Origin of the sequence: Thalassospira sp. CH_XMU1458, from assembly GCF_037027205.1 — a bacterium.
Taxonomy (GTDB): Bacteria; Pseudomonadota; Alphaproteobacteria; order Rhodospirillales; family Thalassospiraceae; genus Thalassospira; species Thalassospira tepidiphila.
The window spans coordinates 227,109-284,779 of sequence record NZ_JAYMDW010000002.1 but is presented as its reverse complement, the minus strand read 5'-3'; the positions used below and the strand labels follow the sequence as shown (position 1 = coordinate 284,779).

General features: G+C 54.1%; 42 protein-coding genes and 2 tRNA genes (2 of these 44 cut by a window edge). 19 read left to right on the top strand and 25 right to left on the bottom strand.

Annotation, left to right across the window (positions count from 1 at the left end; genetic code table 11):
- A protein-coding gene (locus WBY09_RS08640; RefSeq protein ID WP_336232518.1) for an ABC transporter ATP-binding protein crosses the window boundary here: on the top strand, positions 1-68 show its end. Its footprint begins 733 nt before the window's first position; 68 of the gene's 801 nt are visible here — the last part of the coding sequence; the start codon falls outside the window, past its left edge; it ends in the stop codon at positions 66-68.
- Positions 69-223: 155 nt separating this feature from the next.
- On the opposite strand, the gene WBY09_RS08635 is transcribed toward WBY09_RS08640, so the two are convergent.
- From WBY09_RS08635 to WBY09_RS08620, 4 genes are all read right to left on the bottom strand, one after another.
- Positions 224-358 carry a hypothetical protein gene (locus WBY09_RS08635; RefSeq protein ID WP_336232517.1) on the bottom strand — a complete coding sequence of 45 codons (135 nt, stop codon included), beginning with the start codon at positions 356-358 and terminating at the stop codon, positions 224-226.
- Between the two features lie 73 nt (positions 359-431).
- On the bottom strand, positions 432-758 hold the full coding sequence (locus tag WBY09_RS08630) for a hypothetical protein (RefSeq protein WP_336232516.1): 327 nt from the start codon (positions 756-758) through the stop codon (positions 432-434).
- A 9-nt stretch (positions 759-767) separates the two neighbouring features.
- A complete protein-coding gene (locus tag WBY09_RS08625; RefSeq protein ID WP_336232515.1) occupies positions 768-6,602 on the bottom strand; it encodes a two-partner secretion domain-containing protein in 5,835 nt (1,944 codons plus the stop codon).
- A 14-nt stretch (positions 6,603-6,616) separates the two neighbouring features.
- Complete coding sequence (locus WBY09_RS08620) at positions 6,617-8,284, bottom strand: ShlB/FhaC/HecB family hemolysin secretion/activation protein (protein WP_336232514.1); 1,668 nt, start codon at positions 8,282-8,284, stop codon at positions 6,617-6,619.
- A gap of 779 nt (positions 8,285-9,063) precedes the next feature.
- On the opposite strand from WBY09_RS08620, the gene WBY09_RS08615 reads away from it, so the two are divergent.
- Positions 9,064-12,171 (top strand): FAD-binding and (Fe-S)-binding domain-containing protein, encoded by a 3,108-nt coding sequence (locus tag WBY09_RS08615; protein ID WP_336232513.1) that lies wholly within the window; start codon positions 9,064-9,066, stop codon positions 12,169-12,171.
- 8 nt (positions 12,172-12,179) lie between these two features.
- On the top strand, positions 12,180-12,500 hold the full coding sequence (locus WBY09_RS08610) for a Dabb family protein (protein ID WP_336232512.1): 321 nt from the start codon (positions 12,180-12,182) through the stop codon (positions 12,498-12,500).
- Positions 12,501-12,754: 254 nt separating this feature from the next.
- Here WBY09_RS08610 and WBY09_RS08605 read toward each other — a convergent pair whose 3' ends face one another.
- The 6 genes from WBY09_RS08605 to WBY09_RS08580 all read right to left on the bottom strand — a co-directional run bounded on the left by WBY09_RS08605 (position 12,755) and on the right by WBY09_RS08580 (position 21,678).
- Complete coding sequence (locus tag WBY09_RS08605; protein WP_336232511.1) at positions 12,755-16,435, bottom strand: YobI family P-loop NTPase; 3,681 nt, start codon at positions 16,433-16,435, stop codon at positions 12,755-12,757.
- Between the two features lie 222 nt (positions 16,436-16,657).
- Positions 16,658-18,073 carry a dihydropyrimidinase gene (gene hydA, locus WBY09_RS08600; RefSeq protein WP_336232510.1) on the bottom strand — a complete coding sequence of 472 codons (1,416 nt, stop codon included), beginning with the start codon at positions 18,071-18,073 and terminating at the stop codon, positions 16,658-16,660.
- A gap of 16 nt (positions 18,074-18,089) precedes the next feature.
- Entirely contained in the window at positions 18,090-19,352 is a 1,263-nt protein-coding gene (locus tag WBY09_RS08595; protein ID WP_336232509.1) for a cysteine desulfurase-like protein, read from the bottom strand.
- Between the two features lie 33 nt (positions 19,353-19,385).
- Positions 19,386-20,126, bottom strand: coding sequence for an amino acid ABC transporter ATP-binding protein (locus WBY09_RS08590; protein ID WP_336232508.1), 741 nt, complete (start codon positions 20,124-20,126; stop codon positions 19,386-19,388).
- Complete coding sequence (locus tag WBY09_RS08585; RefSeq protein ID WP_008891419.1) at positions 20,126-20,797, bottom strand: amino acid ABC transporter permease; 672 nt, start codon at positions 20,795-20,797, stop codon at positions 20,126-20,128. The genes WBY09_RS08590 and WBY09_RS08585 overlap by 1 nt, the downstream gene beginning before the upstream one ends.
- A gap of 83 nt (positions 20,798-20,880) precedes the next feature.
- On the bottom strand, positions 20,881-21,678 hold the full coding sequence (locus WBY09_RS08580) for an ABC transporter substrate-binding protein (RefSeq protein ID WP_064780667.1): 798 nt from the start codon (positions 21,676-21,678) through the stop codon (positions 20,881-20,883).
- Between the two features lie 176 nt (positions 21,679-21,854).
- Here WBY09_RS08580 and WBY09_RS08575 point away from each other — a divergent pair, with 176 nt between their 5' ends.
- A complete protein-coding gene (locus tag WBY09_RS08575; protein ID WP_336232507.1) occupies positions 21,855-22,544 on the top strand; it encodes a FadR/GntR family transcriptional regulator in 690 nt (229 codons plus the stop codon).
- A 17-nt stretch (positions 22,545-22,561) separates the two neighbouring features.
- Here the strand turns inward: WBY09_RS08575 and WBY09_RS08570 are convergent, their stop codons facing one another.
- Positions 22,562-23,437 (bottom strand): LysR family transcriptional regulator, encoded by an 876-nt coding sequence (locus WBY09_RS08570; RefSeq protein WP_336232506.1) that lies wholly within the window; start codon positions 23,435-23,437, stop codon positions 22,562-22,564.
- A gap of 129 nt (positions 23,438-23,566) precedes the next feature.
- On the opposite strand from WBY09_RS08570, the gene WBY09_RS08565 reads away from it, so the two are divergent.
- Positions 23,567-24,874, top strand: coding sequence for an aspartate aminotransferase family protein (locus WBY09_RS08565; protein WP_336232505.1), 1,308 nt, complete (start codon positions 23,567-23,569; stop codon positions 24,872-24,874).
- 82 nt (positions 24,875-24,956) lie between these two features.
- On the opposite strand, the gene WBY09_RS08560 is transcribed toward WBY09_RS08565, so the two are convergent.
- Entirely contained in the window at positions 24,957-26,081 is a 1,125-nt protein-coding gene (locus WBY09_RS08560; RefSeq protein ID WP_336232504.1) for a metallophosphoesterase, read from the bottom strand.
- A 279-nt stretch (positions 26,082-26,360) separates the two neighbouring features.
- Here WBY09_RS08560 and WBY09_RS08555 point away from each other — a divergent pair, with 279 nt between their 5' ends.
- Genes WBY09_RS08555 through WBY09_RS08545 form a run of 3 tightly spaced genes read left to right on the top strand, consistent with a single transcriptional unit; the run spans position 26,361 to position 31,352 of the window.
- Complete coding sequence (locus WBY09_RS08555) at positions 26,361-27,371, top strand: HlyD family secretion protein (RefSeq protein WP_336232503.1); 1,011 nt, start codon at positions 26,361-26,363, stop codon at positions 27,369-27,371.
- 11 nt (positions 27,372-27,382) lie between these two features.
- Complete coding sequence (gene rbbA, locus WBY09_RS08550) at positions 27,383-30,205, top strand: ribosome-associated ATPase/putative transporter RbbA (protein WP_336232502.1); 2,823 nt, start codon at positions 27,383-27,385, stop codon at positions 30,203-30,205.
- 4 nt (positions 30,206-30,209) lie between these two features.
- Positions 30,210-31,352 (top strand): ABC transporter permease, encoded by a 1,143-nt coding sequence (locus WBY09_RS08545; RefSeq protein WP_064780659.1) that lies wholly within the window; start codon positions 30,210-30,212, stop codon positions 31,350-31,352.
- Between the two features lie 51 nt (positions 31,353-31,403).
- Here the strand turns inward: WBY09_RS08545 and WBY09_RS08540 are convergent.
- Positions 31,404-31,480, bottom strand: a tRNA-Val gene (locus WBY09_RS08540).
- A gap of 16 nt (positions 31,481-31,496) precedes the next feature.
- A tRNA-Val gene (locus WBY09_RS08535) sits at positions 31,497-31,573 on the bottom strand.
- Positions 31,574-31,826: 253 nt separating this feature from the next.
- Here WBY09_RS08535 and WBY09_RS08530 point away from each other — a divergent pair.
- Both WBY09_RS08530 and WBY09_RS08525 read left to right on the top strand, forming a co-directional pair.
- A complete protein-coding gene (locus WBY09_RS08530) occupies positions 31,827-32,693 on the top strand; it encodes an N-formylglutamate amidohydrolase (protein ID WP_336232501.1) in 867 nt (288 codons plus the stop codon).
- Positions 32,693-33,271 (top strand): GNAT family N-acetyltransferase, encoded by a 579-nt coding sequence (locus WBY09_RS08525; RefSeq protein WP_008891409.1) that lies wholly within the window; start codon positions 32,693-32,695, stop codon positions 33,269-33,271. The genes WBY09_RS08530 and WBY09_RS08525 overlap by 1 nt, the downstream gene beginning before the upstream one ends.
- A gap of 717 nt (positions 33,272-33,988) precedes the next feature.
- Here the strand turns inward: WBY09_RS08525 and WBY09_RS08520 are convergent.
- From WBY09_RS08520 to dgcN, 3 genes are all read right to left on the bottom strand, one after another.
- Positions 33,989-35,188 (bottom strand): GGDEF domain-containing protein, encoded by a 1,200-nt coding sequence (locus WBY09_RS08520; RefSeq protein WP_336232500.1) that lies wholly within the window; start codon positions 35,186-35,188, stop codon positions 33,989-33,991.
- Between the two features lie 366 nt (positions 35,189-35,554).
- On the bottom strand, positions 35,555-36,535 hold the full coding sequence (dgcA, locus tag WBY09_RS08515; RefSeq protein WP_008891407.1) for an N-acetyl-D-Glu racemase DgcA: 981 nt from the start codon (positions 36,533-36,535) through the stop codon (positions 35,555-35,557).
- Position 36,536: 1 nt separating this feature from the next.
- Positions 36,537-37,541 carry an N-acetyltransferase DgcN gene (dgcN, locus tag WBY09_RS08510; RefSeq protein WP_008891406.1) on the bottom strand — a complete coding sequence of 335 codons (1,005 nt, stop codon included), beginning with the start codon at positions 37,539-37,541 and terminating at the stop codon, positions 36,537-36,539.
- Positions 37,542-37,813: 272 nt separating this feature from the next.
- Between dgcN and WBY09_RS08505 the strand changes: the two genes are divergently transcribed.
- The 5 genes from WBY09_RS08505 (at position 37,814) to WBY09_RS08485 (ending at position 43,845) form a co-directional block, all read left to right on the top strand.
- A complete protein-coding gene (locus WBY09_RS08505; protein WP_008891405.1) occupies positions 37,814-39,163 on the top strand; it encodes a glutamine synthetase family protein in 1,350 nt (449 codons plus the stop codon).
- A 222-nt stretch (positions 39,164-39,385) separates the two neighbouring features.
- Positions 39,386-40,492, top strand: coding sequence for a polyamine ABC transporter substrate-binding protein (locus WBY09_RS08500; protein ID WP_064780654.1), 1,107 nt, complete (start codon positions 39,386-39,388; stop codon positions 40,490-40,492).
- Positions 40,493-40,904: 412 nt separating this feature from the next.
- Entirely contained in the window at positions 40,905-42,071 is a 1,167-nt protein-coding gene (locus tag WBY09_RS08495; protein ID WP_008891403.1) for an ABC transporter ATP-binding protein, read from the top strand.
- The gene (locus WBY09_RS08490) at positions 42,068-43,009 is read left to right on the top strand and encodes an ABC transporter permease subunit (protein WP_008891402.1); all 942 of its coding nucleotides are present in this window, start codon (positions 42,068-42,070) and stop codon (positions 43,007-43,009) included. Before WBY09_RS08495 ends, WBY09_RS08490 begins: the two co-directional genes overlap by 4 nt.
- Positions 43,006-43,845 (top strand): ABC transporter permease subunit, encoded by an 840-nt coding sequence (locus WBY09_RS08485; protein ID WP_008891401.1) that lies wholly within the window; start codon positions 43,006-43,008, stop codon positions 43,843-43,845. Before WBY09_RS08490 ends, WBY09_RS08485 begins: the two co-directional genes overlap by 4 nt.
- Positions 43,846-43,949: 104 nt before the next feature.
- On the opposite strand, the gene WBY09_RS08480 is transcribed toward WBY09_RS08485, so the two are convergent.
- Positions 43,950-44,660 carry a TetR family transcriptional regulator gene (locus tag WBY09_RS08480; protein ID WP_063087202.1) on the bottom strand — a complete coding sequence of 237 codons (711 nt, stop codon included), beginning with the start codon at positions 44,658-44,660 and terminating at the stop codon, positions 43,950-43,952.
- Positions 44,661-44,998: 338 nt separating this feature from the next.
- A complete protein-coding gene (locus tag WBY09_RS08475) occupies positions 44,999-45,457 on the bottom strand; it encodes an Lrp/AsnC family transcriptional regulator (RefSeq protein WP_008891399.1) in 459 nt (152 codons plus the stop codon).
- A 213-nt stretch (positions 45,458-45,670) separates the two neighbouring features.
- Between WBY09_RS08475 and ald the strand changes: the two genes are divergently transcribed.
- Positions 45,671-46,786, top strand: a complete 1,116-nt coding sequence (ald, locus tag WBY09_RS08470) for an alanine dehydrogenase (protein ID WP_064780652.1) — start codon at positions 45,671-45,673, stop codon at positions 46,784-46,786.
- Between the two features lie 76 nt (positions 46,787-46,862).
- Here the strand turns inward: ald and ilvD are convergent, their stop codons facing one another.
- Complete coding sequence (ilvD, locus tag WBY09_RS08465; protein ID WP_336232498.1) at positions 46,863-48,716, bottom strand: dihydroxy-acid dehydratase; 1,854 nt, start codon at positions 48,714-48,716, stop codon at positions 46,863-46,865.
- A 589-nt stretch (positions 48,717-49,305) separates the two neighbouring features.
- Here ilvD and WBY09_RS08460 point away from each other — a divergent pair.
- A complete protein-coding gene (locus WBY09_RS08460; RefSeq protein ID WP_336232495.1) occupies positions 49,306-51,378 on the top strand; it encodes a tetratricopeptide repeat protein in 2,073 nt (690 codons plus the stop codon).
- 23 nt (positions 51,379-51,401) lie between these two features.
- Here the strand turns inward: WBY09_RS08460 and WBY09_RS08455 are convergent, their stop codons facing one another.
- On the bottom strand, positions 51,402-52,037 hold the full coding sequence (locus tag WBY09_RS08455) for a D-glycero-alpha-D-manno-heptose-1,7-bisphosphate 7-phosphatase (RefSeq protein WP_197145205.1): 636 nt from the start codon (positions 52,035-52,037) through the stop codon (positions 51,402-51,404).
- A 204-nt stretch (positions 52,038-52,241) separates the two neighbouring features.
- Here WBY09_RS08455 and WBY09_RS08450 point away from each other — a divergent pair, with 204 nt between their 5' ends.
- Positions 52,242-53,117, top strand: coding sequence for an AEC family transporter (locus WBY09_RS08450; RefSeq protein WP_064790184.1), 876 nt, complete (start codon positions 52,242-52,244; stop codon positions 53,115-53,117).
- Positions 53,118-53,141: 24 nt separating this feature from the next.
- Here the strand turns inward: WBY09_RS08450 and WBY09_RS08445 are convergent, their stop codons facing one another.
- The 4 genes from WBY09_RS08445 to glmM are packed head-to-tail and all read right to left on the bottom strand — an operon-like array spanning position 53,142 to position 56,291.
- Positions 53,142-53,480: a hypothetical protein gene (locus tag WBY09_RS08445; RefSeq protein ID WP_336232494.1), complete on the bottom strand. Its 339-nt coding sequence runs from the start codon at positions 53,478-53,480 to the stop codon at positions 53,142-53,144.
- A gap of 21 nt (positions 53,481-53,501) precedes the next feature.
- Entirely contained in the window at positions 53,502-54,044 is a 543-nt protein-coding gene (locus WBY09_RS08440; RefSeq protein WP_197145207.1) for a DinB family protein, read from the bottom strand.
- 50 nt (positions 54,045-54,094) lie between these two features.
- Positions 54,095-54,892 carry a bifunctional hydroxymethylpyrimidine kinase/phosphomethylpyrimidine kinase gene (thiD, locus tag WBY09_RS08435; protein WP_063087196.1) on the bottom strand — a complete coding sequence of 266 codons (798 nt, stop codon included), beginning with the start codon at positions 54,890-54,892 and terminating at the stop codon, positions 54,095-54,097.
- A gap of 49 nt (positions 54,893-54,941) precedes the next feature.
- Entirely contained in the window at positions 54,942-56,291 is a 1,350-nt protein-coding gene (gene glmM / locus WBY09_RS08430; RefSeq protein WP_063087195.1) for a phosphoglucosamine mutase, read from the bottom strand.
- 265 nt (positions 56,292-56,556) lie between these two features.
- Between glmM and WBY09_RS08425 the strand changes: the two genes are divergently transcribed.
- Positions 56,557-57,671, top strand: partial view of a sensor histidine kinase gene (locus WBY09_RS08425; protein ID WP_336233054.1) — the 5' portion only. 907 nt of this gene lie beyond the right edge of the window; the window shows 1,115 of its 2,022 coding nt (coding positions 1-1,115); it begins with the start codon at positions 56,557-56,559; its stop codon lies beyond the right edge, outside the window.

Genomic DNA, 57,671 nt, shown 5'->3' with positions numbered 1-57,671 from the left:
TCCTGTCGCTGATGCATGACGAGGCGATCAAAGCCGAAGACGCCGCCAACCAGCGCAAATCGGCCTAAAGCCGTCAAAAAAGCACGGCAAAACAAACACCTGCCTGACTTGCCACCACCCGACAGGCTCAGGCACAGGGAATGTGCGGCTCACAGCAACCTCCGCACATTCCCGATTCCATTGAAATGCAGAAATCCACCGCTCCCGAGTGCTAGAAGTTGTGTTAGCTGTGGCACTGTTCCTGAGCTGAGCTGAGCTGAGCCGACCCCAGCCCAGCAAAGGTGGCAATGTTTATATTGGCGACGCTTTCGGCCCCTTGGCCGGCAATCGCGATGTTGCCCTTGGCATTGAGCGACATATCATCGCCGCTTGAATTTTCGACAGAGGCTTCATTCTCAAAAAAAATAAACCTACCTCTTCTCCCTTAGAAGTTACTTGGTTGCAGGTTTTGATGACAGAAGATAGAGAAACTCGCGCATAGCATCAGGATCATGATCAATCAATCTCTGGTATAGAAAATTATCATCAGCCAGAACAGGGTTCATTAACACGTCCCGGCCTTCACCTAAGTTTGTTATGACGAGTCCATCCAGGGAGGGATCTACTAAATCACATTCTGATTCAGGCACACTAATAAAGCCCGGATAACCATCTTCGGGAATGACGCAGTGATATCTTTCTCTCTTTCCCTGAAATTCCGCCCAATAGACCACGTAAACTTCCTGAGTAAACTTGGTATATCTCTCTCTTATCTTCATGAGGATATCTTACCCGCCGAGAGGGTAAACAATTTTAATATCATATGGCTGACCTGTATTTGAGTTATATTGATAATGGATCGTGACCCGCTGCCCTGTCTCACTAACCGTTGTCATTTCCATTTTCTGGAAACCGTCAGAAGCTTGGAACCTTGGATCATTATTGAGATTTTGCAGCACTCTGCCAGCAGCTGGGTTTTCAACAACACCAGTCCATAATGATTGTTCTTGCAGGTTTGTCGGTGAGACTCTCTGTCCGTTCGACGCGGTTGAAATCGCACTGTAATCGATACCGTTATCAGGCAGCCCCTTATTTGTACCATTTGGCCCGCCACTCGACCAATTCTTATTGATCTTCGCGCGAACGGACGCCAGTGAGGTCAAACGTGTTGCGGACCCAGCCAGCACAGCCGCGACAGATGCTATATCCTTGATATTCTCAATGTAGTCCGGCTCAACCACACCGGCACGAACCCCCTGAGCCCGGACTGTTTTGACGAGGCCGTCTACAGAATTCTGATACTGCGTAAAATCATCCAAAATCTGCAGGGCATAACGCAAATCATCTCCGCGGAATTCGCCCGAGAAGATAGCCTGTTGCAGTTCGTCAAGCTGAACAGTGGTCTGTTCGGAAATATATGTCAGCCCGTTCAGAACATCTTGCTGGGCTTTCGCGGGTTCGCTACCAAGGTCTGGATCAAAGGCAGCCTCCGTCAAGGCCCGGAAGGCTGCGGGAACAGCATTGTCGGGATACGATGGCGCAAGAACCGCTTCGTAGAAATCTGCATTCGGCAGAATGTGATCAGCGTAGCGCGCCCTGTTGAAGAACGCGTTATCCGGATCAAGGAAGGTTACCTGACGTCCATATTCATCTGTAAAGGTCTGATCTTTGAAATGGTTTGCCAGTATCGCGCTCGCCTCGTCATCCGCGGCGAACATTTCGGCATAGGTCGCGTCAACATTCCGCGCCGCGGCCCGCCCCAAACGGCTTTCCCATTCATCGGCAGTGAACTCGCCTTCTTCTGCCAATTCTTCCGCCAGCTTACGGATAGCAACCCGTTCCTCGGTATGAAGCTGCCGGTTATAGGTTGCGGCCTGCTGGGCCGTGAAGGATGCGGTATTAACCGCATCGGCATCCCCGCCTGTCAGGGCAACGGCAATCGCACCAGCCAAACCGGCCAGCTGAATACGGGTATTGATGTCATCACTGATGTTTTCAAGGCTATCGCCCAGCACCTCCTGCAACCCGGCACCAATCGCACCTGCGGCACAGTTTTGACTGGAAAGCTGCCCAACGCCACACCCGGCAATCGCATGCATGACGACTTTTCTTATGTCGCCTTCATCAAGGTTCCACTGATCAACACCTGCCAGATCGCCGATCTTGGTTGCCAATTGGGCGGAAGCGATGCTGGCAACCGCACTGATCAGATTGGATTTTAAAGTATCGCCAATATCCGTACCGTTGATCGCAGCATTGGCGACGGTATTTGTCAGCGCCCGGATCGACTGATAGGCAATCTGATCACTAATTTCTGCCGTTTTTCCGACGTCAATACCGAGTTCAGCCGCAATTCCAGCCGTCAGGCCAGCAGTGACCATGCTGGTGGCAAGGGAGCGCAAGGTGGCTGAGGAACCAAGTTCTTTCAGAACAGCACCAAGATCGCCTTTGTTGTTAATCAGTGAAATGGCCGCCGTGCTTGCCAGTGCTGTGAAGCCCGCGGAGACGGCGGCAGTAACAACGCCGGAGGCAACAGCCCCGGCACCCATGCCCTGGGCTGCCATTGCGCCCAAGGCGGCTCCTGCACCTGTACCCATGCTAATCGCTGTAACTGCAATCGCAATAACAGCGGCACCAGCACCACTCAGGCCTTCAGCCTTGTAATCCCAGCTTCGATGAACTTCTTGAACCGCGTGCCACGTGGCGTCATCACGCGCCATCATCTCGCCCATCCATTCAAGGCCAGGCGTTGCAGCAAGGGCTGTGACGGATTCCTCAAGATTTCCGGTATCGCGATATTCAATCACAACGCCGTTTCCAGCATTGACGATCAAGCCGCCATCGGCGGTGATTTCCGTCATCACAACGGTTTCATCGATATGACCGGTGTCGCGATTACTGAACCATGCGAAGTTTGATGATTCGCGGATTTTATGTTCGTAAAGGGAATCCGTGTTCGAGAGCAGCGCAACCTGGCCTTCTTCTGCCGAAAGCGTGGTTTGCTCCCCACTGGACAGCTTTGATGCCTTGATCAGAACATCACCGTCTTTTGAAACGACGTTCAGAGCTCCACCAGCCTGCAGGGACGAGATGACAGATGTCAGGGCCTCGCGCGTGCCGGAGTTAAAGGAACTGCTTTTGCGTCGTTCGCTGTGCTGGTATTCGTAATCCTGAAGAGCAACGACCTGTATGTTGCCATCTGCTTCAAGATCAAGGTTCCCGCCTGCTGAAATCTGGCTTCCGGCAACCGTAATGTTATCGCCAGATTTGATTGCAAGGTTTCCACCAATATCAACATTGGAGCCCTGATTGTGCGTGCTACGTTGCTCAAGGCTGAACCCCGGAACCTCATAGTCAACATTGCGCGAAATCTCGGTCGCCGTGAAGGCAACATCCCCACCCGCGTCAAAGGTAGCATCCCCACCAGCGGAAATATCCGCTCCCTCATTCAGAATATCCCGGCCGGCCTCAATGGACAGTGAATTGCCCGCCGCAATCTTGCCACTGGACAGCAACATATCCTGATATCCAAGGCTGCCGGTTAGGCGATCAGTGGCCGACATATTGATGACATCACCTGTCGCCGCGACGAGACGCAGATCGTTCCCTGCGTTGATCGTCCCGCCCGCATTGATGATCGATCCCAATGCAGTAAGCGACATGTCATCGGTCGCCGTTATTTTCCCGGAATTGGCAATTGAATCAGCGAGAATATTGACGTCGGCGGCCGCAATAATTGCGCCTTCCGCTGTTATATCTGCCTTGTCGCCTCCCGCCAGATAAAGCTTGGGCACAAGGACTGTCTGTCCGTTCACCTCTTCTTCAACGTACCAGACGATGCTTTCGGTCAGGGCCGCAATCTGATCGGCAGACAGAGCCGTGCCAACGCTCAGGCCAAGCCCCTGTTTCTGGGCCGCCGCGGCTTCGATAAGCTGACGCATTTGGGCGGCATCATTTTCTGCAGTATTCAGAAAACGTTGGCCGGTTTGAGCAATAACTTGTTCGCGGACCAGGCGCGTGTCGAAGAACGCGTCACCAAGTCGTTTTGGCAGATCCTCAACGACTGATTGGTCAAAGCCAATCTGATCAAAGAAATAATCAGACCCATAGAACGTACCGAAATCGGTATGTTCAAATCGCGTTTCATACACATAGTTTCGGTCTTCGGGCGCTTCTGTAAAAAGACCCGGTGTCGGGGGCACATAAACACCACCGTTCGGTACAGTCGTAACAGGAATATTTGCCGGGTCGGGTATTGAATTGACCAATTCATCGACATAGGAAATGCCGTCCGATGGCAGGCTGACCGCCCCCTGAACGATTGTGGTGTTATTTACCTGTCCGGTAAACGAGCCACTGAACGTTCCGCCCGCAACGATTTGTGCGTCATGACTGTCGATGATGTCTGATTCAACAAGTTTACGCGCATTGGTAAACTCGAACCACTTGCACGGACCGCCATAGCATCTCGTGAAGCCATTCGATGCCGAAGCTGTATGGTAAAGCCTTCTTGTAATTTGCGCGCCAACATTAGCAAGAGACGTGCCTGTAAGCTCAATATCCCGACCTGCTTGGATCTGGCTCTTGTCGTTGCTTATCGTTCCGCCCGTGACGAATAGATCGCGGCCAGATGAAATAACAGACTCAGGAGAATCCTGACTAACAACGTCCTGATAAACCTCTACCAAAATACCGTTTGAACTACTTTCAGTAGAGTAGTAGCTGGTATAATTGCTTTTCCACGGATGAGGGACATGAGCAACACCGCTTCCAGGGAAATAGGCGCATCCTTCGGGGCTTATTCCAGCACCAGGAACTGTATTACAACCCGGATGCGTCGTTTGATTGGCGGCATAACGCTGTTGAAACGTTCGCTGGCTCGATGTTGAAAAAGCAACTTTACGATTAAGCAACTCATCGGTCTTGATCCGAATATCGCCTTCAAGGCTTTCAATCGTGGCAGAGGCATTGTCAAGCAACGCCATGTTTCCATCATCAAGGCCAACCAGCTCGATATCGCCACCGGCAATCAGGGTTCCTTGGTTATTAAACAGCGTGTCACCGACCAAAAATGACAAATCACCTGCTGCAAAAACGATATCTCGGTTTTCGAAGTCTGAGGTGACGCTCAGGGCCAGATTTTCAGAAACCTGAATCTCGCCATTATTGACCAGGGTTTTAATTGTTCCACCAAGATCACCGGCAATAGAAAGCTTGCCATTATTTATTAACTGACCACCAACAGTCAGCTCCGCAGGTCCGGCTGAGTAAACCTCTTCACTATCGACCGTCAGATCATTTGCTGCACTTAACCGCAGCCCGCCACCGCCAACAAGTCTCCCCCCAACGACAAGATTGTTCGTGCTGGCAACATCGAGTTTTCCTTCGGCTTCAAGCCCCCCCTCATTCGTCAAATCAGTTTGAATAATGATGTCGGCATCAGACTTGATAAGACCGGAACCAAGATTATTGAGTGTGTCCGAAACAACAGAGACACCACCATTTCCGATGATTGTCCCGGTATTTTCGGTATGGTTGGTCTCAATATTAGTTTGCTGACCGCCCTTGATCTTGCCCTGATTTTCAAGCCGCGCCGTTTCGATCTGCAAGTGATCTCCACTTACAGAAGCTTGGCTCTGCACTTCAATTGCGTTATCGGCCTTGATCTGGGTAGTTTGCGACGCCTGAACGGTTCCTGTTACCGTAACGCTGTCCGCAGCGGACGCGACCGAGATATTTTGTGCCGAAGTCAAGTTATTGACGCTGATCTTGCCATCAGCGGATATCGTCAATTCGCCGCTTGACGCAGCAAGATCACCCGCAACCTTAACCCCCACGCCCTGTTCCGTACCGACCAGCCGAATACGATTGGCATACATGCCGCCAAGTAAACTTGAATCGATCGAAATATTTGGCTTCTCAGGGATATCTGATTTCGCAACGGCCTCACGAGAAACATAATTTACCGTATTCCGTCCTGTGATTATGGACAGATCTCTCGCATGCAGATCTGCATTGATTTTGGCGGTACGGCTGATGATGTCGAAATAAGGAACGTTTGCGGCATTGAGACCCGCCCCGTCGATCAGAACATCGCCAGTATCAACATCCACCCCCAGAAAGTCACCACTGCTATCGAACTGCGGAAGACCTGTGCTGAATGTTGCCCGCGGTGTATTGATGAACCCGCACCCGTTACAGGTTATGCCACTGGGGTTGGCCAGAACATATTCAGCACTTTGTCCAAAAATCTCCTGATAGCCAAGCAGATTGGACCGGCTTGCACCCGTGACCTCGTTCAGGATCAGTCGCGCAGAACCTGACGTCAGATTTGCATTCCCCGCGATCACGCCACCCAGTTGGGATTGTCCAACAGTCCTGCTGTTATTCAGGATAAGACCTTCAACGCCAACGTTGAAATCCTTGAACTTGTTATGCGAAATGCCAGCGCCATTCGGATTGGCAATGTTTACAATCGGCACACCATTGCGTGCCGCATCAAGGGAGGCCTGATTGTTTGCTGCAGCCTGATTATCCACAACAACCTGCGCCATTACCGGCTGGACAACAATGACAGCACTAAGTGTTACGCTGAGAATTTGTGTAGCAAACGACTTGAGCATGTTCCCAGCCCCCCTTAAAACGCCACAGTGGCGGAAAAATAAACTTCGGAATTGCGATGATTGACGAATGAAGGTGCATCAATCGCTTGGGCATATGTCAGGGAGAGATTGAGGTTGGGTCCACGAATTTTAAAACCTGTCGACCAGCCCGACAGCCGGCCACCTTCGAGGGGTTCCGAAACATCCTGGGAAATCACACCATAATCAAACCCGACAAAAGGCTGGATTTCGCTAGCCACTCGGGAGACTTCGGGCTGGGTAACCGGAATACGAACAGCGATCTCATTGCGAATAAAACCGCCGATATCTCCGCTGATTGAACTTTCCTTAAAACCTCGAACTGTACTGAGACTTCCGACAGAGATGCGTTCCGTGCCATAAAGGGTATCCGGGCTCCACTGACCGCGGGCACCGGTTGTCACGCTCAAGGGCGTATCCAGAACGTCAAAATTCTGAATGACAGTGAGGTCAGCGGTGTATTTCTCGAACTGGGCTTCAGGTTCGTCAATACCCCTGTGATCATCTTCCTTTGCGCCAAGAACCTTGAGCCCCGCCTCATAACCAACCGACGCAGAAACCAAACCTTTCCCAAAACGGCGACTATGGTTGACGTTGAGTCCAAGAATGGTCAGACGACGACTACTAACTTCGAGCAGCACATCCTCAATATAGTTTTTCGTTTTTTTGTAAGTGAAAGAGGAAGAAAGCGTGGTTTTACTTGTTTGGTCTCGATGCAACACGCGATCAACATCCGCGCGCCATGTGGTTGACCTGCCTGAGCTCTTAAAATCCTGAACCGATCCTTCTATCTGGTTTCTGTAGTCAAATTGATTGGCAGACAACGACAACAACCAATATCCATACGGAACGGACAAAGATGCGCTCTTGCTTCTGCTGGCTTTAAGGGTGGATGCGGGTTCGGTATCCTGAGCGTAAGACAGGCTGATCAGATCATTTATTCCAAACCAGTTATAGGTTTCTCCTCCGTAGGATTGCTGTAATTCACCAGTCGCTTCGCTGCCGGAGTTATTAAGCCCTGCGCTGGCTCGCCAGCTTTTACCGACCTGATTACTGATAACAGCGACGGATTTCCCCTGCTCTGAACCAGGCTCAAATTCTACCGTTGCATTAGAATTCGGCAGTCGGTTGATCTGGTCCAGTCCCTGTTCAAAGTCCCGAAGATTAAGACGCTTTCCCTGCAAACCTGGGAAAGCAGAAAGCATTTGTCCGCGTGTTAAGGCCTCGCTTGCGGATGGAGATATATCCTCAACCGTTCCCTCAATCACGATCAGCTTAAGAATACCAGAACCAAGATCCTGCGCCGGAACATAAGCTCTTGTCGTCACAAAACCATGTTCAACAAAATAATCCGTCAGAATTTCAATTATTTTGTCGATGTCGGATTTACGAATACATGTCTTTTCAAATCTAGATACCAATGGTCGAAGGTCTGTGTCCCAACCTTCAATTTCGATATGTTGTAAATCGAAACACGGTGCATTCTCTTCGCTATCAGGGATATCGGGAAGAACCGGCTTTTCATATCCGGGAGGTAACTGACGGGGAATCAACGGATCCTCAGACCGGAACTGTTCCTGTTGCTGCCGCAAAATCTGGTCTTGCTGGCGAATGATTTCATCACGCTGAGATGGTGTTTGGGCCTGCGCCGTAGTAAAAGACATGCAAGCAAAGAGCAGCCCCCCTCCCCATATGCAGCAACGAACAAAATATCGACGCGCGGAAGAGTTAATCCGATTAAACTTGCGGATTGGCTGTTCGGTCTGCCGACCACATTTAACGGCGTTTGACTTCATCGTACTTAGCGATTGCACTCAGATCAAAAAATGAACGGCAACATCAGATTTTTCTGATTTAAATGACTGTGCGTCATTTTTTCTTCGCTAAGACAAAATTCAGAAATCGAAAGTGACGAGCGTCACAGAAAGTTGAATTCGATTGATAAAGAAGACGCCAACAATAACCATAGGTTTCTGTTGGTTATACTCCACGGCTAGGACCTACTCCAACGAGGTAATTCCAAAGAACGTTGTATGACCACCGTTCGTCAACTGGCGCCACTCCAAACGTGAAGATTTGAGAGGCAAAAAGAAACAACCGGAGAAAGGAGACAGCGGTGAAAACACAACAAAACGGCCCCGCTTTCCACTCGCCCAAACCACCGTGCCTGTTGCAAGGAAATTGGGCTTCGAATTACAGTGCGGGACCAATTGTATGAGGATTTGAAATCGGCGATTTCCGCGCTTTTGGGTGGCCGGTTCTGAGCATCTTGCCCGGCGCTTTGATTATTCACTTATTTTGAATAATCTTTCGGAATTTTCGATTTGTCTATTCAATCGCGATCAGGTCAAATGGGTTTGTATGCCAGATCGGGGCGTCGGCCCGCACCGGAAAAACCCGATAAAAGCATATGATAATATCATAAGAGTATTGAGAGAGCCTGATGTCCGTCCCTGCCCCGGCTGCCACCCCGGTTACCAATCCGGCCACCAATCCGGTTACCAACGCTTCGAACAAAAGCGTGATCAAAAAGCTGCCAGCCCTGACCCCGGATCGGTCGCTGGACAGTTTGACGCTGGGGTTTCTTAAAACGCTGGAGGCCGAGGGCAAGTTTGAGGGCGAAATCCATGCCGATTTCCCGACCCGCCTGATCAATGCCACCGATAACAGCGTCTATCAGGTGATGCCGACCGCCGTGCTGCAGCCCAAAACACGTGATGACATCAATGTCGTGATGGAACTGGCGGGGCGGGAGAAGTTTTCCGAGGTCAAAATCACCCCGCGGGGGGGTGGGACCGGCACCAATGGCCAGTCGCTTAACAACACCATCATTCTTGATACCTCCAAACACCTGAATAATATCCTTGGCTTTGATGCGGAGCGCGGGCTTGTGCATGTGGAACCGGGTGTTGTGCTGGATCAGTTGAATGCCTGGCTGAAGCCATATGGCTATTTCTTCCCGCCGGCCGTGTCGACCGCAAGCCGCGCCACGGTGGGCGGCATGATCGGATCAGATAGCTCCGGCAAGGGATCGCGGATTTATGGCAAGACCAGCCATTACATCCATGACATGACCACGGTGCTGATCGATGGCACGGATTTCAATACCCGCGCGATGACAGCAGCCGAGGCCAAAGACACCATGACCCGCGCCGACCGGGTCGGGCAGCTTTATAAAAAGGTCCATGACGAAATCGCTCCGCGCCGCGATCAGATCAAATCAACCTTCCCGGAAATGAACCGCGGGCTGACCGGCTATAACCTTAAGGAAGCGGTTTCGGATACCGGGGACATGAACCTGTCGTTCCTGATTGCCGGGGCCGAGGGCAGCCTTGGCATGGTCAAGGAAATTACCTTCCGCGTCATTCCGTTGCCCAAGCACAAGGCCGTCACGGTGGTGCGCTATGACAGCTTTGATAGTGCCCTTCGTCACGTCAAAACGCTGGTGCAGTTTGACCCGGTCGCGATTGAAAGCATCGATGACAAGGTCATGAAACTGGCCGAGCAGGATGAAAGCTGGCACATGCTGGGAAAGCTTCTTGGCACGGAAAACAGCAATACGCCGACACGCGGCTTTAACGTCGTCGAGTTCGTTGGCGAGACGGAGGCCGAGGTCGCGGCCAAACAGGCGGAATTCAAATCCTACCTTGAGGCCAACCCGACTGAAGACTTTGCACCCATCGGCTTTGTCCAGGCGACCGACCCTGCGCAGATCGCCGCCATCTGGTCGATCCGGGCCAAATCGGTGGGGCTTTTGGGGAACCTTGAGGGCAAACGCCGCGCCACACCGTTTGTTGAAGATACGGCTGTGCCGCCGGAAAACCTTGCCGATTTCATTGCCGAGTTCAGAGCACTCCTTGATGCCGAGGGGCTTGATTACGGCATGTTTGGCCATGTCGATGTCGGCTGCCTGCATGTCCGCCCGCTGCTTGACATGATGGATGAAGAGGATCAAGCCCGCATCCGGCGCGTTTCGGACGCGGTGGCGGAGCTTACCAAACGCTATAACGGCCTGATTTGGGGCGAGCATGGCAAGGGGTTCCGCGGTGAATACTCCCCCGTCTATTTCGGGCCGGAGCTTTATGACGTGCTTCGCCGCATCAAGGAGGCGTTCGATCCCGAAGGGCAGCTTAACCCCGGCAAGATCGCCTCGCCCTATTCCAAAGACACACCCATAACCGCAATCGACGAGGCGCCCATGCGCGGCCAGTTTGACCGCCAGATCGAGGATGCGCTGCGTGATGAGTACCTCAACGCGACGCGGTGTAACGGCAACGGGGCGTGCTTTAACTGGGATCTGATGGATGCCATGTGCCCGTCCTATAAGGTCACGCGATCGCGTGTGCATTCGCCCAAGGGCCGGGCCGGGATGATCCGCGAATGGATCCGCCAGCTTTCTGTCGGCACCGATCCGATGAACAAGGATCTGGCCGTCATCAATGGCCGGGACTTTTCCCATGACGTCTATGAGGCGATGGCCGGTTGCCTGTCGTGCAAGGCGTGCGCGGGGCAATGCCCGGTCAAGGTCGACATCCCGGAAATGAAATCCCGGTTTTTGGAGACCTATCACACGCGCTATAAACGCCCGATCAAGGATCATGTGATTGCGTCACTCGAAAACATGGCACCGCTTCTGGCAAAGGCACCGGGGCTGTTTAACGCGTTGCAATCCATCCCGCCGATGCCCTGGATCTTCAAACGCTTCATCGGCCTGACCGATTTGCCGAAACTCCATCGCCAGAGCCTCAAATCCGGGCTCCGCGCCCGCGGTATTGGCAAGTTCAAGCAGGCGGAGTTGGATAGCCTGAGTTCCGATGAAAAGGCCAAGTCGGTGATCCTTGTGCAAGATTGCTTTACCACGCATTACGACACCCATGTGGTGCTGGCGCATGTCGACCTTTTGCAACGCCTTGGATATCGCGTTTTCGTGCCGCCCTACCGCCCGAATGGCAAGGCGATGCATGTGAAGGGGTTCCTCAAACGCTTTGATTATCAGGCGAAACAAAATGACATTGTGCTGGGCAAAATCGCCAAATCCGGCATTCCCATGATCGGGATCGAGGCCAGTGTGACCCTGACCTACCGGCAGGAATACGCCCAGCGACTAAGCAACCGCCCGGATTATCGCGTGCATCTGTTCCATGAGTGGCTGGCGGGCGAGATCGAACACGGCCGCCTGACCCCGCCCAAACTTGATAACAGCGTTAACATGAGCGCAACTGAGGCCCCGGCAAGCCTGTTCCCCCATTGCACGGAAAAGACGTCGCTGCCTGATGTCGGCGTGAAATGGCAGAAGATCTTTGACGCGTTCGGCCTTCCGCTCACCACAGAAAAAACCGGCTGCTGTGGCATGGCTGGCGTCTATGGCCACGAAACCCGCCATCAGGAAACCTCGCGCGAGCTCTATGACCTTAGCTGGAAAAAGAAGGTCGATGCCACCGGCCCGCAAAACATGCTGGTGACCGGCTATTCATGCCGCTGTCAGGTGGATCGTTATGAAGGCGTTAAGCCGCAGCATCCGGTCGAATACCTCGCCAAACTTATTGCATAGGAAACCCCATGATCCGTCACATCGTACTGACCAAATTCAAGGCCGAGGTCACAAAGGCCGAAATCGACAGCCTGTTTGCCAAGCTGGCAGACCTCAAAAGCCACATCCCCGGCATGCGCGGCTTTGACGGCGGCGTTTCGGTCAGCCCGGAGGGCCTGGAACAAGGCTTCCGCCACGGATTTTCAATTGATTTTGACGATGCGGCGGCACGTGATGCCTATCTGGAACATCCAGAGCACAAGGCCTTGGGCGGGCAGTTGGTTGGCCTGCTGGAAGGTGGTGTCGCCGGGTTGGTGGTGTTTGATCTGATTGTCGGCGCGTCTGCGTAATGGTGCAGTAGTCCCCCCCGGAGGCGGCGTCTTTGAGCTCAAAACCTGCCTTCTGGAAACCTAGCACGCGCTTTAACAGCTTAGTTGGAAAAGAAGACGGATGTTACAGGCCAGCAAAAAAGCTGGTAACCGTCTCCTCCTGCCGCCGTCAAGGTCGCCCGCTATGAAAGGGCTCAGGTGCAATATCCGCTTGGAGTATTTAGTAAACATTTTGAGGCGAAGTCTAAAATTTGCGCAAGGGTCCCCTCTAATTTTCAACTCTTGAAATTGTTAACCCGGATTCTCGAGAACATTGGGCTCGAAGAAGAAATGATTCTACGCTTCGCTAACCACGCTACCAGTTCGAGGTTTGCGTCGGTTTTAGGAATCAACGGCCTCGCTCCCGGCCTGATATCTGAGTATGGCTCTGGCATACTTTGTAATACTTCTCTGACTTGATCTTTAGACAAGCTTTCATGCCACCTATTTAAGAAAGCAATTTTTCCTTCAGTCGGTTTGGTGTGGCTAATCAAAGCTTGGACAACGTAGCCATCCAAAGAACTGATATCTGAATTAGTACGATAATATAGCTGCCCAACAATGGAAGCTCTCTCCGGGAACTTCTCAATTTGCGTCAAATCCATTTGACCAACTATCCGTAGCTTCTGCGCATCTTTAATGTCAGAGGTCAAAAGCTGCTCACGTAAGTCATCGTCAACTGATAGCTCATCTATAATCTCCATGTATTCATCGATGTTGTGTTCGATGAACTGGAGTTGATGCTCCGGATAACCGTCCAACTGGTCGAACGCAGTCTCCGAGAAAATAATTTTCTCTTCCTCAATCAGTATCAACCATTTTTCTGCGTCAACTACTTTTGGGAACTGATCGACTGGTGCAAGCATGGCCCTGACGTAAGTTCTGTATACATCCACCTCCAATTCATCATTGTTTATCAAGAAATCGCAAAGCGACTGGGTGGAAGCGTCCCCAGAAATTGGACTAGCAGACAATTCCGTTTCTATTTCTTTCTCTTGAAGGAATGCATTTAGCACTTCTCTATCAAATGAGCTCTCATCATCCAAAAACGCGAGACAGTTAGCCCAAGTGGCCTCAATCTTTTTCTTCTCAAACAGCACCTTGCGCAGACGTACAGGAACGTCATGAAGTGACGGAACTTTCTCTGACTGCATGCCAATGAAAACTTCGAGATATTCGGTTTCGATTTCGTCATGACCTAGTACTTTGATCATCGCGGAGACATCTTCTTCAGTATTGCTCTCCAGCTCCAGAAGTACATCTTTCACATAAACGTCGAAGTTATCTTCAACTTTGTTGATCAAAGGAGAGCTTCCACTATTCAACAGCGTAGAATAATGCCTGATAATGAGATCATCTGAGTTAGATAACTTCAAAACATTTTTGAAAATAAAATCGATATTCTGGATAGACAATTTGTATTGTCCTGCATTTACTAGCGCTTTAGCGACTGCTGGATATAGTTTAATAGATTCCAAATCGTTAACCTGAAAAGGAATAAGCGTTATGCAATGGGGGTCGACATCTCTTCCTTCTGCGAGGACGCTCGACAAATTTATTGAGAGGAAACCCAGTATCCTTTTATCCTTTTCATGTAAATATTTGAGATCTTCTTCCGTTAGATAGGCTAAAATCGTGGAAACATGAGTAGCGCAATTAGCGCTCCGAAGTACCGCAGACAGAAAACCAGCCCACGCATCCAGCAAACCTGATATCAGCTCTGGAATGCGCTTCCCACTCTCGTAGTAGGAAGCAAAAAATTCATCGCACTCACTGAAGTTATCAGAAATGAAATCGAGCAATCGCTTGATCTCTCCATCGTACTCATCTGGATGACTAAACAAGCAATCCACGATAATTACATTGAGAGCAAAATGCCGAAGAAAATCATCTGCGCGCATGGCAGCGATAACTTCTTTCGGATTGTCGATCTGGAAGCCTGGGTCAGGATTATTAAATGCCCTGATTTGGATCAGAAATTTGTTGTCGCTCGGAGAGAGACGACCGGAATGGAAAAGGGACGTATATTGATAATAGGAATCATCTAAAAAACCTTCAAACACGAGAAACTTTACAAGCTCTTTGTTGTCTCCGAATTTCTCAAATTCGTCATCCTCAGAATTTCTATCCGCCCGAATCAGTTCATTGAACTTTTTCATTCGAACTTTAGATAGCTCAGCTCTTAACTCCATAATTTTATTAGAGATAGTATCTCTATTATTTTCCAGCCTGTCCTCGATTTCTTGTTTTCGTTTCTTATATGGTTTTCTTGGATTGACCTCTCTCTGGATGCCAGATATCGGCGTGGCATTCCAATAACCTTGCGGTGATCGTGAGGAAATTTGACTTAGTTCTAATAGCTCTTCAAAATTTTCGTGCCGCCAAAGATAATTAAGAGGCAGCTCTTTACCCTTGATATTAACTACCACATGACCTTCAGGGAGCTTGTCAATCAAAGCCATTGCGTAGATTTTTCGGAGTTCGTCAATATCCGAAGGCACTTTGTCCTCATAGTCGCCTATACGATTTTCCAGGCTTTGTATTTTAGACCTATAACTACTCTCTGCTTCCGCTATCAGAGATTTATGCATGCCGAACACCCCGGCAAGTTTACCCTTCTCCCGATGCAACAACTCAAAATCGCTTGGCAATACGTTCTTATAAATCAAGATCGCGAAGAGCTTATTAGGATCCAGAACGTCGTCTTTGTCGTCTGCTTTCTGTTCGCTCCCCTTTAAACTGGCCTCCCAGTTCTTTTGGTAGATAGTGTATTCATTGAAAATGTTCTGGATGAGGCGCAAATCATCCAGATACCTTGACACCTCTCGCACAAACTGACGGTCAGGGCGTTTTGACTCAGATAAGCGCTTTTCTTGTTCTATAATTTTATCGATTGAATTGGAGCTATTAATAATTGGTATTACAGGAACTATAAACTCGAAGAACTTAGTTCGATCAGTATTCTTGAACATATTATCTCTAAGCGCATAGAGAAAACGGATTTGCCTTTTCACACCAGCATTGGCATTGATAAGGCTATTAATTTCCCGCAAAGTAACAAAAATATCCGGATTATTAAAACGATCCAAATCTTCAATGACAACTAAATCATAGTCTGTTGATTGAAAGAAATATATAATCTCGTCAAGATGACGGTTAAGTATCGATTCCTCCGCAGCAATCTCTGGCTTAAGCTCTATATCCTTCAGAGAAACACTCTTTAATGATACTCCCAAGCTTTTAATATAAACTTGCTGAATTACTTTCCAGACGAAGGCGCCAGCCAATGCAACGCTACCCAGATTAAACCAGTTGATCTGTCCAAACGGTAAATAGAAGAAACTGTTAAAAATCAAAGCTTGGTTTTGAATCAAATACCAACAAGCTAAAACTCCAAGAACGATAAAAAATGCAACAAGCCGTGCCCGCCATTTACCGGGAGATTGAATCCGCTTGAACCTTGATAGTGGTAGCCTATTGGCGTCCGCTCCATAGAGCATCTGCTGCAGAATGCTTCGCTCAATCTCCTGTTTACTTACCTTGCTATCATAAGAGTAAGTTTCCTCATCCGAGGCATCATCTTGCGCGTCGTCCAGAACATCAACACGATTTGGTAGCGCTTCAGGCAAAAACGCAGCCAAAGAAATTTGCAACACTTGATCTGATGAATCAGTTTCCTTTGCGTACTTCTTAAGGAACGCTTTTATGATACTGCTCTTGCCTGAACCGTATGGCCCAGTTAAAGCAATATTGAACACATTTGGATTGCTGGTAGCTTCAAGCAAAGCCCTTGAATAGATCCCGGATGGGTCGGCTTTATCCGTTGGAGCAAGGTCAACATACTCTGAGCGATTATCGACAGAATTGCTGCTCGAGATGGCAGCAGATGCTCTAGAAACTTTAGAATTTTCTGACATTTTAAAGACCAGCTCAGGTTAATTTTTTTGTTCTTATTTTGTACCATCTATAATATCTATCTAAAATAGTAAAATTTGAAGCACTCACAATGCAGCGCTATTCGAGCGAGAAAAGGCAGCACCGATTACTGACGCTGCCTTTTGTTATTGGTGCGTATAGCTCTAGATTCCCGCGCAGGCGGGAATGACGGTGTGGGGTGATGGTGGGTGTCGCCGGTCTGATCAGACCGGCTTTGAGGTCACCAGATTCGACTTCTGCCGAGGCAAATATTTGCCGTCGCCCTTTTGGCCGGTGACTTTGCCGTCCTTGACCACGGTTTTGCCGCGCACGATGGTGTGGACGGGCCAGCCTTTGACTTCAAGGCCTTCATAGGGGCTGTAGTCACAGCCCTGTTGCAGGATGTCGTTGGTGATGGTGACGTTTTTGTTGGGGTCCCAAAGGGCCAGGTCGGCATCCGAGCCAATGGCGATTGTGCCCTTTTGCGGGTACATGCCGTAAAGTTTGGCGTGATTGGTGGCGGTGAGTGCGACAAAGCGATTGAGGTCGATACGGCCTTTTTGCACACCTTCGGAAAACAGGATCGGCAGGCGGGTTGCGACGCCCGGGATGCCATTGGGGATCCAGCGGAAGCTTTTCTTGCCCTTTTCATTGAGCTTGCCTTCCGGGTCGTTAAAGCGGAACGGGCAATGATCAGATGAGAACAGGTCAAACACGCCACGTTCCAGACCATCCCAACAGGCGTCCTGACTTTCCTTGTCGCGCGGCGGCGGGGAGCAGACGAATTTGGCGCCTTCGAGTTCATCCTGATCGAGATCATCTGCGGTCAGCATAAGATATTGCGGGCAGGTTTCGCCAACGACCTTGGAACCGCGTACCCGCGCGCGTTCGATTTCTTCCATCGCCTGCTGGTTCGACACATGGACAATCACAATCGGGGTATCGACGATTTCGGCCAGCGATAGCGCACGATGGGTGGCTTCGCGTTCGGCCGCAATCGGACGGGTTGTGGCGTGGGATTTGGCGGAGAATTCGCCGGCGGCCTCGTGCTGGCCGATCAGGAAGCGAATGGCGTCTTCGTTCTCGCAATGCACCAATACCAGCGCGCCGGTATTGCGCGCAGCGTCAAGCGTATCAAGGATTTCATCATCGCGCAGACGCAGGTTTTCATAGGTCATGAAGACCTTGAACGAGGTATAGCCGTCCTCGACCAGGGCCGGGAGTTCCTGCCCCAGCACGGACGGGGTCGGATCGGTGACGATCAGGTGGAAGGCCACATCAATATGGCAATTGCCATCCGCCTTGGCGTGATAGACATCGAGCGAATGACGCAGGCTGTCGCCCTTTTCCTGCATGCAGAAAGCGAGGATCGAGGTATTGCCGCCAATCGCGGCCGAACGCGTTCCGCTTTCGAAATCATCGGCCATGACGATGCCATCGCCGGATGGCTGATCAATATGCACATGGCTGTCGATCCCGCCGGGCATGACATAAAGCCCGGTGGCATCGATGATGTCGTCCGCGCCGGTCAGGGTATTTGCGATGGCGGCAATCTTGCCATCCTTGATGCCAAGATCGGCAACATAGGTGTCGCTGGCGGTGACGATGGTGCCGTTTTTGATGATGCGGTCAAACTGCATGATGTGGCCTGCCCCCTTATTGATCGGTCGCGTCAAGCAGGCGGTCAAACGCCGCAGTCAGACGGTCCACCTGTTCAATCGTGTTGTAGTGCACCATCGACACACGCAAAACGCCAGCATTATCAGACAGGCCCATATATTCGACCAGACGGCGCGAATGGAAATCGCCAAAGCGAATGGCGATCTTTTCACGGTCAATGATCTTGCAGACATCCTCGGCATTGCGGCCATCAAAGCGGAACGCAATGGTCGGGATGCGCGTGCCGTCGCGGTTGTCATCCTGCCCGACAATCACGCAGTCATTGCGACCGCGCAGATAGGTCAGAAGACGTTCGGTCAGGGCATTTTCCTGTGCCGCGATGGCGTCATAGGCGGCGACGATTTTATCGCGCACGGTGCCCGTCCCGGACTTGTCTCCCATGGCGCGCTCACCCAGCTCCGTCAGGTAATCGACAATACCGCAGACCGAATAGGCCATTTCATAGCTTGGGTTGCCGGCTTCAAGCTTTCCGGGGACTTTGTCCTTGCCGTAGAAATAATGGTACAGCGTATCAAGTTCGAGCAGCAGGTCGTACTTGCCATACATCATCGCCCCATGCGGGCCGTATGTTTTATAGAGGCTAAAGACGTAATAGTCGGCGTCAAAGGCCTGCACATCCACCGCGCGGTGCGGGGCATAGGCGACGGCATCGATACAGATTTTCGCACCGTTGGCGTGGGCGTAATCGGCGAATTCGCGGATCGGGTTGATTTCGCCAATGATGTTGGACACGTGCGTGACGCAAACCAGTTTGGTCTTGTCGCTCATTGCGGCCTTGAGGCCATCAAGGCTGAGACGCCCGGTTTTGACATCGGGTTCCCAGAAACGGATGTTGACCCCGAATTCCTCGAGTGCCACCCACGGGCCGATATTGCTTTCATGATCGCCGATGGTAACGACAATCTCGTCACCCGGTTTGAACTGGCTGCGCATGGCACGCGCGAGGTTTTGCAAAAGAACCGTGGTCGAGGCGCCGAAAATGATTTCTTCGGGGCGGTTGGCATTGACCAGCTGGGCGGCAGACTTGCGCGCATCCAATAGCGCTTCGGCGGCCTTTTGCGAGACTTCGTAGGAGCCGCCGATCTGCACATTGCGCTCGATCAGGAAGGCATTGATGCGGTCCAGTGCCTTGGACAGGATTTGCGATCCGCCGGCATTGTCAAAAAAGGTCCAGCCATTGGCAAGGGCTGGAAACTGGCTGTGGACATAGTCCATATCAAGGGTACGTTGATCTGCCATTGAAGGCATCCTCCGGTTGATTTGTCTTTTATTTTAATGGTCAAGAACGGCGTGGAGGAAGTTCCTTGTGCGTTCTTCTTTTGGCGCATCGAAAATTTCGCTGGGCGTTCCGGCCTCGATAATCGCACCGCCATCCATGAACAGGACGCGGTCGGCGACCTGACGGGCAAAGCCCATTTCATGGGTGACCACGACCATGGTGACGCCGGTCCCGGCGAGCTTTTTCATGACATCGAGAACCTCGCCGACCATTTCGGGATCAAGGGCGGAGGTTGGTTCATCAAACAGAAGCACACGCGGTTCCATGGCAAGGGCACGGGCAATCGCCACGCGCTGTTGCTGCCCGCCCGAGAGCTGGGCCGGGTATTTATCGGCCTGAACGGAAATGCCGACACGTTCCAGCAGATCGCGGGCGCGTTTTTCGGCGTCAGCTTCGGACATCTTTCGCACCCGGATCGGGGCCAGCATGACATTGCGCAGCACGGTCATGTGCGGGAACAGGTTAAACGACTGAAACACCATGCCGACTTCGGCCCGGACCTGATCAAGGTCAGGCCCCGGGCGCACCGGAATGCCATCAACGGTGATTTCGCTGCCTTGCTCGAACGGTTCGAGATGGTTGATGCAACGAATAAGCGTTGATTTGCCGGACCCCGACGGGCCGACAACACACAGCACTTCTCCTTGCGCGATATCAAGATCGATGCCGTGGAGCGCAACGAACTGGCCATAGGTCTTGCGCAGGTTGGAAATTTTGATCAATGGCGCTTTCATCAGCTTCTCCCGCGGCTAAAACGTTTTTCAAGATGCGCGACATAGCGCACCATCGGCAGAAGCAGGATCAGATAGATCACGGCAGCACCAATCAGCGGCGTCGGGTTGGCGGAAAGGGCCTGTGCCTGGGTCGCCTGTTTGAGCAGATCGGGCATGGCGACAACCGATGCCAGGGCGGTGTCTTTGAGCACATTGATGCAGTTATTGGTCAGCGGCGGGATGACGATGCGGATGGCCTGCGGCAGGATGACATCGGTCATGATGTATCGGTTGGAAAGGCCCAACGCGGCGGACGCTTCAAACTGGCCCTTGGGGATCGCTTCGATCCCGGCACGGAAAATTTCGGCGGTGTATGCCGCGGACACCAGCGTCAATGCGGTGACGGCAGAAAAAAACGGCGACAGCCTGATGCCGACAAAAGGCAGCGCGTAATAGACAATAATCAGCAACACCAGAAGCGGGATCGAGCGGAACACATCGATATAGGCCCGCACAAGTCCGGTCACCACCGGCCCGGCATAAAGCCGCAAAACGGCCAGAAACAGGCCGCCGATCAGACCGGCAATGATGCTGGTTGCGCCGATCCCGATGGTCACAAGCAAGCCGTTCATAAGCTGCGGCAGGCTTTGCATCAGGACGGGAATGTTAAAGAAAGTCGAAAATAAATCCATTTTACCACCAGGTCAGGTTGCCCCGCCGACGACACCGGAAACGGATTGGTATCGTCGGCAGGGATGATCAGCGATATGCGCGATTATTTAAGGGTCGGCATATCAAGGACCTGAACGGTCGAGGTGGTGTCTTCCGGCGTTGCGCCGAACCAGGTTTCATGCAGACCGGCGATGAAGCCTTCTTTTTTCAGTTCGGTGATAACATCGTTAACTTCGGTTGCGAGTGCGGCATCCTTGTTAAACATGATCGAGTATTTTTCGCCGGTGGTGATGCGCTCGACCACTTTAAGGGCCGGCTTGTCCTTGACGTAATACAGCAATGCCGGGATGTCGCTGACATAGCCGTCAATACGACCGGCCTGCAGATCAAGCATGGCGGGCGACAGGCCTTCGTAACGGCGGACATCGGCAATGCCGTATTCGCCGCCATTTGCGGTCACCCACATATCACCGGTGGATCCGGTATCAACACCAACAACCTTGCCATCCATGGTCGCCAGGCCGGTGACGCCGCCTTCTGCGGTGGCGGTCAGGGACTGATCACTGTCGTAATAAGGCTGTGCGAAGGTGACAGACTCAAGACGCTTGTCGGTGATGGTGATGGATGAAACCGCCATGTCGATGCGGCCGGATTGTACCGCCGGGAACAGGCCGTTGAACGGGATGTTGACAAACTCGACCGATTTGCCAAGGCGGTTGGCGATTTCGTTGACGAGATCGACTTCGAAACCGACCACGGTGCCGTCAGCTTCTTCGAATTCCCACGGCACGTTGCCGATATTGGCGCCAACGGTCAGGTCTGCTGCGTTTGCGGATGCCAGTGAGGACACGGCAAGAACGCCGCCAACGACGCTGGACGTCAGAAAGTTGAGAAACTTCATTATGATTTCCTTGTGTTTTTAGCCTACCCTGAGATACTTCTGGTCTAACTGGTCAGACCAGTCAGGCCAGACAAACATATTTGGATGATACGTGCAAGATTGTTTGTGCAAAAATGAGTCAGATTTGCTTTGATACCGACAACTGAGCAAAAAATACGCAAGAAGGACACGAGGGAATGTTCAACCGCACGCCGCTGCCGCAAACGGTCGCACGCCAAATTCAGGACATGATCCAGAACGGGGAACTGACCCCGGGCGACAAAATTCCATCCCAGCGCGAATTCGCGCAGAAATTCGGCATTTCCCGGGCTTCCTTGCGCGAAGCACTTCTGACCCTTGAAACACTTGGCCTGATCAAGACCGAGGCCGGGCGCGGCACCTTTGTCACCGACCCCGCCAGCCGCGCCAAAGCCGACATGGCACCGTGGCGCTATTCGGAAAGCCACAGTGTTTTTGATGTGTTCCAGACACGCATGATCCTTGAAAGCGAAATTGCTGCGCTGGCCTGTGGCCGCCTGACCGCGACCCAGCTTGAGGCGATGGAAGACGCCACCAACCGCATGGAAAAATGCTGGGCCGAGCAGGACCTGATTGCCAATGTCGAGGCCGATCTGGAATTCCACGCAACGATTGTCGAGGCATGTTCCAACAGCATGATGCGCGAACTTTACCAGGCCGTGCGCGACAAGATCACCGAAACCCAGCGCCAGCCGATCCCGATCACCGATCCGGAACGCATGCGCGCCTCCATCGGCGAACACCGCAAAATCATTGCCGCCCTGCGCGACAATGACGCCGAACGTGCGCGGCGTAAAATGCAGGCCCATGTCCGCAACACCGCGCGTTGTGCCGGGTTGCAGACGTAACCTCCCCACCGCCTCCATCAAAGAAATGGCAGCATCTTGGTGATGTGATCAGCGAATGCGTCTGTGGCCGGGCTTGGATTAATCTCGGATTTCAGGACACGCAGGCCCAGTTTCGGCAAGGGTGGCAGCGGCGATTTCAGGATGAAAAGATCGCTCGGCACTGCCTTTTGCATCATCACGCTGATGGCAAGGCCGGAACGGGTCACCGCAATCAGGCCCGCCAGACTGTTGCTGGCATAGGCGATTTGGTAGGGCAGCTTGGCGCTATCCATCGCATCACGGGCAGATCGATGATCAAGGGCGTTGGCCGCGGCCAGTGCCAGCGGGATCGGGCTTTGCGGATCGGTACTCTGGTTGAAATCGTGCAGCTCCAGCGTCGGCTTGCTGCCGACCCAGGCGAGTTGTTCGGTGCGGATAAAGTCACCGCCGGGCGTTATATCCGGAGTGGAAACCAGCGCCATGTCGATCTGGCGGGCATGCAGGAGTTTTTGCAATTCCGGCGTCGGGGCCGACACCACCCGGATTTCGATATCACGATGGATCGCGCCAAAGCTTTTGAGCAAGGCCGGGAAAAAGGCGATCAGGTAATCTTCCGGGCAGCCAAAGGTGATCGCACCGCGCAATCCCTGATCGGAAAAGCTTGAGACCGCATCATCATGCAGGCGCAGGATGCGTTCGGCATAGCCGAGAAACCGCTCCCCCGCCCCGGTCAGCCGCACCCCACTGCCCGAACGGTGAAACAGGCTCTGGCCAAGGGCATATTCAAGGCGCTGGATCTGCATCGTCACAGTCGACTGGGTACGCCCGACCTGAATGGCCGCGGCACTCAGCGTCCCGGCATGGGCGGCCCGAACGAAGGTTGTCAGCAATTTGAGATCAAGCAGTGCCTGCATGCGGGGTTCCGCCCATTTTAGCCATCAATATTTTTGATATCGGAGTGCAAGCATTATCAATTTTACCGCTTTGGCGCCACAAGATAGGCTTTTCCCATCAAATGAATGGACCAGCACAGGGAAAAGATCATGTCACGCAACGACGATGCCGCCTTTTGGCAAAGCGCAAATAACCACCTGATCCGGTATGGCAGCCCGTTTGATCCGGCGATCATCGAGCGTGCCAAGGGATCATATGTTTATGACGCCGATGGCCGCGCGATCCTTGATTTTACGTCCGGCCAGATGTCAGCCGTTCTGGGCCATGGCCACCCGCGCATTGTCGAGACCGTACAGCGGCAGGTCGAAACCGTCGCACATCTGTTTAGCAGCATGCTGACACGCCCGGTGGTGGAGCTGGCCGAGCGGCTGGCCGCCCTTGCGCCGGGATTGGAAAAGGTTTTGTTCCTGTCAACGGGGGCCGAAAGCAACGAAGCCGCCATTCGCATGGCGAAGCTTGTCACCGGCAAGCATGAGATCGTGGCGTTTTCCAAAAGCTGGCACGGGATGACCGGGGTGGCGGCATCGGCGACCTATAGTGCCGGGCGCAAGGGATATGGCCCGGCGGCGGTCGGATCGTTTGCCATCCCGGCACCCAATGCATTCCGTCCGCGCTTCAAGCATCCCGACGGGTCGCTTGACTGGCAGACGGAGCTTGATGATGCGTTTGAGCTTCTGGATGCGCAATCGACCGGCAATCTGGCGGCGTTCGTCGCCGAGCCGATCTTATCGAGCGGCGGGATCCTTGAACTGCCGAAAGGCTACCTCGCCGCCCTTAAGAAGAAATGCGAAGAGCGCGGGATGCTGCTGATCCTCGACGAGGCACAAACCGGCATCGGGCGCACCGGCGACATGTTTGCGTTTCAGCGTGACGGCGTCACACCCGATATCCTGACATTGTCCAAAACCATTGGGGCGGGATTGCCGTTATCGGCCGTGATGACGACGCCCGAGATTGAGCAGGCCGCCTATGAAAAGGGGTTCCTGTTTTACACCACCCACGTGTCCGACCCCCTGCCCGCCGCGGTTGGCTTGACGGTGCTTGATGTGGTCCGCGACGAGAATCTGGTCGCACGCGCAAGCCAGATGGGTGCGCAGCTTTTTGAGGGGTTATCCGCGATCAAGGACCAGTATGCGTGCGTCGGGGATGTGCGCGGGCGCGGGTTGCTTTTGGGCATGGAGATCATCAAGGACACGGGCAATCGCGAACCCGATCACGACATGGGGGCCGCCATCATGGCCGAGGCGTTCAAGCGCGGGCTGAGCATGAATATCGTCAAGATGCCGGGAATGGGTGGCGTGTTCCGCATTGCCCCGCCACTGACCATCAGTTCAGAGGAACTCGATCAGGGCATTTCGATCATTGGCGATGCCGTCAAGGCGTGCGTTGCGCGCTAGGACCTGACAAGCTTCTCGCCCCTCCCCTTGTGCCACCGCACGGAAAACGGCGTCCTGATGTCTCGGGACGCCGTTCTTTATTCTAGCCCTTGCGAAGCGTGATCACGGTAAGTTCGCCGGGCACGCCAACCCGGATCGCGAAGCCCGGCCACTGGGCGGTGCCGTTATTGACGTAAAGCTGCATGTCCTCGATGTCATACATGCCCGATACAAAGCCGCCATTGAGCATGGCAACGATATTGTCAAAGCCCCATACCATGCCGCCGTGGGTATGGCCGGAAAGTTGCAGGTCAACACCCAGCGGTGCTGCGTCGCGGGCCATTTTCGGTTGGTGATCAAGCAGGATCACCGGCGCACCTTCCGGGCTGCCTGCAAGCGCCTTGGCAACATCGGGTTCAGGACGGTCCGTATTGCCAGCGCGAAGGTCGGTGACACCGGCGATGGTCAGTTGATCGCCACCCCGATCCAGCACGATATGGTCGTTTTCAAGGGTGAGCATATTGAGCCCGCCATAATGGCGCATCCAGTTTTCATAGCCGAAATAATATTCGTGATTGCCCGGAATGGTGATGATCCCGTCGCGCGCGCTCAGATCAACAAGCGGCTGCACATCATCGTAGCGCAGCGGCAATTCACCATCGATCAGATCACCGGTGATCACGATCAGATCCGGCTCAAGCGCGTTGGTTTTTTCAACCACCTCTGCCACCCAGGGGCGTTCATAGAGCTTGCTGATATGAAGGTCGGTCAGTTGAACGATGCGATAGCCGTCAAAACTGTCAGGCAGGTCGCGGATGGTGACATCCATTTCCTTGACGTCGGGTACGCGCATGCCCTCTGCCACGCCAAAGCAGGCCAGTGCGATGGCCGCAAAGGACATGACGGTCCGCAGGATTTTGGGCGGGTGCTGCTTGCGGCGCAGGATCACCCAGCGCAGCAAAAGACCGATCAGGTCATAGGCCAGCTGGAACCACACCAGGAAGAAAATCACGCCGAATGCCACGTTGATCGCGACAACAATCGGCTGCGGGAATTCCGGCAAGAACATGCTGCCAAAGGCAATGCGGGAATACAGATGATGCTGGGAGCCGATCAGCAAAAGCACGCCAAAACTGATCTTTGCCCAGCGCGGCCATGCCAGATAGCGTACGTGACGCACAAGAACATACAAACAGGCAAGAGCGACATTGATGTGAAAAAACAGCACCGGACAGACAATCCTTTGAAAACAAATGAGGCGTCGCGCAATATAGCCGAAACGGGCGGAACAATCGCAACCATTCACTTAAACGTCTGAAACAGGTGATTGGTTTTCAAAAAAGATTGCGCAACATCAAAGCCCGGCCAATCTCGATCATCTAGGATCATTCCAGAGAGTGTTGCGTTGCACAATTGCAAGAGCAATACTCGTTGAAATTGTTGACCAAGTCGCGCGGTGCCCTGTCCCTGCCCCCTGCCTTGGTCCGCCCCGTTGTCGGAGAATGGAATGAAAAGCTTGCGTGCCGTGTTGATCGTTCTTGTGGTGATTGCCGCCGCCGCCGGGGGTGGATATGCCTATTGGCAGGCACAGCAATCAGACCTGCCTGACTATATCGCATCGGGCAATGGCCGGATTGAGGCCGAGGAAATCCGCGTGGCGACCAAATATGCCGGCCGGGTCGAGGAAGTTCTGGTCGAAGAAGGTGATCAGGTCACCGCAGGTCAGGTCATGGCCCGGATGGACACCGCCGAACTGGTTGCCAACCGTGCGCGCGCCCGTGCCGAGCTTGCCAGTGCCGAGCAAGGCATTGCCGAGGCAGAAGCCCTGATTGTTCAGCGCGAAAGCGAGTTATCTTTTGCCGAGCAGCAGCTTTCGCGTGCCGAGGAACTGGTCAAGAACAACAACATTTCACGCGAACAACTTGATCAAAGACGTGCGGATCGCAATGTCGCAAAAGCAGCCCTTACCGCAGCCGAGGCGCGCCTTGTCAGTGCACGCATGAATGTGTCGGCGGCATCGGCCGCCCTTGAAGGCATTCAGGTGCAAATTGATGACTCGGTCCTCAAGGCCCCGCGCGATGGCCGCGTGCAATATCGCCTTGCCGAACCGGGCGAGGTTCTGGCCGGTGGCGGCCCGGTCATCACCCTGATTGATCTGACCGATGTTTATATGAATGTGTTCCTGCCGACCCGTCAGGCGGGGTTGGCCTTTGTTGGCAATGAAGCGCGCATTGTTCTGGATGCCGCGCCCAGCTTTGTCATTCCGGCCAAGGTATCGTTTGTCGCCGATGACGCGCAATTCACCCCGCGTGAGGTCGAAACACGGGCCGAGCGCGACAAGCTGATGTTTCGCGTCAAGGTGCGGATCGACCCGGAATTGCTGGCCGAGCATATCAAACGGGTGAAAACCGGCCTGCCCGGTGAGGCCTATATCATGCTGGCTGATCATACCGACTGGCCGGAGGCGTTCACCCCGAATGTGCCTGATGACGCCACCCTGCGTCAGAACACGCAATAGAGCGCGCCCAGATGGTGGACGTCACCGAGAACAGCAATAACACCAACACTTCCCGAGAGACACCAGAAGTCGCCGTACGGCTTGAGGATGTCACGCTTCGATATGGCAAGGTGGCCGCCCTTGACGCGATCAGCCTTGAAATCCCGGCAGGACAGACCGTGGGTTTTATCGGGCCAGACGGGGTTGGCAAATCAAGTGCCCTTGCCCTGATTTCGGGTGCGCGCAAGGTGCAGGACGGCACGGTCGAGACGATTGGCGGATCGATGAAAGATGCCAAGCACCGCAACGCGATCCTGCCGCGCATTGCCTATATGCCACAGGGGCTTGGCAAAAACCTTTATATGGACCTGACGGTGCGAGAGAACCTTGAGTTTTTCGGCCGCCTGTTTGGTCAGGGCAAGCGCGAGCGTGATGAGCGCATCGCCCGCCTTGTCGCCGCGACCGGGCTTGATCCGTTTACCGAACGCCCGGCGGGCAAGCTTTCGGGGGGCATGAAACAGAAACTCGGGCTTTGCTGTGCGCTGATCCATGATCCCGATATTCTTATTCTGGATGAACCGACCACCGGGGTTGATCCGCTGTCGCGGCAGCAGTTCTGGCAATTGATTGATGCCATCCGCCAAACCCAAAGCGAGATGACGGTTCTGGTCGCCACCGCCTATATGGATGAGGCGGCGCGCTTTGACCGGCTGATTGCGATGAATGATGGCAAGGTGCTGGCGACCGGCACGGCAGACGAGATTTTGGAGCGCACCGGGACCGATACACTTGAGGCCGCGTTTATCGCGCTGTTGCCCGAGGAAGAACGCCAAGGCCATCATGAACTGAACATTCCTGAACGCACCATTCATGGCGACACGCCAGCGATTGTTGCCGAACATCTGACCAAGAAGTTTGGTGATTTTACCGCCGTGGATGATGTCAGCTTCCGGATTGAAAAAGGCGAGATTTTCGGGTTTCTCGGCTCCAACGGCTGTGGCAAGACCACGACGATGAAGATGCTGACCGGGCTTTTGAATGCGTCTGAGGGCACAGCCGAGCTTTTTGGCAAGCCGGTCGATGGGCAGGATATCGCGCTTCGCAATCGGGTTGGCTATATGAGCCAGGCCTTTTCGCTGTATTCCGAACTGACGGTGATGCAGAACCTGGAACTGCATGCGCATCTGTTTCATTTGCCCAAGGACAAGATCACACCAAGGATCGAGGAACTTTCGAAACGGTTCGGATTGGGCCCCTATCTTGATGATCTGAGTGAACGATTGCCACTTGGCGTGCGTCAACGATTGTCGCTGGCGGTTGCGATCATTCACAGCCCGGAAATCCTGATTTTGGATGAACCGACATCGGGTGTTGATCCGGTGGCGCGTGACGGGTTCTGGGAATTGCTGGTCGAGCTTTCGCGCGATCAGGGGGTGACAATTTTCATTTCCACCCACTTCATGAACGAGGCGGAGCGGTGCGATCGCATATCGCTGATGCATGCGGGCAAGGTTTTGATCAGTGATACGCCGAGCGCCATCACCAAGGGGCGCGGCTGCGACACCCTTGAAGACGCGTTTATCAGCCATTTGGAAGAAGCCGAAGGCCCGGATGGCGCGGATGACCCAGATGGCGCGAATGCAGGCGCGCCAGACGCCCCTGCACCCGCAGATGCACTTGCCACGGGCACCGATGCCAAGGCCAACTGGAAACCGGCGCGGGCATCGCTATTCAGCTTCCGGCGGCTATGGGCCTATTCACTGCGCGAAACGATGGAGCTGGTGCGCGATCCCATCCGCTTGATGTTTGCCTTGATTGGCACGGCCATCCTGATGCCGGTGTTTGGCTGGGGCATTACATTTGATGTTGAAAACCTGACCTATGCGGTGCTTGATCGTGACCAAAGCGCTGAAAGCCGCACCTATATCGAAAACCTTTCGGGATCGCGGTATTTCGAGGCGCAGGAACCGTTGCTGAGCAATGATGAGCTTGAGGCACGCTTGCTTTCGGGGGACATTGCTTTGGCGATTGAAATACCGCCCGGCTTCGGGCGCGATGTTGCGCGCGGCGACAGCCCGGAAATCGGGGCGTTTATTGATGGATCGATGCCATTTCGCGCCGAAACCATTCATGGCTATGTCGAAGGCATTCATAACCAATATCTGGCAGAGCATCGCAAACGCGATGTCGGCAGTGCCGATTCAGGGCAGCCGATGCGCATTGAAACGCGGTATCGCTATAATCAGGATTTCAAAAGCATTTATGCCATGGTGCCATCGGTTATTGCGTTGCTTTTGATGTTTATTCCCGCGGTTTTAATGGCGGTTGGCGTGGTTCGCGAAAAGGAACTGGGATCGATCACCAACCTTTATGTCACGCCGGTTTCCAAGCTTGAGTTTTTGTGGGGCAAACAGTTGCCCTATATCGGGCTTGGCCTGATCAACTTTGTTTTGATGACGGCGATGGCGCTGTTCTGGTTTGAGGTGCCGTTGCGCGGCAATGGCCTGACGCTTCTGGTCGGTGCGATCCTGTTTGTTACCGCCACCACCGGATTGGGGCTTTTGATTTCGTCCTTTACCAGTACGCAGATCGCAGCCCTTTTTGGCACCGCGATTGCCACCATGGTGCCATCGGTGATGTTTTCAGGGATGATGCAGCCGGTCTCTTCGCTTGAAGGGGCGCCGGTGGTGCTTTCAACCATCATTCCGACATCGCATTTCATGTCGATCAGTGTCGGCACCTTTACCAAGGCGCTTGGCTTTGCAGAGCTTTATCCCGAACTGATCAGCCTTCTGATTTTCTTCCCGGCATTGACCGTGCTTTCGATGCTGCTTTTAAAAAAGCAGGAGGTGTAAGGATATGCTTGGCAGACGGATCAGCAATATCTATCGCCTTGGCATCAAGGAGCTTTTCAGCCTCAGACGTGACATGGTGCTTATGGCGCTGATTGTCTGGGCGTTTTCGTTTGCGATATACAACGCCGCCACCGGCTTCTCGCATGATTTGCGCCGTGGTTCGATTGCGATTGCCGATCAGGATGGATCGGCCCTTTCGCTGCGCATTTCGGATGCGTTTCTGGCCCCGTACTTTCAGGAACCGGTCCGCATTGCCGAACGCGATATTGATGCGGCGATGAATAGTGGTGAATTTACCTTTGTGCTGGTGATCCCACCGCGGTTTGAGGCCGATGTGGTTTCGGGTCGCGACCCGGAAGTGCAGCTTAACATCGATGCCACGGCGATGATGCAGGCCGGGATCGGCCAGGGCTATGTCAGCAACATCATCGCCCAGGAAGTCTCGACCTGGTTGGGCGGCAAATCAGCCTGGGCGGGGCAGAACCGAACAGAGGCCGCGACCATCGTGACGCGTTATGCCTATAACCAGAATGTGCAAAGCGAATGGTTTACCAGCACGATGGAGATCATCAATGCGATCACCATGCTGTCGATTATTCTTTCAGGTGCGGCCCTTATCCGCGAACGCGAACATGGCACGATCGAGCATCTTCTGGTGATGCCGGTGGATCCCTATGAGATCATGCTGGCAAAGGTCTGGGCCAACGGGCTTGTGATTTTGATTGCCTGCATGCTGTCACTGATTTTCGTGGTCGAGCTGGTGCTGGGCGTGCCGATTGCCGGATCGAAGCTTTTGTTCATGGGCGGTGTTGTGATTTATCTGTTCTTTGCCACGGCCCTTGGCATTTTCCTCGCCACCATGACGCGATCCATGCCGCAATTTGGCCTGCTGTTCATTCTGGTGGTGTTGCCTTTGCGATTGCTTTCAGGCGGCAGCACACCGCTTGAAAGCATGCCCGAGACTTTGCAGAACATCATGCAATTCTCCCCCGCGACCCATTTCGTCAAATACGCACAGGCCATCCTGTTCAGGGGGGCTGGAATTGAGGTGGTCTGGCCGGAATTCCTGCTGGTGTTTGCGATCGGGGTTGGCTTTTTTGCCTTTAGTGCGCTTCGGTTCAGAAAGAGTATTGCTCAGATGCGATAAACTTTGGTCCTGACACACAAACCCCCGCACGGGAACCCGGCGGGGTGGGAATGGTGGGCCTAACAAGACTCGAACTTGTGACCTCTCGCATGTCAAGCGAACGCTCTAACCAACTGAGCTATAGGCCCCTATGGGTTTGAAAGATGGTGGGCCTAACAAGACTCGAACTTGTGACCTCTCGCATGTCAAGCGAACGCTCTAACCAACTGAGCTATAGGCCCGCAAATCCATCTTTCGAAAGACCGAGGCTTTGTAACCAAAACACCGGTCTGTGCCGTTTGCGTCGGCGAGGCGGTATTTAGCCCAAGGCGGACCTTGGCGCAACCCCAGAAATGGTTTTTTGACAAAAAATGTTCATCAAATCCGTGGCAATTCCCATATGCTAGAGGGTATGGTGCGAATGGATCGCAGGAGCCTGATAACACCCACACAAACCTGACGCCGTGTCATAAGGGATGGACATTACGAAAGACAATGAACCAGTTGCCTTCGGAAATCGCCTCAACTGGCCCCGCCACCGTTATCCTGCCACCACGGCAAACCTTGCCGGTGGTGTTTGCATCCCCGCATTCAGGCCGCCATTACCCGCAGGATCTGATTGAACGCGCACGCATTGGCGCGTTTGAGCTGCGCGCATCCGAAGATGCCTTTGTCGATCAGTTGTTCACGGCGGCTCCGAAACTGGGCGCCCCGTTGCTGTGCGCGACATTTCCGCGTGCCTATGTCGATGTGAACCGGGCGGCCATGGAACTTGATCCGCGGATGTTTGATGGCGACCTGCCTGATGATAACGAGATCAATTCGATGCGCGCCCTTTCGGGATTGGGATCCATCCCGCGCGTGGTCAGCGGCGGGGTCGAGATTTACAAGAACCGCCTGCCCGCCGAAGAAGCGCTTTCGCGGATTGATACCTATTACCGGCCCTATCACACGGCGTTGCAGAAGCTGATTGATCTGACGCGGGCGACGTTTGGTTATTGCATTCTGATTGATTGCCATTCGATGCCCGGGGATTCGTGCGACAGCGCAAAAAACCGCGTTGATCTGGTGCTTGGCGATTGCTATGGAAGTTCCTGCCACCCGTCATTGACGCGGTTTGTGGACGATTGTTTTCGCGATATGGGCTTTGCGCCCGCGCACAATGATCCATATGCCGGGGGTTATTGCACACGCCATTACGGTCGCCCGCAAGAACATGTGCACAGCCTTCAGATCGAGCTTTCTCGAGCACTTTATATGGACGAAACAACAATCAGCCCGCATCGCGGATTTGACACCCTGCGGGATCAGATGACCGATCTGATATCGCGCTTTCATGATCTCGACGGGAACCCGTTCTAATGAGCAATACCATCGATACCAGTGACGTTTTAAGCGATCTGGTCATCCGCGATGCAGAACCCGAAGATTTTGAACGGATCACCGAGATTTACGGCCATCACGTCCTGCATGGCCTGGCATCGTTTGAGGAACGCGCACCCGAAATCGCCGAACTGACATCGCGCTGGCAACATGTGCGCGAACGCGGCCTGCCCTATCTGGTGGCGGATGTGGATGGACGGGTTGAGGGATTTGCCTATGCCGGGGCGTACCGGACCCGCCCGGCCTATCGTTTCACGGTCGAGGACACGATTTACATCGCCCCCGAAGTCGTCGGCAAGGGGGCTGGCAGTGCGTTGCTTGCGGAGCTGATCAAACGGGTCACCGCCCTTGGTTATCGCCAGATGATTGCCGTGATCGGCGATAGCGCCAATGTGGCATCGATCGGGCTGCATGCGCGGTTGGGCTTCCGGGTTGCCGGCACGCTTCAGTCGGCCGGCTTTAAAATGGGCCGCTGGGTCGATAGCGTGATCATGCAGCGCGGTCTGGGCGACGGGGATGGCAATATCCCCGATGGCAATCCAACGCGCGAAAAATAGCCGAAAAGAAGTCCAAAGGGATTTTAAAGGGCGCTTCCTGATTTTGCCGGGCAGCGCCCTTGGCGTATCTGCGCGCCGCCATGACCCCAAGTTGATTTGCACCGCACCATTCTAACAATTCCAAAACACATGAGATGCTCAGGCGCTGAGCAGATGCTTTAAATTGGGCTAACCGGCTGAATTTAGGCAAAAAAAGAAGGCCGCCTGTGACAGCGGCCCAAGTCTAGGGAGGAAACGTCCAAGAAACGAGCGACAAGTCGCTCGCCGGAATGCACTGCGTCCTACCGCAGCGCACAAATGAACATTACCCATTCACCGGACAGGACGCAACAGCTTTTTGACTATTTTTTTGTCAGAAATATTACTGCTTCTTTTTTGTGCATTATTTTGAGGCATTGCACCCCAAACGCCCGCAAATTTCACATCTCGCGGCTATTTTTTGATCACCGAAGAAAATGGAATTTTCGAAAAAGCTGAGAGAATCGACGCGAATCCGAACTGACCTGGCGCGAGCTCATGCCGATTCCACGCCTTTCCCTAGCCCGATTCTGCCCAAGCACGACAGGCCGCAGCAGCGAATGATAGCGTCACACTTGCATGCGCCGCCATGAGATGTCTGTCAGACAGGATTTTATGGGTCAGGAGAGGTCGCGTCGCGAGCGGACGCATTGATTGGGCAGCAGAGCACAATCCTAGGCCAAGCTCAAAAGCAAGCCGCTAGTTCACGCTGCGATCAACCGAGGGGGCATTGGTGGTCGACGGGGACGCCAAAGCGCTTACCGTATTGCGTCGCCCGGAATAGCCTTGTGCGACGAGGTCATCGCGGTCCTGGCGTTTTTTGGCCTCGTACATGCGCTGATCAGCCAAGTCGATCAGGTTTTGCGGCAAGGCAATGGCATCTTCGATGCGTTCGGAAAGACCGACGCTGGCGCGCTGCACCTGCCCGTTTTCAAGCTTTGCCAACCCCGGGGCCATGACACGTTCCAGCACCTCGACAGCGCGGGCACGGCCCAGTTCGGGCAACAGGACCAGGAATTCCTCCCCGCCCCAGCGCACAACCATGTCAGAACGGCGGAAACGATGGATCAGGTTATTGCCGACCTCGCCCAGAATGCGGTCGCCATAATCATGGCCATAGCGATCATTGATCTGCTTGAAATCATCAAGGTCGATGAAGGCAACGGTATAGGGCACTTTTTTGCGCAGTGCGCCTTCGAAGCTGACCCGGATCATCTCCATGCCAAAGGCACGGGTATAACAGTTGGTCAGTGGATCAATGGCGATTTCATGGGCGGCGGTAACCGTGCGGTAAAGCTGCACAAGGGCCGATACCAGCGCCAGCGGCAACAGGAATGCCAGCAGCATTTCAAACGGCACAAACCCGGTCGCAAGTCCGCTTTGCGCGCCAATAACAAGCAACACGGCAAATGGCATTGAAAGAACGGCGGCCTCGACCAAGGTGACGGGCATGATGGCAATCATCATCACCAGACCGATCAGAAGGAAGCTGTGCGAACTGTGCATGTAATCAGTTGCAAGCGGATCATTGCCAGCAAAGACACACAGCAAACTTGCCGCGACAATCAGCATCAGCATCGGCAGGTACGGAAAACGTCGGCGCAAGCGCGCACTGACCGCGCGGTTGGTGAGCACCACAAGCGCAACCCCCGCCACCAGAAGGCGCAGGATAAAGGTCTGCGACGACCACATTTCAGCGGCAAAGGCCCCGTCCCAGAACGGAACGGCAAGCGTCAGGACAAGAACGAAAAGGGCTGCGAAACGGGCGGTAAGCTGGATCGATTCCTTGCGGCGCAGATGCAGGAGCTCTGCATGCCGTGGCGTGTAGAGAAAATCCCGATAGCAGCATCGAAACGTCTTTTTTGACGGACTGCTATTTTCCTGAGGGCCTGAATCCACGCGAACCGCTCCAACCAGATTTAAGCGGGCCACACAGGCCCTTTATATAGATGTCTCATCGTTCCTTTATTTGGTCCAAGACACAACTATACATTAGGGTGGCGTCATGCAGCAGATGGGCCGAAATGGAGCTTTAAAACGGTCAAGACCGACCGCAAGATGTTGATTCGTAAACAAAAAGTTAACCCGTAACCCACCATATCTGGCTGTAAAAAAAATTTCCCTTGGCTTTTCTACCTTGGGTCGAAAATTAGGGTGCCAGTTTTTTTACATTGGAAATAAAAACGGCGCACCGGTTTGCCGATGCGCCGTCTTATATCGCCCGGATTACAGGGCGATTATGCCGTTGTATAGCGTTTAGCCGAATCACCCCCAGAGTTCGCGATCCGGCAGCCCCATCACACCGTTTTTAAACGTCAGGGCATGATCGCGATCCTTGGCCATCCAGATCGGGCCATCCAGATCGACAATGCGCGACATCGCACCGGTGATCATGGCGGGCGCCATGGCAAGAGATGTTCCGACCATGCAGCCGGTCATCAGTTGCATGCCGGCCTTGGATGCGGCCTCGGCCAGCTCAAGCGCACCGGTGAGACCACCGGTCTTGTCGAGCTTGATGTTGATCATGTCATAGAGATTGGCCAGACGCGGAATGTCGGCCATCGTATGAACAGACTCGTCAGCACACAGAAGCACCGGGCAATCGATATCGATCAGACCATCATCCTGCCCGGCAGGCAGCGGCTGTTCGATCATCTCGACCCCCAGACCATCAAGTTCGGCACCGATATCTTCGAGCAGATCAAGTGACCAGGCTTCGTTGGCATCGACAATGATGCGGGCCTTTGGCGAACCTTCACGCACAGCACGGACCGACTCAAGGACGTTTTCGCCATTGAGTTTGACCTTCAGCAACGGGGCATGGGCGATCTTGCGGGCGGCTTCGCGCATATTGTCCGGGGTATCGATCGACAGCGTTTCGGCTGTGATCAATCCTTCGGGCGCCTTGTGCCCGATCAATTCCCATACGCGACGGCCCATACGCTTGGCTTCCAGATCCCAATAGGCGCAGTCGACTGCGTTACGCGCAGCACCGGCCTTCATGGCATCCTGGAGTTCCTTGCGGGTCATGCCACGGTCAAGGGCGTCAGCCTGTGCTTCGATGTCGGCAATGACACCTTCGACCGTTTCATTATACCGGGCATAGGGAACGCATTCCCCCTGCCCGGTATGGGTGCCGTCGCTCAGCGTCACCTTGACCACATGTGCCTCGGTCCGGGCCCCGCGCGAGATCTTGAAGACCTGTGCGAGGGGGAAGACTTCGGAAATCACAGTGAGTTTTGGCAACTTAGATCTCCTGCAGCTTGTCGACCAGCGACGCGACGCCGGTACGGACCGGGTCAACAGCCGGAAGGCCGAATTCGGCTTCGATGTCAGCCAGAAGTTTCTTGGCTGCCGCGTCGTCAAGCGCCTTGGTGTTGATGGCAAAACCGACAACCTTGCAATCCGGGTTGGTCAGTTTGGCGTGCAACAGGTTGACGTCGAGGCAGGTTTTCAGATCCGGGAGCTTGTAACCCGGCAGACCACGCATGTGGGCACGGGTCGGCTCGTGGCAGACGACAAGGGCGTCCGGCTGGGAGCCGTGGATCAGGCCCATGGAAACACCGGCGAACGATGCGTGGAACAGGCTGCCCTGCCCTTCCATGACGTCCCAGTGATCCGGGTCATTGGCCGGTGCAATGGTTTCAACAGCGCCCGAGATAAAGTCGGAAATAACTGCATCAACCGAAATGCCTTCGCCGGCGATGAAGATACCGGTCTGGCCGGTGGCACGGAAGTCGGACTTGATACCGCGTTTTTTGAATTCGGCGTCGATTGCAAGGGCGGTGTACATCTTACCGACCGAACAGTCGGTACCAACAGCCAGAACGCGCTTGCCGGAACGTTTTTCACCGTTGCCGACCGGGACTTTTCCGTCGAAGTGACGCACGTCAAACAGGCTAACGCCCTTGGCCTTGGCCGCATCGACCAGTTCGGGAATCGACGAAAGACGGGTGTGCAGACCGTTGGCGATATCCATGCCGGCATCGATGGCCGCCAGCAGGGTTTCCATCCATGCCGGACCAATGATCCCGCCACGGTTGGCAACGCCCAGCACCAGGGTTTTAACGCCGGCTGCCTTTGCTTCGGCGATCGACATTTCCGGCAGACCAAGGTCCGCCTGACAGCCCGGCAGGCTCATCTGACCGACGCACCATTCCGGGCGCCACTGCTTGATGCCGATTGCGGTTTTTGCAGCCAGTTCGTCCGGCGCGTCACCAAGAAACATAAGATACGGATGTGCGATTTTCATAATACCTCCTTGACCAGCATCCAAACGCTGCTCTTAAATATTGTGGCGCGACTATAGCGCAATCTGGTAGGATCGTTCCAGAGATATGAAACGATATCTTCGACGATCCAACCGAAAATTCGTCTATAATTCTAATAAACACGACAATAACGAAATTAAATACAACAGTCTTCGAAGACAAACATCCTTTCTTGTGAATTTGTTCGGGAATGGCCCGAAAAACGCAAGAAAATGCAATTTTGAAGGACTGGCGTGAAAGCGCCCGACTACACATGAGCACCGATCTCAAGACGTGGCTATCCGAGCGAAAAATCGAAGAAGTCGAATGCATTGTTCCGGACATGTCCGGCGTTGCGCGCGGCAAGGTTCTTCCGACACAGAAGTTTCTTAAGGGGCTGGAGGCCAAAAGTCTTGCCATCCCCGAAGCAATTTTCTGCCTGACGGTAACCGGCGGCTACCCGGAGGAAACCGATGCCTTCCTTGACCCGGCCGAAAAGGATGTGGCCATGGTTCCCGACCCGGAAACCGTGCGCGTTGTGCCGTGGTACGAGGAGCCGACGGCCCAGATCATCTGCGACTGTTTCCATTTTTCCGGCGAAGAAGTTTCGACGTCGCCGCGTGGCGTACTTAAACGTGTTCTCAAGGCATTTGAAGAACGCGGCATGCGGCCAATCATCGCGCCAGAACTTGAATTTTATCTGGTGGCAAAGAACACCGATCCGGACAACCCGCTGGAGCCGCCGATTGGCCGTTCCGGCCGTCCGGAACGCGCATCAAACGCGTTTGGTATTGATGCCATCAACGAGTTCGATCCGCTGATTGAAGACCTGTATGACTATTGCGAGGCCATGAATATCGACGCCGATACCATGAGCCACGAGTCGGGTCCGGCCCAGCTTGAAATGAACTTTAACCACGGTGATCCACTTGAACTGGCCGATCAGGCCTTTTTGTTCAAACGCACGCTGCGTGAAACGGCACTCAAACACGGCGTCTATGGCACGTTCATGGCCAAGCCGATGGGCAATTTGCCGGGAAGCTCGATGCATATTCACCAGAGTCTTCTGGATATCAACACCGGCAAGAACCTGTTTGCCGATGATGACGGGGAAAACTCGAAACTGTTCCTGAACTATATTGGCGGCTTGCAGCGTTACCTGCCAGCAGCCATGCCGCTTCTGGCGCCAAACATGAACAGTTATCGCCGTTTGCAGCCCTGGTCGGATGCCCCGATCAACATGCACTGGTCACTTGATAACCGTACGGTCGGCCTGCGCCAGCCGAATGGCCCGCCCGCGGCACGCCGTATTGAAAACCGTCTTCCGGGGGCAGATGCCAACCCGTATCTGGCGGTTGCGGCGTCGCTTGCCTGTGGCCTGCTTGGCATTATCGAGGAAGTCGATGCGACGGCCCCGATCGAAGGTTCGGGCTATGACCGTGCGCATTCGCTGCCGCGTCATATCCACGAAGCACTTGCGAAATTCCATCGTTGCAAGCCGCTTAAGGAACTGCTGGGTGAAGAGTTCGCTGCCGCCGTTATTGCGGTCAAGGAAGCGGAATGGGATGCCTATCAGACCGTGATCAGCGCCTGGGAGCGTGAGCACCTGTTGCTGAACGTTTAAAAGATGCCTGTCGAATTTTGCGCCGGGACTTGCTGCCCGGCGCAAGATTGTTGCATGTTAAATGCACAATTTTTTACATGATGCGAAATATGCACATTTTTCCATCTTGTATTTGACAATATCCTGAAGCATTCGAAGGATATTAGGATAAGCCCCGGGTTCTGGGGGACCAAAACAGAACCGGTAAACTTTCAAACGCTGCCACATGGGAGGCTCAGCGAAATGAAATCTCTTCTTAAAACATCAAGCCTGGTTGTGCTTGCGGCTGCCGTATCGGGCTTTGCCACTGGTGCATCGGCACAGGAAGTTCTCAACGTTTATAACTGGTCGGATTATATCGGCGAGGAAACCGTTGCGAACTTCGAAAAGGAATACGGCGTCAAGGTCAACTATGACGTTTACGACAGCAACCAGTTGGTTGAAGCCAAGCTGCTGGCCGGTAATTCCGGCTATGACATCGTGGTTCCGACCCTTGCCGATGCCGAACGCCTGATCAAAGCCAAGCTGTTCCAGCCAATCGACAAATCCAAACTGTCGAACTATGGCAACCTGGATCCGGTGATCCTTGAGCAGCAGGCAAAATACGATCCGGACAACACCTTTGCCGTGCCGTATTTCTGGGGCACCAACGGCTTTGGCTATAACGTTGCCAAAGTTCAGGAAGTTCTGGGTGACGATGCCCCGCTTGATAGCTGGGCGATGATCTTTGATCCGAAATATGCCGAAAAGCTGTCGTCATGCGGCCTGTCGCTTCTGGATGATCCGGGCGAGATCGTACCGCTGGTGAACTTCTATCTTGGCAATGTGCCGGAAGACGAACCGACTACGGAATCGATCGAAAGCGCCTTTGAGCAGCTTGAGAAAATCCGTCCGCATGTGACCTATTTCCACAGCTCCCAGTACATCAACGACCTTGCAAACGGTAACGTTTGTATTTCTGTTGGCTGGTCGGGCGATGTCGGCATGGCCGCCCTTCGTGCAGAAGAAGCCGGCAACGGCAACGAGATCAAGTATGTCATTCCGAAGGAAGGCACCCTGATCTGGTTTGATGCGATGATGATCCCGGAAGATGCACCGAACCCGGATCTGGCGCACAAGTTCATCGACTATGTGCTGCGTGCCGATGTCGAAGCTGAAATCGCAAACTATGTTGCCTATGCAACCCCGAACCTTGCCGCGATGGAACTGGTTGACCCGTCCCTTCTGGAAGATCAGGGCATCTATCCGCCGCAGGAAGTAAAAGAACGTCTGCGTTCGAAAGTCGAGCCGGGTTCACGCCTGCTGCGTACCCGTACCCGCCTGTGGACGAAGCTTAAAACCGGTCAGTAAGTGATCGAAAGCGATCCTGACGGATTGCGATCCCTGATCCTTGCGAAGGGCGCGACTTTGGTCGCGCCCTTTTGCTTTTCAGCCGTGCGCAACGATGCAGCCAGAGCGCCTGTGACTCGTGATCACGGCGCTTTATTGGTTGCAGTCAGCCTGTTTCTGACAACCGGACCCTTTCGCAGAAATGCACATTTTCTGAACACCACATGCCGATTCCCTGCCAATTCAGGCATCAAATGATGATTGTTGTTCAAAATATCGCACACCCCTCTTTACAGATTGCAGAATTGCTTCATCCTGTTATCAGGAAGAACCGACCAATGGGCAGTGCAGCAACATCAAACGATTGCGCACCAGGTCATCAGGGACTGACGTCTGATTGAAGCGGTTCATCTTGACATTGAAACAGGGGAGAATGCTGGTGTCAGAGGCGGTTTTGGAGCGCGTGCACGAGGATGTGCACAAAACGCAACCTTGGAACAATCCGGACGCGGTTCCCTATATCCGCTTTGAGAATGTGACCAAGAAATTCGGCGACTTCTATGCCGTCGATGATGTTTCCCTGGATATCTATCGCCACGAACTTTTCGCCCTTCTGGGCGGGTCCGGTTGCGGGAAAACGACGCTGTTGCGCATGCTGGCCGGGTTCGAGGAACCCACATCTGGCAAGATTTACATCGATGGCGTCGATATGGCCGGGGTCCCGGCCTATGAACGCCCGACCAACATGATGTTCCAGTCCTATGCCCTGTTCCCGCATATGAGCGTTGAGCAGAATGTCGCGTTCGGGCTGGTGCAGGATGGCGTTTCGCGCAGCGAGATCAAGGAACTGGTCGCCGAAATGCTGGGCCTTGTGCAGATGAGCAAATTTGCCAAACGCAAACCCCATCAGCTTTCGGGCGGTCAGCGCCAGCGCGTTGCATTGGCACGGTCGCTTATCAAACGGCCAAAGGTGCTGTTGCTCGACGAACCGCTGGGCGCGCTTGACAAGAAACTGCGCGAACAGACCCAGTTCGAGCTGGTCAACATTCAGGAAAAGGTCGGCACCACCTTTGTCATGGTGACCCATGACCAGGAAGAAGCCATGACCATGGCATCGCGCATTGCCGTGATGAATGAAGGGGTCATCAACCAGACCGGCACCCCGTTCGAACTTTATGAATATCCCAACAGCCGCTATACCGCGAACTTCCTGGGCCAGGTCAACCTGATCGAAGGTGTACTGGTTGATGACGATGAAAAATATGCCGTCATCAAATCGGACGAGGCCGGTTGCGAGATTTATATCGATCACGCTGTTCAGGGCCATGAAGGCATGACCTTCTGGGTGGCGTTGCGCCCCGAGCGGCTTCGCATCACCAAGGAAGCGCCCAAAGAAACCAAATACAATTGCGTATCAGGCAAGGTCGAAGAGATCGGCTATCTTGGCGGTATTTCGACCTATCACGTGCGCCTTGAAAGCGGCAAACGCATCAAGGTGACCGAGCCGAATTCCACCCGCCAGATCGAACCGCGCTATACGTGGGAAGACACCGTCTGGGTATCGTGGGAGGCCGGGGCTGCTTCGGTACTGAACAAATGAGCAGTGACAAGCAAGAGGGCAGCTTGACCCTCAAACAACGTTTTGATCGCTGGATGATCAAACATGGCCGGGTGCTGGTGGTTGGTATCCCGTATTTCTGGCTGTTTTTGTTCTTCCTTGTGCCGTTCCTGATCGTTCTCAAGATCAGCTTTTCCGTCGCCGAATACGCACAGCCGCCTTATACGCCGCTGTTTGAATGGATCGATGAAGGCATCACGGTCACGCTCAATTTCGGGAACTACCTGTTCCTTCTATCTGACAGCCTTTATGTCACAGCGTACCTGAACTCGATCCGGATTGCGGCGATATCAACCGTTATCACGCTTCTGATCGGTTATCCGATGGCGTATGGCATTGCGCGCGCCCAAGGATCGATGCGCAGTGTGTTGCTGATGCTGGTGATCCTGCCGTTCTGGACGAGCTTTTTGATCCGTGTATATGCCTGGATCGGGATCCTTGACCGCGAAGGCTTGATCAACGCGTTCCTTATGTGGACCGGCATCATTTCCGAACCGCTGATCATGCGTCAGACGGAATTCGCGGTCTATGTCGGGATTGTTTATACCTACCTGCCCTTCATGATCCTGCCGCTTTATTCCACGCTTGAAAAAATGGATGTCAGCCTGGTGGAAGCCGCCCTTGATCTGGGCTGCAAGCCCTGGCAGGCCTTTGCCAAGATCACGCTGCCGCTTTCGATGCCGGGGATTTTGGCAGGCTCACTTCTGGTGTTTATTCCGGCTGTGGGTGAATTCGTTATCCCGGAACTGCTGGGTGGTCCGAACACGCTGATGATCGGTCGAACCCTTTGGAACGAGTTCTTTGCCAACCGTGACTGGCCGATTGCCTCAAGTGTTGCGATTGCGATGCTGCTGTTCCTTGTCGTGCCGATCATGTGGTTCCAGCATATCCAGACCAAGCAGGAGGAAGGCCAGCAATGAGCAGCAAACGTTCAACCTTCCTGATTTCGGCATTGGTGTTTGGCTTTGCCTTTCTGTATGTGCCGATCCTGCTTGTCATGATCTATTCCTTTAACGAAGGGAAGCTTGTGACCGTCTGGGCGGGCTTTTCGACCAAGTGGTATGTGTCGCTGTTTTCCAATGACGGCATGATTGATGCCGCCTGGAACAGCCTGCGCATCGGGGTGATGTCGGCAACGCTTGCCCTGGCACTTGGCACGCCGGCGGGACTTGTGATGTCACGCTTTGGCCGGTTCAAGGGACGCACGCTTTTTTCAGGCATGATTGCCGCCCCGCTGGTGATGCCAGAGGTTATTACCGGTCTGTCACTTTTGCTGTTGTTTGTAACGCTCGAGCAAATGATTGGCTGGCCAGCCGGACGTGGTCTTTCGACGATCACGATTGCGCATACGACCTTCTGCGCGGCCTATGTCGCGGTTGTCGTGCAATCGCGCCTGTCGGGCATGGATACCTCGGTCGAGGAAGCGGCAATGGATCTGGGTGCCAAGCCTGCCAAGATCTTCTTTGTCATCACGCTTCCGATGATCCTGCCAGCACTGCTGGCCGGTTGGTTGCTGTCCTTCACCCTGTCGCTGGATGATCTGGTGATTGCAAGCTTTGTTGCCGGTCCGGGATCGACCACACTGCCGATGAAGGTGTTTTCATCGGTGCGTCTGGGTGTCTCGCCGGAAATCAACGCATTGGCAACCCTGATCATTCTGGCGGTGTCGGTGATGATCGTGATTGCCAGCCTGATGATCCTGCGGTCCGAGCGGATGCGCAGCCGCGCCTCTGCCGGGGCGGATGCGCAACACTAAGCCGGCACTTGGGCCGCCTGATACCTTTAGGCAGACAACACAAAAAAACAGCGCCGGAAAATCATCCGGCGCTGTTTTGTATTTTGGCTTGTCGTGGCGTCGACTCAGCAGTTGCCTTCGGCCGCCTTGCGCATCATTTCGCGGCATTTCATGCCGGGTGCCGAAACCTGCCAGTACGAGACAACAGCCTCTTCGGCGGCTTCTTCGAAATCAATGATCAGGTTATTGAGCGCGTTCTGTTCCATCAGCTTGATGACGCGGTCAGGCAACTGCGACATCTGCCACAGACCCAGAACCAGCGCGTAGGAAGAACGCATCAGCTTGCTGGCAGCATCAGGTGTGATTTCATACAGCTCTGCCAGGGCATCGGCGGTACGTTTGACCATGGATGCCAGGAAGCGGCGCTGGTTGACGACCATTTCATCGTCCGAGCCGGATTCCAGAACACCTTGCGACAGTGATGCGAGATGCAGGAACTTGTCGTTCTTGACCAGATATTGCACGAACTGGCGGGCCACACGGGTCGAATCCCGTTCTTCGGGCCGACGCAGAGCTTCCTGATCAATCACATCAAGATTGTTTTCAAACCACTCTTTCTGGAAGTGACGCAACACTTCAAGAAACAATGCTTCCTTGCTTGAAAAATAAAGGTAAAGCGTGCCCTTGGCCAAGTTCGCCTTGCGTGCGACCTCGGCTGCCGACGGCAGGGTTCCATCACCTTCGAGATAGAGCTTGCGGGCAGCTTCGAGAATATCAGCACGGCGTTTTAGTTTCTGCTCATGGCTACGAGCGCGAACAAGATTGTCTTGTTCCATTTGATTAATTTCCCCCAACGTATTTTCCCCGGGCATATTATTGCATTTTAATTCACCTAAAAGTCAAACTGCAGGATTGGAATAACTGGACAAAATTCATGAAGCATTGAAAACGCATACATTTTTCTGACCAAATATAGCCCAATTTAGATGAATTCCGGTCAAATATAATCAATCACCATAACGCATTCTGAACAAAACCACAAATATCGTACAGTTTTTTGTTCGAGTCGCATTTCGCCCCACCAGCCGGGATGATGACCAGGCGCCACTGGTCCGGCATTACTTCATGACATTCCATATCGTGAAATAACCGGGACCCGGCGGCAGATCACAGCTCAGACAGGCAGTTCGGTGGTGCGTTTGACTTCGCGGAGCGTGATGACGGTCTGCACACGTTCGACACCGGGAAGCTGGGTCAGGACTTCACTGTGGATGCGTTCATAGTCGGCGGTGTCGCTATAAACGACATGGACAAGATAGTCGCTTTGCCCGGCCAGCAAATAACATTCGACAACTTCGGGCACCTTTTGAATTTCGAGCTCGAAGGTTTCAAGAGCCTCGCGGGTTTGGCGGGTGATCGCGATATTGACAAAGGCATTGCCCGGCTTGCCGATCCGCGCGGGATTAAGAAGCATGGTGTAGTGATCAATGAAGCCTGCCTCTTCAAGAAGCCTTACACGGCGCAGGCAGGCAGAGGCCGACAGGTTCACCTTTTCAGCAAGTTCGGCATTGCTGATGCGACCGTCTTTCTGCAGCAAACGCAGAATCATCCGATCCCGTTCGTCCATCTCCATTCGCATAATCCTCCGACGTCATGGTGTTTCTGTTGAATTATATAGCAATGATATCATCAAAAGCCCCTTGAAATGAAGATTAATTGCCCAATTTTTAGGGTATCATTCAAGAATAATAACAAAAGAGGCGGCATCGTATTCCAACCGCCCGGGAAACTCCGGAAACGCCGGGGAGTTCCCCCGATTACCACGATTTTGTCGGGAGGAAACGACATGCTGATTGGTGTTCCAAAGGAAATCAAAAACCACGAATATCGTGTCGGACTGACGCCAAGTTCGGTCCGTGAACTGGTCGCACACGGCCACAAGGTACAGGTCGAAACCATGGCCGGTGCCGGTATCGGCTTTGCCGACAATGATTATGTCGCCGCTGGTGCGACGATCGCGGCCAGCGCATCCGATATCTTTGCCAGTGCCGAGATGATCATCAAGGTCAAGGAACCGCAGAAGGTCGAGTACGAGCAACTCCGCGAAGGCCAGTTGCTGTTTACCTATCTGCATCTTGCACCGGACCCGGATCAGACCGCCGGTCTGGTCAAATCCGGTGTGACCGCAATTGCCTATGAAACCGTCACCGACCGCGCAGGTGGCTTGCCATTGCTGGCACCGATGTCGGAAGTGGCTGGTCGCATGGCCCCGCAGGTCGGGGCAGCCGCCCTGCAAAAAGCCAATGGCGGACGGGGCATGTTACTTGGCGGGGTGCCGGGTGTTGCGCCGGCCAAGGTCGTTGTCATTGGCGGCGGTGTGGTTGGCACCAATGCCGCGCGCATTGCAGCAGGTATGGGCGCGGATGTGATCATTCTTGATAAAAACGTCAAACGCCTGACCTATCTTGATGATCTGTATGGCCCGCGCATCAAAACCCAATACGCCACCATCGACGATACCGAGGCGCTTGTCCTTGAGGCCGACATGGTCGTTGGTGCGGTGCTTGTGCCCGGTGCGGCTGCACCAAAACTGATCAAGAAAGAACAACTGTCACGCATGAAGCCGGGATCGGTGATTGTCGATGTGGCGATTGATCAGGGCGGATGTTTTGAAACATCCAAGGCAACCACCCATGCCGATCCGACCTATATCGTCGATGATGTCGTGCATTATTGCGTGGCAAACATGCCGGGTGCTGTTGCCCGCACATCGACCTTTGCGTTGAACAACGCCACCCTGCCCTTTGCGCTGGCCCTTGCCGACAAAGGGTGGAAGAAGGCCTGTCAGGATGATCCGCATCTGGCAGCCGGGCTTAACGTCCATGCGGGCAAGATCACCTATAAGGCCGTGGCAGATGCACTTGGCTATGAGTACTTGCCGATTGAAAGCGCATTGGCCTGAACCACCAAATCCGATCATGAAAAAAGGGCGCCAAACGGCGCCCTTTTTGTTTGGTCATCTTGCGACTGTGCGCAGATCAGAATTCGACCTGGGTGACGTCACGGACCGCGCCCTGATCGGCACTGGTTGCCATGGCGGCATAGGCACGAAGGGCGGTTGAGACCTTGCGCTTGCGCGGCTTGGCCGGACGCCATGCTTCGGGGCCCTTGGCTTCCATCGCCTGACGGCGGGCGGCCAGAACCGCATCATCGACCACGATGCGGATCGAACGGTTCGGGATATCGATTTCGATCATGTCACCCGGTTCGACCAGCGCGATGTCACCACCAGCGGCGGCTTCGGGGGATACGTGACCGATCGACAGGCCAGACGTCCCGCCAGAGAAGCGGCCATCGGTAACCAGTGCGCAGGCCTTGCCCAGCCCCATCGATTTCAGATAGCTGGTCGGATACAGCATTTCCTGCATGCCCGGGCCACCTTTTGGGCCTTCGTAGCGGATGACGACAACATCGCCTTCCTTGACCTCGCCACCGAGAACCTTGGCAACAGCTTCGTCCTGGCTTTCGCAGATCACAGCCGGGCCGGTGAATTTCAGGATGCTTTCATCAACACCGCCGGTTTTGACCACGCAGCCATTGGCGGCCAAGTTGCCAAACAGAACGGCAAGACCGCCATCCTGACTGTAGGCATGGGCGACATCACGAATGCAGCCTTCTTTTTCATCGAGATCCAGGTCGTCCCAATAACGTTCCTGACTGAACGCGGTTTGGGTCGGAATCCCGCCCGGCATGGCGCGGAAGAATTTGTGCACGGCCTCGTTGGTGGTGCGTTTGATGTCCCACTTTTCAAGGGCGTCAGCCATGGTCTTGGAATGCACGGTCGAGACATCGGTATGCAGCAGCCCTGCACGATCGAGTTCGCCAAGAATACGCATGATGCCACCGGCACGATGAACGTCTTCCATGTGGAACATCGGATGGTTCGGCGCGACCTTGGACAGATACGGGATCTTGCGCGACAGGCGGTCCATATCGGTCATGGTGAAATCGACTTCGGCTTCCTTGGCGATCGCCAGCAAATGCAGAACCGTATTGGTCGACCCACCCATGGCGATATCAAGCGCCATTGCGTTTTCAAATGCCTTGAAGGTTGCGATACCGCGCGGGGTCGCGCCCTCGTCTTCTTCTTCGTAATAACGACGCGCCAACTTGACCGAGGTACGCGCCGCTTCAAGGAAAAGCTCCTGACGTGCGGCGTGGGTTGCCAGCACAGAACCGTTGCCCGGAAGGGCGAGACCAAGCGCCTCGGCCAGGCAGTTCATCGAGTTGGCGGTAAACATGCCAGAGCACGAGCCGCAAGTCGGGCACGCCGAACGTTCAACAACTTTGACCTGCTCGTCGGAGATGTTCGGGTCGGCCGCCTGCACCATGGCATCGACCAGATCAAGGTGATGTTCCTTGCCTTCGATGGTGACCTTGCCGGCCTCCATCGGGCCACCGGATACGAACACGCACGGGACATTAAGGCGCATCGCAGCCATCAACATGCCCGGCGTAATTTTATCGCAGTTGGAAATGCAGACCATCGCATCGGCGCAATGGGCATTGACCATATATTCAACGGAATCAGCAATGATTTCGCGCGACGGCAGGCTATAAAGCATGCCGTCGTGGCCCATCGCGATGCCATCATCAACGGCAATGGTGTTGAATTCCTTGGCGACACCGCCGGATGCCTCGATCTCGCGTGCGACCATCTGACCAAGGTCTTTGAGGTGCACGTGACCGGGCACGAACTGGGTGAAGCTGTTGACGACCGCAATGATCGGCTTGTCGAAGTCTTCGTCTTTCATGCCAGTGGCGCGCCAAAGGCCGCGCGCACCAGCCATGTTGCGGCCATGTGTTGTTGTACGGGACCGATATTCCGGCATGGAAGGAACCTCTCTTTAAATCACTGGTGGCGTTTCTTTCGGGTACGGGGTCAGCATCCCCGATGCCCTTTGTATATAGGTGCGTTCTAGCACAGTATTCGCGCGCTTTGACAGTTTTTTGCCCGAAAATTTCGCCAAAATCCGTCATTCGGTACGATTGCTACACGCGCATCACTTTGCCCGCGAACTGCGAACGCGTTTTTGGCAGCGCTTTCTATCCTCAGAGTTTGCCTGAAAACGCCCATTCACCAGTGTCAGCGTACAATTTTGTGAGCCAGTTCACAGGTTTTGCGACGATTGACCATGCGACCTATCCCAAATACCCGGAAAACTATTCCATTGAATAGGCGACCTCTAACCAAACAACACATATCGTATGGGGGATTATCGCCGCCAGGCGATTCTCCCACTCCCATTCTGACCCCGGACCCTCATACAGGTTCGGGGTTCTTTTTTACCTGCATTTCAGGCGGTAATCCGCGATCTGGTAACTGCATGCTTTAAAGGACGGGCTGAACCCTTTAATGTCAGGCAAGACTGCTTGGGCCGAGGCCCTTATCCAGACCATCAGGTGGAGATCCGCAACCCCATGTCCGACCAACTCAAGACACTGTTGCGTCGCGGACTGACTGCGCATGAGGGCAATCGCCCCGAAGAAGCCGAGAAAATCTATCGCGCGGCATTGGCCATGTCACCGGGCAATGCGGAGGCGGAGCACCTTCTTGCCACCCTTCTGACTGGCCTTGGCCGCCATGGCGAGGCGCTTGAGCTTTTCGAAAACTGCCTGACAAGTTTTGCCGCCAACCCGGCGGTCCGATGCAACTATGCGATTGCGCTGGAAAGTTCGGGTCAGATTGACAAGGCGATTGATCAGTTCAAGCAGGCGCTCAGTTACCACGGGGATTTCCCCACCGCCCTTTATCATCTGGCACGGCTTGAAATTCCGCGCGGCCATTTGGGTCAGGCGATGGATCTTTTGGGCCGGTTGCTGGGCCTGAAGCCAAATCATTATGAGGGATTGCTGCTTTTCGGGCAGACCTTGCATGATCTGGGGCAGGAAGAAGCCGCCCTTAAATCGCTTGAACATGCCGCCGAGGCCGCGGGCATTTCCCCGGAACTGATTTGCCGGGTGGGGTCGGCCTTCCTGCGTCTTGGCTATCCGGAACTGGCACAGAACCTTTATCAGCGAGCACTAAGCATCGATGCCAAATACGTTCCGGGCTTGCGCGGGTTGGGCCAGTCACTGGCCCATCAGGGGCAATATGCCAAGGCGATTGCGATTTTAAAGACCGCGCGCCGCCTGACCAAGGACACGGTTGAGATTGATCTGGTTCTGGCCGATATCACGCTGCGCTGTGGCGACCTTGATAGCACAATAAAGACACTTGATACCCTGATAGAGACATCGCCGGACAATGCCACGGCCGATGCGCTTTTGATCCGGGCGCGTGCGAAGCTTGGCACAATCGATGGGGCCACCCATAGCAAGGCCGCCAAGGCATGGGCCAAGCACCATATGCCGATTGCCGCCAAGCCGGCCTTTGCCAACACCCGACAGTCGGACAAGCGGCTGCGCATCGGATGGTTATCGCCGTTCTTTTGCAAGCATGCATCATCCAGCCTTTTGAGTGCGCTTGCGCGCCATCTGAACCGGCATGAGATCGAGCTATTCCTGTATTCCGCGACACCGCGGCCGGACGACGTCACACGGCAATGGCAGGTGATGGCCGATGGCTGGCGCGAGGTTTGCGGTCAGGATCCGATGCAGATTGCCGATCGCATTCGCAAGGACAAGGTCGATATCCTGATTGATGTCTGTGGCGTTCATCCGACCCAACCGATTGAGGTGTTTGCCCTTAAGGCCGCCCCGGTGCAAGCCAGCCTGTCTGCGATCACCACCGGCATGGCCGAGATGGATTACCTTATCGGGCACAAGGAAGTGTTTGGCGGCGGACTTGCCGAAAACAAGATGTTTTCCGAGCGTCCCTATCCGCTAGCACTTGGCCCCTACCTTCCGGCAGAGCTTGATGATGCCTTGCCCTTGGCACCGCTTCCTGCGGCCGTCGGCGAAGAGATCATCCGGTTTGGCTGCATTGATCGACTGGCCAATATCAGCAATGAAACACTGAACTGCTTTGCGCGAATCTTAAACAAGGTCAGCAACAGCCGCATCGTCATTCAGGATGACGTGCTTGAAGATTCCTATGCTGCCAAAACGTTCCTTGATCGCACCCGGCAGGCCGGAATCAAGCGCGACCGGCTTGATCTGGCGGGCAAGGTAAAGCCGCAGGATCGACCGGCCCTTTATGCCCAGATCGATATCGGCCTGGCACCGTTTCCGGCCATCAGTCTTGAAAACTATTACGAGATGCTGTGGTTTGGCATTCCGTTCGTGTCGCTGGCCGATGATCGGCCGGGATCACGGCTTGGTCTTGCGGTTTTAAGCGATATCGGGCTTGGCGCGCTGTGTGCCGAAACCGAAAAGGGATATGTCGATAAATGCATCATGCTGGCATCCGACCTTAAGGCGCTGGCCAGCATTCGCGAAAACATGCGCGATCGCATCCGGGGCAGCCGCGCCTTCCATGCACCTGCTGTCGCAGCCGAGTTCGAAGAAGCCTGTCGGGAGATGTGGCAGAACTTTTGTCTTGGTAACGGTTAGACACGGACGGCTTGAAACGCGCCCTATTGCCGCGTGGTCAGGATGTGATCAACCGCCATTGCCAGATCATCGGCAATAAAATCGGCTTCCCGGGCTTCGGGCAGGATGGCTTCCTTTGCGCCGTGGCCGGTTCTGACCATGATGGCCTTTGTGCCCGCCGCATGTCCGGCACGGATATCGTTGATGCGATCACCAATCAGGACGCTTTCCGAGAGGTTGATGGCAAACTCGTCACTTGCGGCCAGAAGCATGCCGGGTTCTGGTTTGCGACACGTGCTTTGGCGGCGGTAATCACCCTGCCCGCTTGGATGATAGGGGGAATAATAGATGCCCTGCACCGATGCCTTGCGATCGGCAAGCATGGAAACCAATGCCTTGTGGATTTCAAAAAGCTGGTCTTCGGTGAGATAGCCACGCGCGACACCGGACTGGTTGGTGACGACAATCACCAGGATGCCCGCATCATTGAGGCGTTTGATCGCCTTTGCCGTGCCGTTAATCAATTTAAGATCGGCAACGTCTGACAGGTAGTGGACTTCCTCGTTAATCACTCCGTCCCGATCCAGAAAGACAGCCGGAACCGGGTTGCGTTGATCGCGAAAGCGCGGCGCCGGATCAATCAGGTGACGTTTGACAGTGTCGTGGATGGAGCCGTTCATCACAGGCCTTCTACATGGTCAAATTTGGCCAACAATGGCGCAAAGGCCTTTGCAAAAGCAAGTCTTCACAAGCCACAACCGACTTTTGCACAGTGCGGAAAAGAAATTGGTATTACCATTATTCACTTGCAGAGCAACCGGGGGACGTGCAATTTCGGTTCAAGTTCACGCCCCATAGAAGAACCTATCAAGGAAAAGCGTCTGATGTTTGCCGATATTTTTGCGATTTTGGCCCCGGTTTTCATCACCACCGGACTGGGATATTTCTGGGCCCGTGCTGGCAAACATTTTGACACCAACCTTGTCACATCCATTGTCACATATTTCGCGACACCCTGTCTGACCTTTGCCGCCCTTGCGACGGTCGAGCTTGGCGGTGATACGCTGGTTCTGATGGGAACAGCCGCCCTTGCGGCCAATGTGATCTTTGCCTTGATCGGCTGGCCGGTGCTTAAGGTCTTTAACCTGTCTCCGCGCACTTATCTGCAATCGCTGACCTGGCCAAATGTCGGCAATGTTGGCTTGCCGCTTTGTATGCTGGCTTATGGGCAGGAAGGCTTGGCGCTTTCGGTGGCGTTCTTTGCCGCCTATGTCGTGATCCAGCTGACCATCGGGGTTGCGTTCGTATCGGGCAGCTTTTCAATCAAGTCGCTGGCCAAGATGCCGATCATTCCGGCAACCCTGATTGCCACGGGGTTCCTTGCCACCGAAACACCGGTGCCCGAATGGCTTTACAACACTACCAACCTGATCGGGCAACTGACTATTCCGTTAATGCTGTTTACGCTTGGTGTGTCGCTTGCCAAGCTGCGCCCGGTCAGCCTTGCACGCAGCACGGCATTGAGTGTGCTGCGCCTTGGCATGGGGTTCGGGGTTGGCTTGGGCCTGTCGGAAGTCATGGGACTGACCGGCATGGAACGCGGGGTTGTGATCCTGCAATGTTCGATGCCGGTTGCGGTGTTCTGTTACCTGTTTGCGCAGCTTTATAACCGCGAACCGGAAGAAGTGGCTGGTGTGGTCATCAGTTCAAGTTTCCTTGCCGCCATCGCCCTGCCCGCATTGCTTTGGTACGTGCTGTAGCCTTCGAGCGCACAGGATAATTGATTACTTGACGATCAGGCGGTATTCGCCGCCGGTGCCATCATCCTTGTCGGCATAAAATCCGATGGCGCATTCAAAGCGACCCTTTTCAAGATTTGGATCGCCCTGCGCGGCCGCCTGTTCCATTACGTGATCGCGGCAGGCCGCAAGATCGTCATAGGTCGCCTCGGATATCTTGACCCGGGTCGGCTGACTGATATCGGGGACATAAACCGCAGTGACATGTTCCCAGGGTGCGGCATCAGCGGGCCAGAAAAGATCGGCAACATGACGGTGCGGGTTGCCGAAACTGACGACGGCCAGAACGGCGATCCCGCCAGCCAGAATCGCACGGCGCAGCATTCTTGTATTCATCGGTATCCTTTATGCGCCTTTGCGGCCAAGCGCCGAAAAATCGAAGCTTGGCATCGGCGCATCATATTCAAGATGGTAGTCATCAAGGATTGGTGGTGCCTGACCGGTGACGGCCAGAAGCGCATGCACCTGCCCGCGTTGATGGGTTTGATAGACAAACAGATGTGACAAAATATCGGCCACGGTTTCAAGCGTCTTGCTGCCGTCTTCGCGGACCAGTTCGACCGCCCGGATGGCATCCTTGTCATTGAGCTGTTCACAATACGCCATTAAGCGCATATCCGCATCACGCTGGGCTGCGGCCAGTTTATCGATGGCACCAAACGGCATTTCATTATCAAGACACGCACGACCCCGCCTGCCATCGACCAGCGCATCAAGATAATACCAGTCATTGGTCAGGATATGGTTCAGCGTTTCAAGAATAGAGGTGGAAAAAGGCGTTCGTTTGGAGGCGAGTTCGCCATCTGTCAATTTCTGACAGACCCCATACAAACGGTGATTTGACCAGGCGTTGTTACGCGCCTGATGGAAAAACGATGTGCCCGGCATAGCTTAAGTGTCCCAACTTTCAGCGCCCTGTCACATTCGTGTTGAATTATTCAACCGGTCACAGGATGCGCATGGTTTAGCGGACCGTTTCCTTTGCCAAAGTCCGGTGCGGTTCGGATGGCTTCACGGACATATGCCCGCGCACGGGCAACGGAATCACTTAATCCCATGCCCTGAGCCAGCCCGGTTGCAATGGCACTTGCAAGCGAGCAGCCCGTACCATGATTATTCTCAGACGGAATGCGCGTATCTTCGAAACCTTCGATATCGCGATCCCGGCGCCACAAGATATCGACGATTTTGTCCCCGTCGGCGTGACCACCTTTTATCAGGACGGCCTCGCAACCGAGATCACCAATTTTGTGCGCTGCAGCAATCATATCAGCTTCGCTGGTGATTTTCATACCTGATAATACTTCGGCCTCTGGAATATTTGGTGTCAGCACGGTCGCAAGCGGGACCATATGGGTCATAAGTGCTTCTACCGCGTCTTCCTGAAGCAGGCGTGAACCGCTTTGCGATACCATCACCGGGTCTACAACGACCGGAATACCTGCGGCCTTTGATTTGATGAATTCCGCCACAGCGGTAATCACCGGCACCGAATGCAGCATCCCGGTTTTAAGCGCATCTGCGCCAATATCATCAATCGTCACCGTCGCCTGATGGACGATCATGTCCGGATCGATGCCAAGAACGTCGAAGACTCCGGTGGTGTTTTGCACCGTGAGCGCCGTTATCGCAGTTGCAGCATAGCCGCCAAGGGCCGTCACCGATTTGATATCGGCCTGAATTCCGGCCCCACCGGAACAATCCGACCCGGCGATAATCAAGACACGACCCTTCATACGACCCTTCCTTATCCTGCAGATATCAGGTTTTCGTCACAATGACCGGTTAACCGGCAACGGCGGTGATTTCGGCAACGATGCCATCAACGATCTGTTCGACCTTAATCGCGTCATCGCCTTCGGCCATGACACGGATCAGCGGTTCGGTGCCAGATTTACGGATCAGGATACGACCATCACCGTTAAAGGCCCGTTCTGCCAAGGAAATGGCTTCGATGACGCTGCTTTGCGCCAACGGATCAGAACCGGCACTGTAGCGCACGTTTTTAAGGATCTGCGGCAACGGTTCGAACACACGGCTGAGCTCAGAAACCGGGCCTTCGCGGCTGGCAAGAACCGCCAGCACCTGAAGGGCTGCCAACAGGCCATCACCGGTCGATGCGAAGTCCGACAGCACGATATGGCCCGACTGTTCACCGCCGACATTGCAATCAAGGGCGCGCATCTGTTCGACAACATAGCGGTCCCCGACCTTGGTGCGGATCAGACGGACATCGTTGCTTTCAAGATAACGTTCAAGACCAAGGTTCGACATCACGGTCGCAACCAGCGCGTTGCCGCGCAGCTGACCGGTGCGTTTCCAGTGGGTTACAACAAGGCCCATCAACTGGTCGCCGTCGATCAGATGTCCCTTTTCATCACACATCTGGACGCGGTCGGCATCGCCATCAAGGGCAATCCCGACATCGGCCTTTTCGGCCAGAACCCGGTCACACATGGTTTTGGTGTAGGTCGAACCACACTGATCATTGATGTTCAGACCATTCGGGCTGGTGCCGATTTCAATTACGTCAGCACCCAGTTCACGCAGAACCTTGGGCGCGACGGAGTAACCGGCCCCATGGGCGCAATCAAGCACGATGCGCAGACCTTCAAGCGTGACGGTGCCCGGCAGGGATGATTTGACGGCCTCGATATAGCGGCCCGGCGCATCATCGATGCGTTTGGCACGACCCAGCGCGTTGGCAGGTACCAGTTTGCCCGAAAGATCGCTTTCCATCAGGGCTTCGATTTCAAGTTCGACCTCGTCTGACAGCTTGAAGCCATCCGGGCCAAACAGCTTGATGCCGTTATCCTGGAACGGGTTGTGGGAGGCCGAGATCATCACACCGATATCAGCGCGCATCGATTTGGTCAGCATGGCCACCGCCGGGGTCGGCATCGGGCCGACCAGCATGACATCCATCCCCATCGAGGTGAAACCGGCAACAAGGGCCGGTTCAAGCATATAGCCCGACAGTCGGGTATCCTTGCCAATCACGACCTTGTGGCGGTGATCACCACGGGTGAAATAATGGCCGGCAGCCATCCCGACTTTCAGGGCGACTTCTGCGGTCATCGGCGCTGTATTGGCAGTTCCGCGAATGCCATCGGTGCCAAAATACTTGCGGCTCATATTCTGTGTCTCTGCTTGCTTTGCGGGCATTATGCCCTGTCAATTCATTCTGACTGCCGGTTATATCAAAGTGGCGGCGCAATGCCACCGGCAATCGGCATATTTCAGCGCCTATTCTAGTGCCAAACTGGCAATCAATCCGTTAACAGGCAAACAGGGCGATATTCGGATAAAAGCGATGACCTTCGGTCAAAAACCCGCTATCACAAGATGAAGGGGCTAAGGGGCTGAAACCGGGGGAATTTTGCGCAGCATCCGCTTGAATATGTTTCTTTTTGCGATGTTGATTGTGACCGCGTCCGGCATTTTTGCCGTTTACGGACCCAAAATCGCTGCGCATGAGGTTGCCAAAACACTCGTCCTGCCGCCCAGCGGACCTGCGGAAGTTATCAATCTGAACCGCTATCTGACGCGTCTGGTGACAGACCGCAAAGTGGAAAGCGCATTTAAAATCCCGGCAATTGCCGAATCTGAATTCGCCTCTGTCCTTGAGGCACGCGGTCCGGGCTATACAGACCGCACCATATGGTATCGCGCGCCGGTCAAAATCGTTGATCAGCCCGGACGAACAGGAAGAAGCGCCTTTATCGATATCGGACATGTGTATCTGAATGATATCGAGATCAGCATCCTGTCAAATGACGCGCGTCAGATCATCTGGCAGAAACATCTCGGCGACCGAATTCCAAGAGCCAAGGGAGGCCTGCAAAATCTTTCGCATGTTGCCGAATGGCCTAAACTGTCACTTGGCGAATATTGGCTGGTTATCGCGGTCCATACCAACAGCGCGCATGTCTTTGAGGCCGAACTCCTGCCCGATACAGCCCTGATCACCAAATCGGGCAGCAACAGTTTCATCAAGGGCGCAACCCTTGGTGTTCTGCTTCTTGCATTCGGGATTTATTTCGCGTTTGGCGTGATGTCGGGGGATCGTTCTGTTCTCTGGTATTCGGGTTATATCTTTTCGCTGTTTCTGATTTCGTTCGGAGTGACGGGCTATGCCCAACTGATGTTCAAACCGTTCTGGTCGCTGGCTTCGGACTTTGTGACGGGAACCGGAACGGCGTTTGCGCTTGGTACAAGCATCATGATGTGGAGCTATATGACCCGTCTTGATCGCGAGAACCGGCCGCTATTTCGGATCATGGTCGGGTATTCGGTTCTGGCGATGGCAGGTTTTCTGACCGCCACATCGGACTGGTATATCCTCTATGCCAAAGTGTTCTTCGGGCCTCAGATATTCCTGCTTGCGGTTTTGCTGATCAATCTGATGTATCGCGGATATCGCCAGAAACACACATTTCAGATGAGTTATTTGATGGTCGCGCTTGGTGTTCCGACCATCGGGGCAATGGCGCATTTGCTGTTGCTGATCGGGTG

Excerpts from the sequence above, each read along its gene's own strand:
- hydA (WP_336232510.1), bottom strand. The coding sequence starts at position 18,073 with ATGCAGTTTGACCGCATCATCAAAAACGGCACCATCGTCACCGCCAGC.
- WBY09_RS08605 (WP_336232511.1), bottom strand. The coding sequence starts at position 16,435 with ATGTCAGAAAATTCTAAAGTTTCTAGAGCATCTGCTGCCATCTCGAGC.
- WBY09_RS08595 (WP_336232509.1), bottom strand. The coding sequence starts at position 19,352 with ATGGCAGATCAACGTACCCTTGATATGGACTATGTCCACAGCCAGTTT.
- WBY09_RS08545 (WP_064780659.1), top strand. The coding sequence starts at position 30,210 with ATGCTTGGCAGACGGATCAGCAATATCTATCGCCTTGGCATCAAGGAG.
- WBY09_RS08580 (WP_064780667.1), bottom strand. The coding sequence starts at position 21,678 with ATGAAGTTTCTCAACTTTCTGACGTCCAGCGTCGTTGGCGGCGTTCTT.
- WBY09_RS08485 (WP_008891401.1), top strand. The coding sequence starts at position 43,006 with ATGAGCAGCAAACGTTCAACCTTCCTGATTTCGGCATTGGTGTTTGGC.
- WBY09_RS08575 (WP_336232507.1), top strand. The coding sequence starts at position 21,855 with ATGTTCAACCGCACGCCGCTGCCGCAAACGGTCGCACGCCAAATTCAG.
- glmM (WP_063087195.1), bottom strand. The coding sequence starts at position 56,291 with ATGAGCCGCAAGTATTTTGGCACCGATGGCATTCGCGGAACTGCCAAT.
- WBY09_RS08495 (WP_008891403.1), top strand. The coding sequence starts at position 40,905 with ATGCTGGTGTCAGAGGCGGTTTTGGAGCGCGTGCACGAGGATGTGCAC.
- WBY09_RS08630 (WP_336232516.1), bottom strand. The coding sequence starts at position 758 with ATGAAGATAAGAGAGAGATATACCAAGTTTACTCAGGAAGTTTACGTG.
- WBY09_RS08500 (WP_064780654.1), top strand. The coding sequence starts at position 39,386 with ATGAAATCTCTTCTTAAAACATCAAGCCTGGTTGTGCTTGCGGCTGCC.
- ilvD (WP_336232498.1), bottom strand. The coding sequence starts at position 48,716 with ATGCCGGAATATCGGTCCCGTACAACAACACATGGCCGCAACATGGCT.
- WBY09_RS08475 (WP_008891399.1), bottom strand. The coding sequence starts at position 45,457 with ATGGAGATGGACGAACGGGATCGGATGATTCTGCGTTTGCTGCAGAAA.
- thiD (WP_063087196.1), bottom strand. The coding sequence starts at position 54,892 with ATGAAGGGTCGTGTCTTGATTATCGCCGGGTCGGATTGTTCCGGTGGG.
- ald (WP_064780652.1), top strand. The coding sequence starts at position 45,671 with ATGCTGATTGGTGTTCCAAAGGAAATCAAAAACCACGAATATCGTGTC.
- WBY09_RS08445 (WP_336232494.1), bottom strand. The coding sequence starts at position 53,480 with ATGCTGCGCCGTGCGATTCTGGCTGGCGGGATCGCCGTTCTGGCCGTC.
- WBY09_RS08505 (WP_008891405.1), top strand. The coding sequence starts at position 37,814 with ATGAGCACCGATCTCAAGACGTGGCTATCCGAGCGAAAAATCGAAGAA.
- WBY09_RS08440 (WP_197145207.1), bottom strand. The coding sequence starts at position 54,044 with ATGCCGGGCACATCGTTTTTCCATCAGGCGCGTAACAACGCCTGGTCA.
- WBY09_RS08635 (WP_336232517.1), bottom strand. The coding sequence starts at position 358 with ATGTCGCTCAATGCCAAGGGCAACATCGCGATTGCCGGCCAAGGGGCC.
- WBY09_RS08450 (WP_064790184.1), top strand. The coding sequence starts at position 52,242 with ATGTTTGCCGATATTTTTGCGATTTTGGCCCCGGTTTTCATCACCACC.
- WBY09_RS08455 (WP_197145205.1), bottom strand. The coding sequence starts at position 52,037 with ATGAACGGCTCCATCCACGACACTGTCAAACGTCACCTGATTGATCCG.
- WBY09_RS08460 (WP_336232495.1), top strand. The coding sequence starts at position 49,306 with ATGTCCGACCAACTCAAGACACTGTTGCGTCGCGGACTGACTGCGCAT.
- WBY09_RS08610 (WP_336232512.1), top strand. The coding sequence starts at position 12,180 with ATGATCCGTCACATCGTACTGACCAAATTCAAGGCCGAGGTCACAAAG.
- WBY09_RS08615 (WP_336232513.1), top strand. The coding sequence starts at position 9,064 with ATGTCCGTCCCTGCCCCGGCTGCCACCCCGGTTACCAATCCGGCCACC.
- dgcN (WP_008891406.1), bottom strand. The coding sequence starts at position 37,541 with ATGAAAATCGCACATCCGTATCTTATGTTTCTTGGTGACGCGCCGGAC.
- WBY09_RS08480 (WP_063087202.1), bottom strand. The coding sequence starts at position 44,660 with ATGGAACAAGACAATCTTGTTCGCGCTCGTAGCCATGAGCAGAAACTA.
- WBY09_RS08565 (WP_336232505.1), top strand. The coding sequence starts at position 23,567 with ATGTCACGCAACGACGATGCCGCCTTTTGGCAAAGCGCAAATAACCAC.
- WBY09_RS08585 (WP_008891419.1), bottom strand. The coding sequence starts at position 20,797 with ATGGATTTATTTTCGACTTTCTTTAACATTCCCGTCCTGATGCAAAGC.
- WBY09_RS08555 (WP_336232503.1), top strand. The coding sequence starts at position 26,361 with ATGAAAAGCTTGCGTGCCGTGTTGATCGTTCTTGTGGTGATTGCCGCC.
- WBY09_RS08525 (WP_008891409.1), top strand. The coding sequence starts at position 32,693 with ATGAGCAATACCATCGATACCAGTGACGTTTTAAGCGATCTGGTCATC.
- WBY09_RS08530 (WP_336232501.1), top strand. The coding sequence starts at position 31,827 with ATGAACCAGTTGCCTTCGGAAATCGCCTCAACTGGCCCCGCCACCGTT.
- rbbA (WP_336232502.1), top strand. The coding sequence starts at position 27,383 with ATGGTGGACGTCACCGAGAACAGCAATAACACCAACACTTCCCGAGAG.
- WBY09_RS08570 (WP_336232506.1), bottom strand. The coding sequence starts at position 23,437 with ATGCAGGCACTGCTTGATCTCAAATTGCTGACAACCTTCGTTCGGGCC.
- WBY09_RS08625 (WP_336232515.1), bottom strand. The coding sequence starts at position 6,602 with ATGCTCAAGTCGTTTGCTACACAAATTCTCAGCGTAACACTTAGTGCT.
- WBY09_RS08490 (WP_008891402.1), top strand. The coding sequence starts at position 42,068 with ATGAGCAGTGACAAGCAAGAGGGCAGCTTGACCCTCAAACAACGTTTT.
- WBY09_RS08620 (WP_336232514.1), bottom strand. The coding sequence starts at position 8,284 with ATGTCTTTTACTACGGCGCAGGCCCAAACACCATCTCAGCGTGATGAA.
- WBY09_RS08590 (WP_336232508.1), bottom strand. The coding sequence starts at position 20,126 with ATGAAAGCGCCATTGATCAAAATTTCCAACCTGCGCAAGACCTATGGC.